Below are 54,832 nucleotides of genomic sequence, written 5' to 3'. Positions count from 1 at the left end.
CGTCGAGTGCGGAGTCCATGATCGCGTGGCTTTCGGGCTCCCCGGTCTGGGGGCCGAAGTTCATGGTGCCGAGTACGAGTCGGCTGACCTTGAGGCCGGTGCGTCCGAGCTGTGTGTACTTCATGGGGCACTAGCCAACTGCTTGGAGTGCACTCGAAGCAAGACCCCTTGGTGAAGGGCGTGTTACGGCTGCCGTTCGGCCCGGTAGGGGCCGCCGATCCCCCACGCCTGGTGCAGGACGGCCGCGAACTCCCCCGCCAGCCGGTGCTCGCCGGAGGCGTTGGGGTGGGTGCCGTCGTAGGTGTCCCGGTGGATGTCGTACGCCGCCGGGCGCGCGGCCAGCAGGATCGGCGAGGCGTCGGTCGTCAGGTCGGCGACCGCCTTCGCGAGGAGCTCGTTGAAGCGGGCCACCTCGGCCGCGAAGGGCGCGTCCTCCTCGGCCCGGCTGTTCGGGATGACGGGCAGCAGGACCATGCGGACGCCGGGGCGGGCGGCGCGGGCCTCGGCGATGAAGCCGCGGACGTTGGCGGCGGTCTGCTCCGCGTCGGTGTAGAAGCCGAGGTCGATCAGCCCGAGGGAGACCAGCAGGACGTCGGCCCCCGTGTCGGCGAGGGCGGGGCCGACGAGCGGGGCCATGTGCTGCCAGCCCTCGCCCCAGCCGGCCAGGTGACGGCGGGCGTGCTCCGGGAAGCCGGGGTCGGCGTACGCGTGGCTGGTGGGCGCGTCGGCGTGCGTGTCGTACAGCGTGCAGCGCGGACCGACGATCCGGTAGGGGCCGCCGAAGGTCGAGTTGAGGTGCTGCCACATCCGGTAGCGCCAGGTGAAATCGCCGGCGCGTCCGATGGTCATGGAGTCGCCGACGAACATGAAACGCATCCGGTCATCATGGCGGATCGCGCGACAGAAAGGCCTGTGACGCCGGACACGGGGCGCGTACTGGCAGGCTGGGGGAATGCGCCTGTCCTCGCCGTCCGCCGCCGCCTCCGCCGCCGTTGTCGTCGCCGCCGCCTCCGCCCTCGCCCTCGCCGTGCTGCCGAGCGCGGCCGCCGCGTCGGGGCCCCCCGTGCCGTCCTCGTTCACCATCTCCGATCCGCGGATCAAGGAGTCGAGCGGGCTGGCGGCCAGCCGGGTCCACCCCGGCGTGTACTGGACGCACAACGACAGCGACGACGGCCCGTACGTCTACGCGGTGGACTCGGCGACGGGCAGGACGGTGGCCCGGGTGACGCTGACGGGCATCGGCAGGCCACGCGACGTCGAGGCGATCTCGCTGGGGCCGGACGGGCAGCTCTACGTCGGGGACATCGGCGACAACAAGAACGGGACCTGGGACCACGTCTGGATCTACCGCTTCCCGGAACCGAAGGCGCTGGGCGATGTCACGGTCAAGGCCGCACAGTTCACGGTGCGGTACGCGGACGGGCCGCGCAACGCGGAGGCCCTGATGGTCCATCCGGTGACGGGGCGGGTCTACATCGCGAGCAAGGACGAGAACAAGGGCGGGCTGTACGAGGGTCCCGCGGAGCTGACGGCGGGCGGCGCGAACATGTTCCGACGGGTCGCCGACGTGCCGTGGGTGACGGACGGGGCGTTCTCCCCCGACGGGAACGGGCTGACCCTGCGCGGCTACTTCACGGCCCGCACCTACCCGTGGAAGGACGGCCGGCCGGTGGGCGAGGGCGAACGGGTGGAGGCGCCGTGGCAGGGCCAGGCGGAGTCGGTGACGTACACGCCGGACGGCTCGACGCTGATGTTCGGCGCGGAGGGGGAGGGCAGCCGGGTCATCGCGGTCCCGGTGACCGCGGCCACCGCCCCGCCGTCCGGCTCCCCCGCCGCTCCGAAGCCGGGCTCCCCGCCGGAAGCGGCGCCCGCGCAGGAGCCGACGGGCAGCTTCGGCAAGGGGGCGCTGGTCCTGGCGGGTGGTTTGATCCTGGTCTTCGCCGCGAAGCGCCTGTTCCGGCGAAGCCGCTAACAGCCCGGGGCTCCGCCCCGCACCCCGCTCCTCAAACGCCGGAGGGGCTGGATATGCAGCCGAGGCTGCGAAAATCCAGCCCCGCCGGCCAACCCCAGCCCCGCCGGCGTTCGAGGCGATCTTTTTAAGCCCCGCCGGCGTTTGAGGCGCGGGGGGTACGGGGGCGGAGCCCCCGAACGGTGCTGCGGGCCGGGGCTGTTACGAGTGGCCGAGGTCCGCGGCCGGGAGGTCCGAGACCGGGACCGAGCCCGTGTCCGCGGCCGGCCGCAGGATGAATTCGTCCGAGGCCATGGAGTCGAGCACCGGCGGCGCGGGCCGCAACGGCGCCGGCATGACCGCGGCCTCCGAGTGCCCGCCGCAGCCGTAGGCCAGCGACACCAGGCGGCCGTCGGCCGGACTGAACTCGTTCGCGCAGACACCGAAGGCCTGGCCGAGCGAGCCGCCGATGGCCACCAGGAAGCCGCAGGAGACGCAGGACGCGGGTGCCGCCTGCGCCATCGGGGTCTTCGCGCCGAAGGAGTCGTCCCAGCGGTCGGCCGCGCCGTGCAGCCCGTACCGCGACAGCACGCGCGCCCGCCGCATGCCGAGTTCCTCGGCGACCGACGTGATGGAGCCCCGTACGGGGACCACGGCGCGGTCGGTGACGTCGGCGTCCTCGGCCTCGACCAGTTCGGCCATCTCGGTGGAGACCACCGAGTTCGGCGGCGGGGTGTCCTCGCCCGACCAGCCCGGCTCCAGGCGCAGGTCCTCGGCGTCGGTGGGCAGCAGGTCGCCCGGGCCCATGTCGCCGGGGCGCAGCCGCTCGCTCCACGGCACCCACTCGGGGGCCAGCAGCGCGTCGTCGCCGGGCAGCAGCACCGTTTCGTCGAGCGTGACGTTCTTGGCGCGGGAGGCGCGGGTCACGGTGACGGCCCAGCGCCAGCCCCGGTAGCCCGGTTCCTTGGATTCGAAGAAGTGGGTGACGACGCGGTCGCCCTCCGCCACGGCGGAGACGTGCGCGCCCACCACTCCGGGGAAGGCGGCCTCCTCGGCCGCCGCGCGGGCGAGTTCTACCGCCTCGACGCACAGGCGGTCGGGGGTACGCGGGGTACGGCTTCGCGTCGTCGCAGCACTCACTGGTCTCGTTCTCTCCTACGCCGTCTCACGTGTGCGCCGTCCGTACTGTCGTCCACAACGACCCGTCGGTGCTGTCCGTACGTGGCGCGGGCGGAGCGGACCAGAGGGCCGCGTCGACGTCCGCACCCGATCGGACTCCGGGCGCACCTCACTGCGATCCATTCTGCGGGATCACGAAGAGGCGCGCGGCCAGGAGCAACCGCCGGTGGCGCGCTACGCACGCTACCTCCTCTTAAGCCTCGGGCACACATGCAAGGTCCGATTCGCGGACATGGCACCGGCTCCGCGACGCGCCGGGAGGCGCCCGGCAGGGCCGGGTGGGGCACTATGTCGAGTGTGGCACCCGTACGGTCGTCCCACGACGGCTCGGGACCGGCCAGGCGGGCCGGCCGGGCTGTCGGGCATGCCCTGCAGCGGCCTTTCACCGGTACGGCGCGGGGGATCCGGCGGGCCACGCACGCGCACGGGGCCGGCGAGTCGGGTCTCGGCAAGCTGATCGAGCTGCACGCCATCAACGGCGCCGGCGACATGATGATCACGGTCGCGCTGGCCACGACGGTGTTCTTCTCCGTCCCCACGGACGAGGCGCGCGGCCGGGTGGCCCTGTACCTGGCGATCACGATGGCTCCCTTCACCCTGCTGGCCCCGGTCATCGGTCCGCTCCTGGACCGGCTGCCGCACGGCCGCCGGGCGTCGATGGCGGCCGCGATGCTGGCCCGGGCGCTGCTCGCGGTGACGATGTCGGGCGCGGTGGCGACGGGGGGAATACAGCTGTATCCCGCGGCGCTGGGCGTGCTGGTGGCGTCCAAGTCGTACGGGGTGGTGCGCAGCGCGGTGGTGCCCCGGCTGCTGCCGCCGAAATTCTCACTCGTCAAGGCGAACTCGCGGGTCACGCTGGCGGGCCTGCTGGCCACGGGCGTGGCGGCGCCGGTGGGTGCGGGACTGAACATGATCGGGCCGCAGTGGCCCCTGTACGGGGCCTCGGTCATCTTCGTGTGCGGCGCCTTCGCGGCCTTCACGCTGCCGCACAAGGTGGACGAGGCGAAGGGCGAGCGCCGGGCCCGGCTGTCCACGCACGAGGCGCACTCGAAGCGGCCGGGGCTGCGGACGGTGAGCCGTTCGGTGCTGTGCGGGCTGCTGGCGAACGCGGCGATGCGCGGGCTGTCCGGGTTCCTGATCTTCTTCCTGGCGTTCCTGCTGCGGGAGCATCCGCTGGCGGGGCAGAGCGCGGCCGTGTCGCTGGGGATCGTGGGCGTGTCGGCGGGCGTGGGCAACGCGTGCGGCACGGCGGTCGGCGCGTGGCTGCGGGCGCGGGCCCCCGAGGCGATCATCGCGGCGGTGCTGTGCCTGACCCTGGGCGTCGCGGTGCTCGCGGCGGTCTTCTTCAGCGGGCTGTTCATGGCCGTGCTGGGCGCGACGGCGGGCTTCTGCCAGGCGCTGGCGAAGCTGTCGCTGGACGCGATGATCCAGCGGGACGTCCCGGAGGCGGTGCGCACGTCGGCGTTCGCCCGTTCGGAGACGTTGCTCCAGGTGGCCTGGGTGCTGGGCGGTGCGATCGGGATCGCCCTGCCGCTGAACGGCGTACTGGGCATGTCGGTGGCCGCGGCCATCGTCGCCCTGGGCGCGACGATGGCCGTCCGCGGCGTCCTCTCGGCCCCCCGCCACTCCGCCGCCGCCTCTTCCCGCCCACGGGTGGCATAGCCGCCCGCCGCCTCAAACGCCGGCGGGGCTGGAAAATCCAGCCCGCCCGGCGTTTGAGGGCACGGGCGCGGAGCGCGCGTATCCGGGCGGAGCCCCGGCAACGGCGCCGCGGCCGGACTTCGCGCCGCGCCGCACACCCCCGCCGGGACCCCATGCAGCGGCGCAGCCCAGGGGCCCGATAGCCTTCGGCTCATGACCGCACCGCTTTTCTCGGGTAGGGCCCGCCGCAGCGTCGCGGCCCTCGGAGCCGTGTCCGCCGGCTTCCTCCTCCTCTCCGCCTGCGGCGAGAAGCCGACACCGCTGGCGACCGTGACGGTCGGCACCTCGTCGGTGTCCGCCGAAGCCTCCTGCCACAACGACGGCAAGGAGCTCGCCTTGGAAGAGGTTCAGGAGTGCCTCACGAACCTGAAGAACCCCAAGACCGTCGAGTACGCCCGGGGTGACACCCTGCGTCTCGGCGTCGAGCCCGAGATCGTCGAGGACGGCAGGCGCTGGTCGGCGGTGCTGGACGGCCAGCCGATCACCGAGCCCTCCTCCAACACCTACCGCAGCTTCCCGGGCGCCGACGTCTTCGCGACGGGCGGCCAGGGCGAGGCCCCCGCCTCGAAGAAGCTCGCCTTCCTCCAGATCGGCGAGGACGGCAAGCCGCTCGCCGTCTGGTCCTTCAACCTCAAGCTCAAGTAACCGGACGGCCACCGGTGCGCGCGCTCGTCGTGACCGCGGTGGCGGCGGAGGCAGACTCCGTCGTCGCCGGCCTCACCCCTCATCCGGACGCTCCCGGTCCTGAGCCGCGCACCCTTCCCGGTGGCTACCGCACCACCCGGCGGGACCTCCCGGGCATCGCCCTCGACGTGCTCGTCGGGGGTGTCGGTCCGGCGGCTGCCGCCGCCGGCACCGCCACCGCCCTGGTCCTCGCCGACTACCACCTCGTCGTCTCCGCCGGCATCGGCGGCGGGTTCGCGCCCGCCGCCCCGCTCGGCTCCCTCGTGGTCGCGGACGCGATCGTCGCCGCCGACCTGGGCGCCGAGACCCCCGAAGGCTTCCTCGACGTGACGGCGCTCGGCTTCGGGCACAGCGTGCACCTGCCGCCGCCCGAACTCGCGGCCCGCGCCGCCGAGGCGACCGGGGCGCTGCTCGCGCCCGTGCTGACCGTCTCCACCGTCACCGGCACCGCCGAACGGGCCGCCGCGCTCGCCGCCCGGCACCCGATGGCCGGGGCCGAGGCCATGGAAGGGTTCGGGGTCGCGGAGGCGGCCGCCGCGCACGGGCTGCCCGTACTGGAGATCCGCGCCGTGTCCAACGCCGTGGGCCCGCGTGACCGTGCCGCCTGGCGGATCGGGGAGGCGCTCGCCGCGCTCGCCGACGGCTTCCGCGTGCTGGGGCCCGTACTCGCGAACTGGGGAGAACGCCATGAGCACCAGCACCGGTGAACCGCTGAGGATCGCCTACTCGCCCTGCCCGAACGACACGTTCGTCTTCGACGCGTGGGCGCACGGCCGCGTCCCGGGAGCGCCCGCCCTCGACGTCACCTTCGCCGACATCGACCTCACCAACGGCATGGCCGAGCGCGGCGAGCTGGACGTGCTGAAGGTGTCGTACGCCGTCCTGCCCTGGGTGCTGGAGGAGTACGCGCTGCTGCCCTGCGGCGGGGCCCTGGGGCGCGGCTGCGGCCCGCTGGTCCTCACCCGGGAGCCCGGCCTGGAGCTGGCCGGGAAGACGGTCGCCGTCCCGAGCGAACGCTCCACCGCCTACCTGCTGTTCCGGCTGTGGGCGGCGGACGTCCTGCCGGAGGGCGTCGGCAAGGTGGTCGTCCTGCCGTTCCACGAGATCATGCCGGCGGTCCGCGACGGCCGGGTGGACGCCGGACTGGTCATCCACGAGGCCCGGTTCACCTATCAGGACTACGGGCTGCACTGCCTGGCCGACATGGGCGAGCACTGGGAGTCCACGACCGGGCTGCCGATCCCGCTCGGCGCGATCATCGCCAAGCGGTCACTGGGCGCCGAGCGGCTGCGCGCGCTGGCCGAGTCGGCCCGGACGTCGGTCCGGATGGCCTGGGACGACCCGGAGGCCTCCCGCCCGTACGTCCGCGCGCACGCGCAGGAGCTGGACCCGGCCGTCGCCGACCAGCACATCGGGCTCTACGTCAACGAGTTCACCGCCGGCCTCGGCGACTCCGGCTACGCGGCGGTGCGCGGGCTGCTGACCCGGGCCGCGGCCGAGGGGCTGGTACCGGCCATCGCGCCGGGCTCGCTCGACTTCCCGTAGGCCCCGCGCGTCGGCGAAACGACCGCGCCCCGCCGCTCTTCGGAGGGGCGGGGCGCGGTCGTACGCGCGTCGGCGGGACGGTCAGACGTCGAGCTGGTCGGCCACCGCGCGCAGCAGACCGGCGATCTTCGTGCCGTGCACCTTGTCGGGGTAGCGGCCGCGCTCCAGCATCGGAGTGATGTTCTCCAGCAGGGTCGTGAGGTCCTGCACGATCGAGGCGAGCTCGTCGGGCTTGCGGCGCTGCGCCGCCGCGACGGACGGTGCCGGGTCCAGTACCGTCACCGAAAGTGCCTGGTCACCGCGCTGACCCGCGACGACACCGAACTCGACGCGCTGGCCGGGCTTGAGGGAGTCGACCCCGGCAGGGAGCACCGACGAGTGGACGAAGACGTCGCCGCCGTCGTCACGGGAGAGAAAGCCGAAGCCCTTCTCACTGTTGAACCACTTGACCTTGCCGGTAGGCACGTCCGTCCTCTGTCCTTGTGCTCGTCGGGGTCCGAAGTGCCGTGCTACGGCTCCGGACAACAGCGCAGCGGGCCATGTGTGACCCGCCACCTCAAGGCTAATGGTCAGGGGCCGGGTGACAAGACGTTCCCCGGTCCTTCACCGTCGGCTGCCTTCGGCCAGGGAACTACCCTGGTGAGGTGACTGTTACTCCTCATTCCGACGAAGCGCGGCCCGGCGACGGACTCGTCAAGGCCGGCGGCATCGTGTTCATCGCCGGGGCCGTGGCCACACTGGCGACCATGGCTCCGCTGTTCCTCGACATCGACCCGTTCCCGTCGTACGCGTGGGCCGTCTGCATGCTCATGGGCGTCGGCTTCGCCATCTCCGCGGCGGGCGTGCTCCGCTCGGCCGCGGCCCAGCGCAAGGCCGCCCGGGCCTCGCAGGCCTGAGCCGCGGCGCGGCAGCGACCAGACGGACCGCGCGGGGGCCCTGGACTGACTGCGCGGGGCCGCTAGACGGGCTGCGCGGCGACGTACTGCGCGAGCCACTGCGGCAGCGCCGTGAGGTCGGGCAGCACCACGTCCGCGCCCGCCGCGCGCAGTTCCGGCTCCGGGCACGGGCCGGTCGGCACCGCCACGGACAGCGCGCCGGCCGTACGGGCCCCGCGTACGTCGCCCACGTGGTCGCCGACGTAGACCTGCGCCCCGTACTCGCGCAGCGCACCGGCCTTCGCCTCCGCCCAGAGCCAGCCGATGACCGCGTCCGCCTCGATGCCCAGGTGCGCCAGGTGCAGGCGGGCGTTGGGCTCGTGCTTGGCCGTGACGACGATCGCGCGGCCGCCGAGCGCCTGGACGGCCTCGATCGCCTCGCGGGCGCCGGGCATCGCCGGGGTCGGCTCGATGGCGTACGTGGGATAGATCTCCCGGTAGCGGTCCGCCATGGCCGGGATCTCGGCCTCCGGGAACCAGTACGCCAGCTCCTCGTCCAGCGGCGGCCCGAGCCGCGTGACCGCCGCGTCGGCGTCGATGAACGTGCCCGTCTCAGCCGACAGCGCCTGGTAGGCGGCCTTGATTCCAGGGCGCGAGTCGATGAGGGTCATGTCGAGGTCGAAGCCGACTGTGAGGTTCATACCCACCATTGTGCCGAGGCGGCCGTACGGGAGGCGGACTCCAGGCCTCCGCAAGGGGAACGTACACTCAGGGCCGCCTTACCAAATTCGTGAAAATGGTGACATGTCTGCGCCCGCCCTCCGACGCGCCCTGACGACCCGTCGCATCGGGTGGACGGCAGCCGCGCTCGCCGCACTCATGTGCGCGGTGGTGCTCTCCCTCGCCGTCGGCGCCCGCCCCGTCCCGCCGGCCGAGGTGTGGGGCGCGCTGTTCCACGGCGCGAGCAGCCCCGACGCCGAGGTCATACGCACCCTGCGCGTCCCGCGCACCCTGATCGCCCTGATGGTCGGCGCGGCCCTCGCCCTCGCCGGGACCGTGCTCCAGGGCATCACCCGCAACCCGATAGCCGACCCCGGCATCCTCGGCATCAGCCAGGGTGCCGGGGTCGCGGTCGTCTGCGCCATCGCCTTCGCGGGGGTGCACACGCTGACCGGCTACGTGTGGTTCGCCTTCGCGGGCGCCGCGGTCGCCTCCGTCGCCGTCTACGCCGTCGCCTCCCGCGGACGCGGCGGCGCCACCCCCGTGAAGCTGGCACTGGGCGGCGCCGCGATCAACGCGCTGCTCGTGTCGGTCACCGTGGCGGTGCTGACGACGAAGGCCTCGACCCTGGACGAGTTCCGGTTCTGGCAGGTCGGCTCGGTGGCCGGCGAGCAGAACGCCCGGGTCATCCACCAGATCTGGCCGTTCCTGCTGGTCGGCGCCGTACTCGTGGTCTGCGTGGCGCGCGGCCTGGACGCCCTGGCGCTCGGCGAGGACGTCGCCAAGGGGCTCGGGCAGAACGTGGCCGCCGTCCGGATCATCGGCGGGCTCGGGGCCACCGTGCTCACCGGCGCGGGCGTCGCCGCGGCCGGACCGATCGCCTTCATCGGGCTCGCCGTCCCGCACATCGTCCGGGCCGTCGTCGGCAACGACCACCGCTGGGTCCTGCCGATGGCCGCGCTGACCGGGCCGGTGATGCTGCTCGTCGCGGACGTGGTCGGACGGGTCGTGGTGCCGCCGGGCGAGGTCCCCGCCGGCGTGATGACGGCCCTCATCGGAGTGCCGTTCCTCGTCGTGCTGGTCCGCCGCAAGGCGGTGGCCGCATGAGCGCCGTCCCCTTCGGACACACCCTGGTGCGCACCGGCCGCGGCTCGTTCCTGCTGCACCGCCGGGCCGCGGCCGTGGCCCTGTCCCTCTCCGTGCTGCTGGCCGCCGTGTGCGTCGTCTACCTGTCCGTGGGCGAATCCACCGTCGCGCCCGGCGAGGTCGTGAAGGTGCTGCTCGGGCGGCCCTCCCCGCACGAACTGGTCGTCGGCACCCTGCGGCTGCCCCGGATGACGGTCGGGCTGCTCGTCGGCCTGGCCTTCGGGGTCGCCGGCGCGCTGATCCAGACCGTGGCCCGCAACCCGCTGGCCTCCCCCGACATCATCGGCGTCAGCCAGGGCGCGAGCGCCGTCACGGTGGCGGCGCTGACCTTCGGCGTCACCTCGTACGCGGTGCTCCCGTACCTCTCCGTCCTCGGCGGCCTCGTCGCGGCCGTGCTCGTGTACGTCTTCGCGTGGCGGGGCGGTCTGCACGCGGGCCGGTTCGTGCTCATCGGCATCGGCTTCGCCATCGCCCTGCGGTCGGTGACCACCCTGCTGATGACCAAGGGCGACCACCTCGTCGCCCAGCAGGCGCAGATCTGGATGACGGGATCCCTGAACGGCCGCGGCTGGGACGTCGCGGCACCACTGGCCTGGACCCTGCTGCTCCTGCTGCCGGGCGTGCTGTGGGCGGCGCGGGCGCAGCGCACGGTCGCGCTCGACGACGACACGGCCACCGCGCTCGGGGTGCGTCTGGGCCGGGTCCGGCTCGGGCTCATCGCCCTCGGCGTGGTCCTGGCCTCGGTGGCCACGGGCGCGGCCGGCCCGGTGGACTTCGTGGCGCTGCTCGCGCCGCAGATCGCGCGGCGCATGGCGCGGACCGCGCAGATCCCCCTGCTGTGCTCGGCGCTGACGGGCGCGGTGATCGTGGTGTTCGGCGATCTCCTCGCCCGGCGGCTGCTGTCGCCGACCGAGCTCCCGGTGGGCGTGCTGACCGCCGCCGTCGGAGCCCCGTACCTGATCTGGCTGATCGTCCGCAGCCGTACTGGAGGCAACCGGTGACCCGGCTTTCCGCTCGCGCCCTGACACTCGCCTACGAAGACCGCGTGGTGGTGGAGGACCTGGACCTCGCCGTGCCCGACGGCAAGGTGACGGTGATCGTCGGGCCGAACGCCTGCGGCAAGTCGACGACCCTGCGGGCGCTCGGCCGGCTGCTGAAGCCCCGCTCGGGCGCGGTCCTGCTGGACGGGGCCGCCCTGTCCTCGCTGCCCACCCGGCAGATCGCGCAGACCATAGGGCTGCTCCCGCAGTCCCCGGTGGCCCCGGAGGCGATCACCGTCGGCGACCTGGTGGCGCGCGGCCGCCAGCCCCACCAGCACTGGTGGCAGCAGTGGTCGAGGGAGGACGAGCGGGCCGTGACCGACGCGATGGCCCGCACGTCGGTCGCCGACCTGGCGGACCGCCCGGTGGACGAGCTGTCGGGCGGGCAGCGCCAGCGCGTGTGGATCGCCATGGCCCTGGCCCAGGACACCGACCTGCTGCTGCTCGACGAGCCGACGACCTTCCTGGACATCGCCCACCAGGTGGAGGTCCTGGACCTCGTCCGCCGCCTCAACCACGACCGGGGCCGCACGGTCGTCGCCGTCCTCCACGACCTGAACCAGGCGGCGCGCTACGCGGACCACCTGATCGCGATGAAGGCGGGCCGCGTGGTCGCCGAGGGTCCCCCGTCGGAGGTGGTCACCGCCGAACTGGTCCACGAGGTGTTCGGCCTCGCCTCGATCGTCATACCGGACCCGGTCACGGGCTCCCCGCTGGTGGTCCCCGGAGCGCCCTGGACGGGCCGGGGGTAGCCGGATCCCCAAAATTCGTGTTCAACCTTTTCCGTGCGGCAGCAGCAGCACTCAGGACAGGGTTGACGTCCTCCCCTTCGCGGACGAGGAGGATTCCTAACTCACGTTGCCCGGCGGACCAGCGGTCCGTCGGGTCTTCCACGATCAGCGGTAGCCGGGTTGAGACCAGCCCGGACGAGCATCACGCGTGCGGAGTTCTTGTCTCTCGGGGAGACGGCTCCGCACGCGGTGCACGTATATGTACGCTCCGACAACGGCAGTGCGTGCTTGGTTCTCGCTCCGCAGCGTCCGCAGTCCATGGTGGTGTGCGCGGGGTGTACGAGCCGCAGGTCGCGGCCATGCTTGCGCGCCATATTGATCAGCTCGTGCTTGGTGGCGGAGATCGCGGCGTCGGCAGCTTTACGGGCCATGGTCGATTTCGCGAGGAACTTGGGGCGGAAGTCCTCCACCGCGATCCGGTCGAAGTCCGTCACGACCTTCTTGGCCCATTTGCGGGCCGTGTCCTGGCGTTGGCGGGCGATCTTCTTGTGTACCTTCGCGGCTTGGCGTTTCGCCTTGCGGTAGCCCTTCGAGGCGGCTTGTCCGCGCTTGGGCTTCCGGCGGGCCATCATGCGCTGGTAACCGGCCAGCTTTCGGGAAGAGTTCCTCCCGTGTTCGGGATGCGGAAGGTCGTGGTCGTCGCCGGTGGTGGTCGCGGTCTCCTTCACGCCCCAGTCGACACCGATCACCGCACCCGTCTCGGGCAGCGGCTGCGCGTCAACTTGGACGACGAAGGACGCGTACCAGTGGCCGAGGGTGTCCCTGTAGACGCGGACGCTGGACGGGTCGGAGGGCAGTTGCCGCGACCAGACCACCGACAGTGCTATCCCGCCCGCCAGGTGCAGACGGCCGCCCTTGAGCCGAAAGCCGCGACGGCTGTAGTTCAGCGTGGGATCGGCCGCAGCCTTCTTCTTGAAGCCTGGCATCCCCGACCGCCGCCGCACCGGCAGCCGCGATTTGACGTCCTTCAGCGCCTTGCCCCGGGCCTTGGCGAAGTCCCGGACGACCTGCTGCTGCGGCACGCTGCCACCCGCGCGCAGCCACTCATGCTCACCGCGCCAACCCGTCAGCAACTTATCGAGACCGGCAGGACCGCACTTCTCCTTCGCCTGATGTGCCGCCCTCGATTCCGCAACGCACTGGTTCCACACCCACCGGCACCGGTCCCACTCACCCAGCAGGGCCTTGCGGGCGGTGGACGACACACGCAGCCGGAAGGTGTACCGGGCGTACCCGCCCTCCGCCAGTGTCGTCATGACGCCAAACTAGAGCCGCAGCACGCATCTTTCCCCAGAACACCGATAGCCCACCCGAACGAGTGACCGACGGCGACACCCTGCTGTCTGTCGCCCGCGCGACGCCGCCAGCGCCTCGGCTCCTGTGACCAACGACCGCCTCCTGGAGTCGCCAAGGCCCCCGTCTTCCTCGACCTGGTCGAGAAAGCTGACCGCGCCCCCTGGAAAGATGCAGCGCACGATCCAAGGCGGCTGATTCTGCCCGCCGCACCAATCCAGCCCCGCCCGTGTTTGAGGCGCGGGGTCCGGGGCGGAGCCCCGGGTCTTTCAGCGGCGGCGGGCCCGCCACACCAGGTACAGCACCGAGGCCAGCGCAGCCCCCCGCAGGAGCCACGGCCACATCCCGTGCAGCGCCCCGCTCAACTGCTCGTCGGCCAGCGTCTCCCCCCACTTGCCGTTCATCCGGCCCCACAGCCACACCACCGCCCCCGCGAGGACCACCCCGGGCGGCCCGAACACGGCCCACTTGCGCTCGGCCGGCCGCAACACGCGCGAGGCGTACGGCAGGAGCCAGCCGACGACGAGCACCAGCCAGTACCCGGTGACCACGCCCACGACGAGCACGGCCGCGGCCAGCAGCAGGAAGGCGTTCGGCCGGGGCCGGCCCGCGGCCACGGCCGCCGCGGCATCCGCCACCGGCCCCGGCCCCGCGGCCGCGGCCTCCTTCTTCGCTCGCCGCCGCTCGCGCAGGAACCGTACGGCGGCCCGCGCGGCGCTCGGCGCCGGCCCCTGCGGGGTCGTCGCCGGGGCCCCCGCGTCCTTCCCCTCCTCTTCCAGCCCCTCCTTGAACAGGTCCGGGATCTCGATGCCGCCCGCGAAGCCCTCGACCTGCGGACCCGCGCCGTGCGTGCCCGGGCTCACCCGCCACCAGTCGGGCTCGGCCCCGCCGGACGGCCCGAGCTCGTCGAGCCCGGCCAGGTGCGGCGGCACGTTCTCGGCCTCGGGCTGCGCCGCGCCGCGCGCCGCCGCCGCGCCCGGACGCCGCAGGCGCCCCGGAGCCCGCTGGACGGGTACCGAGAGGCCCGGGCCGGAGGGCCCCGACGACGGCCGGGGCGCAGGGGCCGCGGCCTGCCCCGACCGGGCGCCGAGGGTGTCCAGGACCTCCTCCGGCGTGCCGATCCGCTCCAGGATGCGGCGTACGGCCGCGGGCGTGTCCGGGTCGAACTTGGCGCGCCGACGGTCGATCTCGTCCCGCAGCCCCGACACCAGCCGCATCCGGTCCCCGGAGGAAAGGTGCCGCTGCTGCGCCAAGTCCCCGACGCGGCTCAGATATTCGTAGACCAGGTGGTCGCTTTCGATCCCCACGCCCAGGCTCCTCCCGTACCGCCTGTCCCGACGGTAGCGCGTGCGCCCGTGGAGCTGCTGCGGGCGCAGCGGATACCGTTGACCGGATGGGGACCGGCCGACTGACCGGCCGACGCGACCAGGAGGCGACTGTGCCTGAGGCAAGCACTGCTGCGGGAGGTACGGGGACCGCGACCGGGGGCGGTACCGGAGGCGGTACCGGAGGCGGTACCGGAGGCGGTACCGGAGGCGGTACCGGAGGCGGTACCGGAGGCGGCGCCCCGCGCTCCCTCGCCGAGGCGCTGCGCACCCGCGACGACGCGGCGCTCTCCGCTCTGCTGCGCGCCCGCCCGGACCTGCTCGGCCCGGTGCCCGGCGACGTGACCCAGCTGGCCACCCGCGCCGGGACCCGGGCCTCGGTGGTGCGGGCGCTGGAGCGCCTGGACCGGTTCACGCTGCAGACCGCCGAGGCCCTGGCCGTGGCCCCGGACCCGTGCCCGTACCCGGTGCTGGAGTCGCTGCTGACCGGCGAGGAGGGCACCACCGGGGAGGACAACGGCGCCCGCGCCGCGCTCCCCGGCGCCCTGGGCACCCTGCGCGACCAGGCCCTGGTGTGGGGCGACGAGGACCGGCTGCGCCTGGTCCGCACCGCCCGCGAGCTGCTCGCGCCGTCCGCCCAGCGGCCTTCGCCGACCGGCCTGGGGCCCACCGTCGCCGAGGCCACGTCCGGGATGTCGCCGACCCGGGTGCAGGAGATCGTGGCGACGGCCGGGCTGCCCGCCACCCATGACCCGGTGTCCGCGGTGACCGCGCTGACCGCCCTGTTCACCGACCCGGAGCGGATGTCCGCGCTGCTGGACGAGGCCCCTGCGGAGGCCCACCAGGTGCTGGGGCGGCTCGTGTGGGGGCCGCCGTACGGCGAGGTGACCCCGAACCCGGCCCTGCCGGTGCGCTGGCTGCGCGACCGGGGGCTGCTGCTGCCCGCGTCGGCGCGGACCGTCGTCCTGCCCCGCGAGGTGGCGCTCCACCTGCGCGGCGGCCTCGCGCACCGGGACACCGCGCCGGTGGCTCCGTCGGTGGCGGCCCACCGCGAACACCGTCCACAGGCTGTGGACGCGAACGCCGCCGGGCAGGCGCTGGCCGCGCTGTCCACCGTCGAGGAGCTGGTGAAGTCCTGGGAGCACGCCGGTCCGCCGGTGCTGCGGGCGGGCGGGCTCTCCGTACGGGACCTGAAGCGGGCCGCGGCCACCCTGGACACCACCGAGCCGTCGGCGGCGTTCTGGGTCGAACTCGCCTACGCGGCGGGCCTGCTGGCCAGTGACGGCGAGGCGGACGAGCGGTACGCGCCCACCCCCGCCTTCGACGGCTGGTGCGAACTGCCGCCCGCCGAACGGTGGTCGGTGCTCGCGGTGGCCTGGCTGCCCGCCACCCGCACGGCCGGCCTGGTCGGCGAACAGGACGCCAAGGGCCGCACGCTCTCCGCGCTCGGCCCCGAACTCGACCGCTCCGCCGCCCCCGAGGTGCGCCGACGCGTACTGGAACTCCTCGCCGCCCTGCCCGAGGGCGGGTCCGCCGACACGCAGGCCCTGCTGGACCGGCTCGCGTGGGAGCGTCCCGTCCGCACGTCGAGCAATCTGCGCGCCCGCCTCGCGCGCTGGGCGCTGACCGAGGCGGAGGTCCTCGGCGTGACCGGCCGGGGCGCCCTGTCCGGGCCGGGCCGGGCCCTGCTCGCCCACCACGACCCGGCGCCGCTGCTGGCGCCTCTCCTTCCCGAGCCGGTGGACCACGTCCTGCTGCAGGCCGACCTGACGGCGGTCGCGCCCGGCCCGCTGCTGCGCCCGCTCGGCGACACGCTGGCGGTGCTTGCGGACGTGGAGTCCAAGGGCGGGGCGACCGTCTACCGCTTCACGCCCGGCTCCGTGCGACGCGCCCTCGACGCCGGCCATGCCGCCGCCGACCTGCACGCCTTCCTCAAGGAGCACAGCCGCACCCCGGTCCCGCAGCCCCTCACCTACCTCATCGACGACGTGGCCCGGCGCCACGGCCACCTGCGGGTCGGCGCGGCCTCCTCCTACGTCCGCTGCGACGACGACGCGATGCTGGGCGAGATCCTGGCCGACAAGCGCTCGGCGGGCCTCGGGCTGCGCCGCCTCGCCCCCACCGTCCTGGCCTCGCAGGTCGAACCCACCGCCCTGCTGGAGGGGTTGCGCGCGATGGGGTACGCGCCGGCCGCGGAGTCCCGTACCGGCGACGTCCTGGTGTCACGCGCCGACGCCCACCGCGCCCCGGCCCGCTCGGCGCCCGTACCGGTGCCCGACGGCCCGCCCCTGCCGGACGCGACGCTGCTGGCGGCGGCCGTACGCGCGATCCGCGCGGGCGACCTGGCGGCGACGGCGGTCCGCAAGGAGCCCACCCCGTCGACCGGCACCCCGGGCGAACTCCCGCGCACGAGCGCGGCGGAGACCCTGGCCACGGTCCAGGCGGCGGCACTGACGGGCTCGGCGGTATGGATCGGCTACGTGAACGCGGACGGCGCGGCCAGCCAGCGCGTCATCGCCCCGGTCCGCGTGGAAGGCGGCTTCGTCACCGGCTACGACCACACGGCGGACGAGGTCCGCACCTACGCCCTCCACCGCATCACGGGCGTCGCAGAACTGGCGGAGGACCAGGTCTAACCCCATATCCGGGGCAGCGCCCCGATCTCGCAGCCCCGCCAGACCCATCCAGCCTCGCCGGCGTTTGAGGCGCGGGGTCCGGGGCGGCGCCCCGGCAGCGGCGCCGCACCCGCGGCGAAAACGGCTGGCAGCAGGCGGCAGCCACCCGCACCCTTGATCCATGCCCACCCCACCGCCCCGCCAGATCCGCGCCTCCCACACCCCCACCACCCTCACCGTCTACCAGGCCTATGCCCCCGGCCTAGGGGACCCGGCCGCCCGCGAAGGCCGCTTCCCACCCGCCTGGAAGCGCGACCGCATGACGTGGATCAAGCCCTCGTTCCTGTGGATGATGTACCGCTGCGGCTGGGCCACCAAGACCGGCCAGGAGACCGTCCTCGCCATCGAGATCACCCGCGAGGGCTTCGACCGGGCACTGGCCGACGCCTGCCTGTCCCACTACGAACCGGGCGTGCACCCCGACCGGTCCGCCTGGAAGGAGTCCCTGCGCGAGACCTCCGCACGCGTCCAGTGGGATCCGGAGCGCGACCTCCACCTGAACCCACTGCCGCACCGCTCCCTCCAGCTCGGCCTGTCCGGTCCCACCTCACGGGCGTACGCCGACGAGTGGACGGTCGCCATCCGCGATGTGACCCCGCTGGCCCGCGAGATCCACGGCCTGCTCCGGGCCGGCAACGACACGGCCGCCCGCGCCCTCCTGCCGGCGGAGACCCCGTACCCCTCGGCCCCGCTGCCCCACCTGGGCGCGTAGTCGATCGGCCCGGCATCGAAGGCCCTCCCCCACGGAGCCCACGGCGGGACCGGCCGGCTGACCGCGCAGAGCGCCGTGTTCCCAGCCTTGGCGCCGTACGGCACACTGGAGGTTTGACCTGAAGGAAACGGGGCGCCGCGCGTGAATGGTCCACTCATCGTCCAGAGCGACAAGACCCTCCTGCTCGAAGTCGACCACGAGCTCTCCGGAGCCGCCCGGCGGGCCATCGCTCCCTTCGCGGAGCTGGAGCGGGCCCCCGAGCACATCCACACCTACCGGATCACCCCGCTCGGCCTGTGGAACGCCCGGGCCGCCGGCCATGACGCCGAGCAGGTCGTCGACGCGCTCGTCGAGTACTCCCGCTACCCCGTCCCGCACGCGCTGCTCGTCGACGTCGCCGAGACCATGGCGCGCTACGGCCGCCTCACCCTGTCCAAGCACCCCGTGCACGGCCTGGTCCTGACCAGCACCGACCGGCCCGTGCTGGAGGAGATCCTGCGGTCCAAGCGGATCACCCCGCTCGTCGGTGCGCGGCTGGACGCCGACACCGTGGCCGTGCACCCCTCCGAGCGCGGGCAGATCAAGCAGACGCTGCTCAAGCTGGGCTGGCCGGCCGAGGACCTCGCCGGGTACGTGGACGGCGAGGCGCACCAGATCGACCTGGCCGAGGACGGCTGGGCGCTGCGCCCGTATCAGCAGCAGGCCGTCGAGGGCTTCTGGCACGGCGGCTCCGGTGTGGTCGTGCTGCCCTGCGGCGCCGGCAAGACGCTGGTGGGCGCCGGGGCGATGGCCATGGCGAAAGCGACCACGCTGATCCTCGTCACGAACACCGTCTCGGCCCGCCAGTGGAAGCACGAGCTGGTCAAGCGGACCTCGCTGACGGAGGAGGAGATCGGCGAGTACAGCGGTACGCGCAAGGAGATCCGGCCCGTCACGATCGCCACGTACCAGGTCCTGACGACGAAGCGGAAGGGTGTCTACCCGCACCTGGAGCTCTTCGACTCCCGGGACTGGGGCCTGATCGTCTACGACGAGGTGCACCTGCTGCCCGCGCCGGTCTTCAAGTTCACCGCCGACCTGCAGGCCCGCCGGCGCCTGGGCCTGACGGCCACCCTCGTGCGGGAGGACGGGCGCGAGTCGGACGTCTTCTCGCTCATCGGGCCGAAGCGGTTCGACGCGCCGTGGAAGGAGATCGAGGCGCAGGGCTACATCGCGCCGGCGGACTGCGTCGAGGTCCGGGTGAACCTCACGGAGGCGGAGCGGCTCGCGTACGCGACCGCCGAGACGGAGGAGAAGTACCGCTTCTGCGCGACGACGGCGACGAAGCGCAAGGTCACCGAGGCGCTCGTCGCCAAGCACCGGGGTGAGCAGACCCTCGTCATCGGCCAGTACATCGACCAGCTCGACGAGCTCGGCGAGCACCTGAACGCCCCCGTGATCAAGGGCGAGACGTCCAACGCGCAGCGCGAGAAGCTCTTCAACGCCTTCCGCGAGGGCGAGATCAGCGTGCTGGTCGTGTCGAAGGTCGCAAACTTCTCCATCGACCTGCCCGAGGCCACGGTCGCCATCCAGGTGTCGGGCACCTTCGGCTCCCGCCAGGAGGAGGCACAGCGCCTGGGCCGTGTGCTGCGGCCGAAGGCGGACGGCCACGAGGCGCGGTTCTACTCGGTCGTCGCGCGCGACACGATCGACCAGGACTTCGCGGCGCACCGCCAGCGCTTCCTCGCCGAGCAGGGGTACGCCTACCGGATCATGGACGCCGACGAGCTGCTGGCGAGCGACTGACCGCAGGGTCGTCGAGGGGCAGGCGCGGGGCCGGCACCCGGCCCGGGGCGCAGGCGCGCACCCGGGCCCGGAGGCGGCCCCGGCCCCGGGTTCGGGCGATCAGTACGGCGAGCGCCGGGACGCACCAGATCCACAGGGCCGGCCAGTCCAGCACCAGGGCCCGGACGGCGGTGGGCAGGTGCCGGGTCCAGAATTCGGCGGAAGCCTCCGGGAGGACCAGCATCCCGAGCAGGGCGGTACCGGCGAAGGCGGCCAGCGCCGTCAGTCCGGCCCGGATGCGGCCGGTCAGCAGCAGGTACGGGACGAAGGCCGCCGGGGTGAGGGTGCTCCCGGCGGCGATGCCCAGTGCGAAGCCCTTGCCGAGTGCGGCGCCGGGCCGGCCGAGGTCCCACAGGACCAGGCAGGCGAGGGTCAGGTTGATCTGGCCGGGGAGCGGGTCCTGGAACAGCGGCTCCAGCAACAGGCCGACGATGGTGGCGGCCAAAACGGGCCCGCGCCGGGCCGGCAGCCGCGCGAGGCGGCAGGACAGCGTGATCAGCAGGGCGAGCAGGCAGGCGTTGCCGAGGACGAGGACGGCCTTCAGCGCGCCGGCCGGCAGCCAGGCGGCCGGAGTGAAGAGGATCGCCGCGAACGGCGGGTACGCGGCGGGCGGGTGCCACTCGGCGGCCGTGAAGCCGTCGACGAGGGCGTCGGCCGTCGGGATCCGCAGAGCGATGCAGAGCACGCCCAGCACGAGCAGCGAACCCGTCACCAGCACGCCGGTGAGGGGCGACGGCAAGCGGCTGGGGGCGGGGCTCCGGGTCACGCGCGTGACCCTAGTGGATCAGTCAATTCCGCACGCACGGCGCCGAGTCCACGTCCAGTGCCCGTCCAGGCCACGTCGAGCCCGCTTCCACCGGCCGGTCGGGCGGGGCCGGTGGTCAGCGGCGTATGACGCCCGCGTCCTCGGCGTATTCGCCCAGGACGACGACGCTCACCGCGGCCGCCGCGAAGACCTTCGCGGCCCGCAGCATGCTGCCGACGGAGTGGCGGGAACGGGAGTCGGAGATGGCGGTGGCGCCGGCCGGGCGGCCACCCTGGACCGGGGTGAAGGTTGCGGTGCTCATGTGTCCATGGTGCGTTTTCGCCGCGGCGAGCACATCGCTCTGGGGGCGGAATCCCCAGGCCTCCGGCATCCTCCTCCCGGCCCATGCCATCCCCTGATGGGCCTACCAGGGTCTGACACTCCCGGGTATGACAACCCGTACGGAGGTACCGGCCGGAAGGGATTCCCGGCCGCCTAATCCGTTCGCGCCGCCGCCCCGCGGTGACTAGAATCTCCGCTCTTGCCGCCTCCCACCGCCTCATCGGGGAGAGCCGCCCGCCGGCCGGAAACCGGCGGGCTTCTGTTCCGTACCAGCAGCTGGAGGCAGTCCCGTGCCCGCGCACGCCCCCGACACCACTCACGACGACGCGACGACGACCGCCCCCGCCGACCCGCTGGGCCGCGAACGGGCCCACCTCACCGCCTCGCGCGCCGCCCTGCGCGCCATGCGCGAGGACGTCGAAGCCCTGGACATCCGCGACGTCACCGCGAACTGGGTCAACGCGATCGTCCTCCAGGCGCAGATCGACGACCGCATCAAGGCCCTCGCCGACCTCGCCCACACCCCCCTCTTCTTCGGCCGCCTGAACTACCTGCACGCCCCCGGCGCGGAGCTCGCCGAGGGGGCGGAGGGCGAGCAGTTCTACATCGGCCGCCGCCACGTCCACGACGCCGACGGCGACCCGATGGTCATCGACTGGCGCGCGCCCGTGTCCCAGCCGTTCTACCGGGCCTCCAAGACCGACCCGCAGGACATCGCGCTGCGCCGCCGCTTCGGCTACACCGGCGGCGAGCTGACCGCGTACGAGGACGAGCACCTGTCGGACCCCTCCGAGGCGGCCGCGGTCAGCAAGCTGCTCCAGCAGGAGATCGAGCGTCCGCGCGTCGGCCCCATGCGGGACATCGTCGCGACGATCCAGCCCGAGCAGGACGAGATCGTGCGTTCCGGCCTGTCCGGCTCCGTCTGCGTGCAGGGCGGCCCCGGCACCGGGAAGACGGCCGTCGGCCTGCACCGGGTGGCGTACCTGCTGTACGCGCACCGCGACCGCCTGGCCCGCACGGGCACGCTCGTCATCGGGCCGAACCGTTCCTTCCTGCACTACATCGAGCAGGTCCTGCCCGCCCTGGGCGAGCTGGAGGTCAAGCAGGCCACCGTCGACGACCTGGTCGCCCGCGACGGCTTGGAGGTACGCGGCACGGACGCCGCCGAAACCGCCGTGGTCAAGGGCGACGCCCGGATGGCACAGGTGCTGGGCCGCGCGGTCCGCTCGCACGTCACGCAGCCCACCGAGGCGCTGATGGTGGTGCGCGGTTCGCGGCGCTGGCGGGTGCCCGCGTACGAGATCGCCGAGATGGTCCAGGAGCTGCAGAACCGCGACATCCGCTACGGCGCGGCCCGGGAGGCGCTGCCGCAGCGCATCGCGCACGCGGTGCTGGTACGGATGGAGCAGGCGGGCGAGGCGCCGGACGACCGCGTGCAGGACGCGGTGGCCCGCAACGCCGCGGTGAAGGCGGCGGTGAAGGAGATCTGGCCGCCGGTCGACCCGGCGAAGCTGCTCCTGCGGCTGCTGTCCGACCCGGACTTCCTCGCGCTGCACGCGGAGGGCGTCCTCACCGCGGACGAGCAGAAGCTGCTGGCCTGGCCGAAGCCGCTGCGCAGCGTGAAGTCGGCGAAGTGGTCGGCGGCGGACCTGGTCCTGATCGACGAGGCGGCCGACCTGGTGGAACGCACCCACTCCCTGGGCCATGTGGTCCTCGACGAGGCGCAGGACCTGTCCCCGATGCAGTACCGGGCGGTGGGGCGGCGCTGCACGACGGGTTCGGCGACGGTCCTGGGCGACCTCGCGCAGGGCACCACGCCGTGGGCGACGCGCAGCTGGGACGAGGCCCTGACCCACCTGGGCAAGCCGCAGGCGGTGGTGGAGGAGCTGACGGCGGGCTTCCGCGTGCCGCGCGAGGTGATCGCGTACGCGTCGCGCCTGCTGCCGTCGATCTCCCCGGGGCTGGCCCCGGTCGCGTCGGTCCGTGAGACCCCGGGTTCGCTGCGGATCTCGCAGACGGCGGGGGCGGATCTGACGGCGGCGGTGGTCTCGGCGTGCCGGGAGTCGCTCGTGCACGAGGGTTCGATCGGCCTGATCGCGGCGGACGCGCGTATCCCGGCCCTGGCGCAGGCCCTTCGGGAGGCGGACCTGCCGTGCCTGGCGCCGGGCGAGGAGACCACGGTGGAGGCGCGGCTGACCCTGGTTCCCGCCTCGCTGGCGAAGGGTCTGGAGTACGACTACGTGGTCCTGGACGAGCCCGCGGCGATCGTCGACGGCGAACCGGACGAGCGGACGGGGCTGCGCCGGCTGTACGTCTGCCTCACCCGGGCCGTCTCGGGCCTCGCGGTCCTCCACGCGACCCCGCTGCCCGCCGCCCTGTCCTGACCTGCGGGTCCACTGCCGGGGCTCCGCCCCGGACCCCTACGGCGCTCCGCGCCCGCGCCTCAAACGCCGGCGAGGCTGAAAGATCGCCTCAAACGCCGGCGGGGCTGGATTTTCCAGCCCCGCGGCACCATCCAGCTCCTCGGGCGTTTGAAGCGCAGGGTCCGGGGCGGAGCCCAGATCTTTCAGCCCCGCCGCACCATCCAGCCCCTCCGGCGTTTGAGGAGCGGGGTCCGGGGCGGAGCCCCGTTCTTTCAGCTGGTCAGGACAGGGCGGTTCGCCATTCGGCCACGGCTTCGGCCGAGACGGGTCGGCCCCACCCGGAGGGACGGGCCGCGCCGCCGATGTGGAACGCGTCCACACCCCCCGCCCGCAGCACCGGCAGGTGCCCGAGCGTCAGGCCGCCGCCGACCAGGATCCGCGCCCCGTACCCCGGCTCCCCCCGCCGCCCCGCCTCGGCCAGCAGCACCGGCAGGCCCTCGGCGACCCCGGCCGCCGAGCCCGCGGTCAGGTACGCGTCCAGCCCGGGAAGGTCGGCCAGCGTCTTGCGCAGCTGGTCCCGGTCCGCCGCGCGGTCGATCGCCCGGTGGAAGGTCCAGCGGCAGCCGTCCAGCTCCGCCAGGACCGCCTCGACGGCGGCCAGGTCGGGGCTTCCGTCCGGGGTCAGGAAGCCCAGGACGAACTCGTCCGCGCCCTCCGCCCGCATCGCCCGCGCCGTCTCGACCAGGACGGAGACGTCACCGGCCGCGAAGCCGTCCGCCCTGCGGAGCATCACGCGCAGCGGGATGTCGACCGCCGCCCTGATCGCCGCGAAGGTCTCGCGCGGCGGGGTGAGCCCGTCGGCGGCCATGTCGGTGACCAGTTCGAGTCGGTCCGCCCCACCGGCCTGGGCCGCGACCGCATCCTCCACGTCGAGGGCGATCACCTCCAGGAGCGCACGGTTGCTCATTCGATCCCATCCTTCGGAAGACAGCTCGGGAAACAGCTCGGAAATAGGTCTAGTCCAATATCAGGGTACGGGCCTCCACCCGCGCTTCACCAGCACCATCACGCCACCCCCACAATGTGCCCATGAACACAGGCGCCCCGAGCAGCGACACCCACCCCGGCACCACGTCCCTGCGCGCCCGCTGGCGGGCGACCGTCACCGCCGCCGGCGCCCCCGCCGACCGTGATCCCGAGCCCTACGCCGACCGCCTCCTCACCGCCTGGGCGGAGCCGCAGCGCCGGTACCACACCACCGCGCACCTGGCCGACGTACTCGCCCGGATCGACGTACTGGCGCCGCACGCCGCCGATCCGGCCGCCGTGCAGCTCGCCGCCTGGTTCCACGACGCCGTCTACCGCCCCGACCGGTCCGAGAACGAGGAGCGCAGCGCTGCCCTGGCCGAGCGGGCCCTGCCCGAGCTGGGCATAGGCGCCGCGCGCACCGCCGAGGTGGCCCGGCTGGTCCGGCTCACCGTCACCCACGACCCCGCCCCCGGCGACACCGACGGCGAGGTCCTCTGCGACGCGGACCTGGCCGTCCTGGCCGGGGACCCGCAGGCCTACGCCGCCTACGCCGCGGCCGTCCGCGCCGAGTACGGCTTCGTCCCGGACGAGGCCTTCCGCACCGGGCGCGCCGCCGTGCTGCGCCAGCTGCTCGACCTGCCGCGGCTCTTCCGCACGCCCTACGGAACCGCGCACTGGGAGGCCCCGGCCCGCGCCAATCTCGCCGCGGAACTCACCACGCTCACCACGCAGGGCTGACCAGGGCTGACCAGAACTGGCCCAGGACCGGGCGCCGGGCCCGGCGCCCGGCCGGCACACCCGCGCCCACCAGGGGGAATTTGATCGCCTTCGCCATGGTTGGTGGAAGTCATGCCCGTAGATGCCGCACGACCCCGCATGCCCGTCGCCGTCTACATCCTGGGACTGTCGGTCTTCGCGCTCGGCACCAGCGAGTTCATGCTCTCCGGGCTGCTGCCACCCATCGCCGCGGACCTGGGCGTCACCATCCCCCAGGCGGGCCTGCTCATATCCGCCTTCGCGATCGGCATGGTCATCGGCGCGCCGGTGCTGGCCGTGGCCACCCTGCGCCTCCCGCGCCGCACCACCCTCGTCGTCCTCATCAGCCTCTTCGGCCTCGGGCAGGTCGCGGGCGCGCTGGCCCCCTCGTACGAGTTCCTCTTCGTCTCCCGCGTGGTCTCCGCGTTCGCCTGCGCGGGCTTCTGGGCCGTCGGCGCGGCCGTCGCCATCGCCATGGTCGACAAGGACCAGCGGGCCCGCGCGATGGCCGTCATGATCGGCGGCCTGTCCATCGCCAACGTCCTCGGCGTCCCGGCCGGCGCCTTCCTCGGGGAGCACCTGGGCTGGCGCTCCGCGTTCTGGTCGGTCGGCGCGGCCTCCGCGATCGCCCTCGTCGGCATCCTGGCGCTGATCCCGAAGATCCCGCTGCCCGCCGAGAAGCCCTCGCTCGGGCGCGAGCTGCGCATCTACCGCGACCGCCAGGTGTGGCTGTCCATCGGCATCACGGCGCTCGCCGCGGGCGGCGTCTTCTGCGCGTTCAGCTACCTGTCGCCGCTGCTCACGGACGTGGCCGGGCTGGACTCCCGGTGGGTCCCGTGGATCCTCGGCCTCTTCGGCATCGGCGCGCTGGTCGGCACCACCATCGGCGGCCGGGTCGCCGACGCGCACCTGTTCGGCGTGATGATCTGGGGCGTCACCGCCTCGACCGTCCTGCTGACGGCGCTCGCCCTCCTCGCGTCCGTCCAGGTGGCCGCCATCGCCCTGTCCTTCCTCCTCGGCGTCTCGTCCTTCTTCACCGCCCCCGCGCTCAACGCCCGCATGTTCAACGTGGCCGGCGCCGCCCCGACCCTGGCCGGCGCCACCACCACGGCCGCCTTCAACCTCGGCAACACCGGTGGCCCCTGGCTCGGCGGCACCGTCATCGACGCGGGCCTGGGCTTCTCCGCCACCGCCTGGGCGGGCGCCGCGATGATGCTCGTCGCGATCGCCCTCGCCGTGACCGCGCTCCGCCTGGACCGCCGTACGCACGCCGCCATCCCGACCCGTGTCGTCACCAGCGGCGTGGCGTCGCCCTCCGCCGTGACCGAGAGGGTCTAGGGCGTCGGGGACCTCTTGATCATTTTCCGTCTGCCCGGGGCGCGGCGCCCCGCGCCGGCCCGAACCCCCTGACGATCAGCCACCCGGCCAGCGCCAGCTCCCAGGCGAACACCGGGAGCGCGGCGGCCGCCCCCGCCACGGACAGCTGCGTGTAGGCCCCGAACATCACGGCGACGGCCGAGGCGCAGATCAGCGGCCCGCCGACCAGCCCGAGCACGGCGATGAAGCGCGGCACGAGCCGTGCGCGGTACGCCAGGTAGGCGAGCAGGACGGTGTTCAGGCCGAGGGCGATGTTGGGCCCGAGCAGGAACGTCCAGTCGTGCACGGCCGCCATCGCGACGTCGGCGCCGGGCGCCGCCCCCGCGTCCCGCCGCAGGGTGACGAGCGCCAGGACGGCGACGATCCCGAGGGCGATGACGGCCGCCTCCAGCAGCCGCCCGAAGGCGTATCCGAGCGCGAGCCCCTCCCCGTGGCGTCGTAGGACGGGGAACAGCGCGGCGCCGGTACCGGCCACCGCCACCACCAGCACCACCTCGCAGAGCACCCCGAGCAGCGCCTGCGTGTCGGCGCCCTGCACGAGCCGGCCGTCCGCCGCGCCCAGCAGGGGGCGGTACAGGACCGCCCCTGCTATCGCGGCGACCTCGGTCAGCAGGAACAGCGACCCGGCGGCCACCGCGGTTCTCCGGTCCGGACTCATCTTCTGGGTACCCCTCGCTCGATGGCGGTGTACGGCGTACACCTGACGCCAACCCTAGGTGTACGGCGTACACTCGTCAAGGAGAGAGGGTTCGTCGAGGAGGGAAGGGGTCGAACCGGGATGACCCGGCAGGAAGCCACGCAAGCGCACGCGCACACGCAACGGATCCCCCTGAACAGGGACCGCGTCCTGCGCGCCGCCGTCACGCTCGCCGACGCCATCGGCATCGACGCGCTCAGCATGCGCAGGCTCGCGCAGGAGCTGGACGTCGTACCGATGGCCCTCTACAAGCACGTGGCCAACAAGGAGGAGCTGCTCGACGGCATGGCCGACGCCGTCGTCGGCGAGATCGACCCGCCGGCCGCGGGCCCCGACTGGCAGCGCGTGGTCCGCGGGCGGATCCTCTCGGCCCGGCGGGTCCTGCTGCGCCACCCCTGGGCGGCCCGGGTCATCGAATCGCGGACCGGCCCCACCCCGGCCGTGCTGGCGTACCTGGACTCGATGGCCGGGAGCTTCCGGAACGGCGGCCTCTCCGCCGACCTCACCCACCACGTCATGCACGCGATGGGCAGCCGCCTGCTCGGCTTCAGCCAGGAGCTCTTCGACACCTCGGGCCCCTCCGGCCCGCCGGACCCCGGGCTGGCGGCGCACTACCCGCACATCGCGGAACTGGCCGCGACGGCCGCACACGACGGGGGCTCCACCGTCGGTGGCGGCTGCGACGACCAGTTCGAGTTCGAATTCGCCCTGGACCTCCTCCTCGACGGCTTCGAAAGCCTCCGCCGCCAGGGCTGGACCTCCGCGCGGAAGGAGTAACGGGTGCGGGGAGGGCGGGCTCAGCCGATGTCGGTGCGGGTGAACCTCCACAGGGCGGCCGCGGCGACGGGCAGCAGGTAGACCGCCAGGGCGACGAAGGCGTGGGTCGCGGTCGTGCCCTCGCGCATGGCGGCGCAGGCGATCTCGCCGACGCAGTCGGTCTTGTCGGTCAGCATCAGCAGCCGTTCGTTGAGCACGGCGAAGGCGATGCCGGAGAAGTGGGACTCCGTGAGCGAGGGGACGTAGTCCTGCACCAGTCGCTCGGCGACGACGAGGTAGGCCAGGGCGACGCCGAGCGCCACCGTCAGGCTGCGGGTCAGCATCGCCAGGGCGTAGCCGAGCAGGGCCACCAGCCCGACGAAGAGGGCGCCTCTGAGCACGATGGCGGCCAGAACCGACCAGAAGTGTGCGTCGGCGTCGGCGGTGGTGCCCCGGAGATGGGCCGTGGCCAGGAGCAGCGGGACCAGGAACGCCGCCGTCGCCAGGGCGGTCGTCGCCGCGACGGCGGCGACCAGCAGACCGCGCGTGGCGAACAGGCGGGCCCGGCGCGGCTCGGCGGCGACGAGGTTGAGGATCACGCGGGAGGACCAGTCGGCTCCTCCGCTGAAGAGGCCGAAGACCAGCCCGGCCACCGCGACGGCGGACAGTACGGCGCGCAGGTCCACGAAGGACGCCTTGGTCAGCTGGTAGCGCGGATCGTCGTAGAAGTACTGCGCCGACAGCTGTTCCACGTTGCCCGACCGCCGAGCCGCCTCCGCGGCGTACTGCTGGTACGCCGCCTCGGCCTCGCGCCACGCCGAGGCCGTGTCGGTGTGGTGGCCGAGGTAGGCGGCGGCCGCGAACGCGAGGAGCAGCAGCGGCAGGGCGTACAGGGCCCAGCGGACCGGCCGGGGACTCAGGATCCGGCGCAGTTCGGAGCGTACGAGCCGGCGCAGGGGAAGCGGCCGGAGGCGGTCCGCGGGAGGAGGCACCGCGGGTCCCGCCGGGCGTGCGACTGCCGTCGTCATCAGGTGATGTCCGTTCGGGTGAAGCGCCACAGGGCCACCAGCAGCACCGGTACGAGATAGATCAGGACGCCGACGAACCCGTCCGCGGCCGTGAGGTCCACGTGCACCGCCTCGCACCCCGGGCCGGCGATGCAGTCGGACTCGGCCATCGGGATCACGGGCTTCTCGTTGAGCACGGCGAAGACCAGCCCGTTCATGTCGTACTCGGCCCCGCGCGGCCCGCGCCCGCCGAAGACCTGGTCCGCGCCGGCCAGGTAGAGGAACCCGATGGCGAGGGCGACGGACGCCTTGCGCGTCACCATGGCCAGGCTGTAGCCGAGCAGGCACAGCAGTCCTACGAGGAGTACGCCCCGCAGGTACTGGCTGACGAGGACCGCCCAGTAGCCGCCGTCGAGACCAGCGGTGCTGCCCCGGGTGTGCGCGGCGAGCAGGAGCAGGGGGACGAGCAGCAGTCCGGCGGCGGCGGTCGCGGCCATCGACAGGCCGGCGGCGAGCAGGGCCCGGGTGGCGAAGAGCCGGAAGCGGCGCGGCTCGGCCGCCGCGAGGGTGAGCATGACCCGCGAGGCCCAGTCGGATCCTCCGGCGACCATGCCGAAGACCACGGCCGCGGCGGCCAGCGCGGTGATGACGGTGCGCAGGTCCCCGAAGGACAGCGTGTCCATCAGGTAGCGCGGGTCGTGGAAGTAGTTCCGCGCGCTGACGCCCTGCCCGATCGGGAGCCCGTAGGTCTCGGCGTCCGCGAGGAAGCGGGCGTACCGCTCGTCGGCCGTACGCCAGGCGGCGGCCGTGTCGGCGTCGTGCAGCAGCAGTTTGGACAGCCCGAAGGCGACGATCGCCAGGGGCAGCCCGATCGCCACGAAGCGCATGACGCGCGGGGCCCTCAGGCGCTGCAGCTCGGCCCGGGCGAGGCGGCGCCAGGGCAGCGCACCCTCGTCGGTGCGGCGCCGCGGCGCGGTGACGGCGGCCCGGTCAACTGCCATGGCGCGACTCCTGCTGCGCGTCGGCCGCGTCCGCCGCGCGGACGGCGGTGACGTAGATGTCCTCCAGGGACGCCGACTCGACCAGCAGCTCACGGGGGTAGACGGCCCGGTCGGTGAGCAGCTTGAGCACTTCGGCTCCGTCGGCACGGTCGTGGCCCCCCTGGCCGTGCGAACCGTGCCCGCCGTGCGCGCCGTCCACCGCCGCGACCTGCAGTTCGGTGCCGGCGGGTCCGGTCGCGGGAACGGCCGTGTAGCCGTGGCCGGCCAGCACGGACTGGGCGGTCACCGCGTCGTGGACGCGCACCACCAGGCGCGAAGTGCCCTGGCTGAGCAGTTCGGGGACGCTCGCGTCGCAGATCACCCGGCCGTTGCGGACGATCGTCACCCAGTCGCTGACGAGTTCCACTTCGGAGAGGATGTGCGAGGAGACGACGACGGTCATGCCGCGCTCGTCCCGCAGCCGCTTCAGCAGTTCCCGCATGTGGCGGACGGCTTCCGGGTCCAGGCCGTTCATCGGCTCGTCCAGGACCAGCAGGTCGGGCTGGGAGAGCAGCGCGGCCGCGACGCCGAGGCGCTGCTTCATGCCGAGCGAGTAGCCGGAGTACGAGCGGCGGGCGGCCGCGTCCAGGCCGACCAGGCTCAGGACGTCGGCGATCTCGCTCCGGTCGGCGCCGTGCAGTTCCCCGAGGAGCCGCAGGTTGTGTTCCCCGGTGAGCGAGCCCGTGAAGGCCGGACCCTCGATGAGGGCTCCCATCCGCCGCGCGACGAAGCGCTGTTCGGCCGGAAGTCCGCGGCCGAAGGCGGTGATCGTGCCCCGGTCCGGGCGGACCAGGCCCAGGAGCGCCTTGAGCGCCGTGGTCTTGCCCGATCCGTTCGGACCGAGCAGCCCGACGACGGCGCCCCGCGGTATGGACATGGAGAACCCGTCGAGAGCGACCTGCCGCCGCCCGCGCGAGGTCCGGAACGACTTGTGCACCTGGTCGAAGCGGACCAGGATCTCCGGCGCGTCGCCCATGGTCATCCCTGGCCGCCGGCCTTGGCGAACGTGCCGGCCTTGGGAACGGCGTAGCCGATCGCGCACTGTCCGAGGCGGTTGCCCGCGTCCCAGGACTTCTGGTTCATGGGGGTCAGGTACACGCTGATGAGCGCGCCCCGCTCAGCGCCGATCATGGGAGCGAGCGTCGGCTCGCACGCGGTGCGCATCAGGTCCATCACCCCGAGGTCGCCGGGGAACGGCGCGGACGCCGCGCCCGGCAGGGTCACTTGGGAGACGATCTCCATGAAGTGGGGCGTCCCGCAGTCGACGACCCCGACGGGCTGGTCGGTCTGCACGTCGCCCCGGTGGTTGGAACACATGCCGGTCTTGAGGTCCTTGAAGGCCACCGGCGTGCCCTGGGGCAGGTCCTTGAAGGGGTCGGCCCCGGCCGGCGGGGTGGCCGGCCCTGACGGCCGGCCGGCATCCGAGGCCGCCGGCCCGTTCGGTTTGTCGTCCACGGTGGCGCATCCGGTCAGCGTCAGCAGACCGAGGGCCGCCGTCACCAGCGCGAGAGTTGAGGCACGACGCATGCTTGCTCGCCTTCGGTTGTGCGGGAACCCGCCGCCCCCTGTACAGGCCATTTGCTCCTGCACAGGGGACAGCGGGTCAGTCAACAGTCAGGATCAGCACTTGCGGGTACCGTAGTAGGTGTCCCACGTGTCGCCATCATCCCCGCCGTTGTTGTCGGCGTACCAGTCCACCAGGCCGTTGGCGTAGGCGCCGACGTAGTGGTTGCCGGTGCGGTGGCTGTGGCCGGAGGCCCAACTACCGGCCTCAGCACCCTTGTTGCCATTGATGTAGACCGAACCCCAGTCACACCGGGTGTCGGCCTGAGCCACCGTGGCACCCCCGCCGACGATCGCCAGGCTGCTCAGTACCGCAGCCGCCGCGCCCATGGCACCGATGCGTCGCATGTTCTTCATGGCCCCGCCCCTCATCGATTCGTGTTGCGTTGGTGATTTGCTTGATCAGCCTGCGACGCCCTCGCCATCAAGGTCAACGACGTTTAAAGGCGTGACTTGAAATCGCCGTTTCCGCGCTGCGGGGCGCTCACGGAGCAGGCGGTTCCGAACTCGCTCCGCGTTACCGCGGCGCGCATATACCGAGGAGAAATGCGCACGCGGCGTCCCGGGAGCTACGCGGTGTGAAGAGAGCTGCAAGAGAGAACAAACATTCCGCTCACCGCGGTCCGCGGGTTTGACGGAAACCTACCGGCAGGTACGAAACGGCTCGTCGATCAGATCCGGCCTGGGTGGCGTGGACTAGGCCTGCGGGCGGCCCTTCGGGCGGCGCAGGCCGGCCGCCGTGAGGCGGCGGACGAGTTCCTTGCTGCCGATCTCCACCGCGCCCGCGCCGACCGCGTCGGCGTAGCGGTGCGCGGGCACGTCGTAGTGGTCCCGCTCGAAGGCACGCGGCGGGCAGCCGATGGCCGCGGCGAAGGCGTGCAGCTCGTCGTACGAGACGTCGCTGACCAGGTGCGACCACATGCGGCCGTGGCCCGGCCAGGTCGGTGGGTCGATGTAGAGGGTCACCGGCGGCTCACCGCAGGCCGAAGACCGGGCCGAGGCCGCCGACCGCGGCCACTTTCACGCCCGCCTCCGAGCACACCCAGTGCGGGTCGGGTCCCAGCTCCGGTTCGACGTCCAGCGCGTGCGGATCGCCGTGGGTGCAGACCGGGCACAGCGGCCAGCGCCCGTACTTCTCCAACAGCGCGTCCTGTACGTCCTGGGCGACGAGCCCGGGAAGGTAGCCGACCCCCTCCGGCCACTGCTCCACCCACCACCGGCGGTGCGTGACCGAGTCCTCGACGAGGGAGACGACGTCGGCATCGGCGACCTGACCAGCGGCGAGATCGGCGAGCACAAGTGCACGGGCGACGTGCAGCGCCTGTTCCAGGGGGGTTGCGTGGTCCATGGGGCCATTGTGGACCTGCAAGGGCCCGCTGACGAAGGCCCTCTTCTCAAAGGCCGTATGGCGGATTGACCACCGCCCGGGCTGAAAATAACTTTCAGGAGTGAGCAGGAACACGAAGGAAACCTCCAGCCGGCCGCCCCAGCCGCCCCCGACGCACCAGCCGCCTCCGCCGCCGGTCCCGCCGGTTCCGGCCCCCTCCGCCCTCCGGGCCCGCGTGCGCAGCCTCGGCCCGTCCATGACCCGCTCCGTGCTGGCCGTCGCCGAAGCCGTCGCCTCCGACCCGGCCGGCTGCGCCCGGCTCACCGTCTCCGCCCTCGCCGAGCACACCGGCACCAGCGAGGCCACCGTCGTCCGCGCCGCACGCCTCCTCGGCTACTCCGGCTACCGCGACCTGCGCCTGGCCCTGGCCGCCCTCGCCGCCCAGCAGGAGTCCGGGGCCGCCCCCGCCCTCACCGTCGACATAGCCGTCGACGACCCCCTCGCCGACGTCGTCGCCAAGCTGGCACGCGAGGAGGCCCAGACCCTCGCCGACACCGCCGCGGGCCTCGACCTCGCTCAGCTGGCCGCCGCCGTCACCGCCCTCGCGACCGCCCGCCGCATCGACATCTACGGCGTCGGCGCCTCCGCCCTCGTCGGCCAGGACCTCGCCCAGAAGCTGCTGCGCATCGGCCTCGTCGCCCACGCCCACACCGACCCGCACCTGGCCGTCACGGGCGCCGTCCAGCTGCGCCCCGGCGACGTCGCCGTCGCGATCACCCACTCCGGCTCCACGGGCGACGTGATCGAGCCGCTGCGCGTCGCCTTCGAGCGCGGCGCCACCACCCTCGCCGTCACCGGCCGCCCGAACGCCCCCGTAGCCCACTACGCCGACCTCGTCCTGGCCACCTCCGCCGCCCGCGAGACCGAGCTGCGCCCGGCCGCCATGTCCAGCCGCACCAGCCAGCTGCTCGTCGTCGACTGCCTCTTCGTAGCCGTGGCCCAACAAACCTACGAAACCGCCGCCCCCGCCCTGTCCGCCACGTACGAAGCCCTGACCCACCGCCACACACCCCGCTAATCCAGCCCCGCCGGGCAAATCCAGCCCCGCCCAACCCAGCCCCGCCGGCGTTTGAGGCGCGGGGCCCGGGGCGGAGCCCCGAATCATTGACCCGCACCACACCCTCCAACCCCGCCCAACCCAGCCCCGCCCAACCCAGCCCCGCCGGCGTTTGAGGCGCGGGGCCCGGGGCGGAGCCCCGAATCTTTGACCCGCACCACACCCTCCAACCCCGCCCAATCCAACCCCGCCCAATCCAGCCCCGCCGGCGTTTGAGGCGCGGGGTCCGGGGCGGAGCCCCGATCTCTCACCCGCACAGCCACCCGCACAGCCACCCGCCAGGGAGCCGCCTGATGCCCGCGTACGAAGAACTCCGCGCTCAACTCGCCACGCTCACCACAGAGGCCTTCCGCCCCGACCTCGCCGAGATCGACCACCTCTCCACCCTCGACATCGCCCGCACCATGAACGCCGAGGACGCCACCGTCCCGGCCGCAGTCGCCGCCCAGCTCCCCCACATCGCCGCCGCGATCGACGCCATCGCGGAACGCATGGCCCGCGGCGGCCGACTGGTCTACGCCGGTGCCGGCACGGCCGGCCGGATGGGCGTCCTCGACGCCAGCGAGTGCCCGCCCACCTTCAACACCGACCCGGCCGACGTCGTCGGCCTGATCGCGGGCGGCCCCTCCGCCATGGTCAAGGCCGTCGAAGGCGCCGAGGACTCGAAGGAGTTGGCCGCGGAAGACCTCACCGCGCTGAAGATCGGGCCGGCCGACACCCTCGTCGGCATCTCCGCCTCCGGCCGCACCCCGTACGCGATCGGCGCCGTCGAGTTCGCCCGTACGCGCGGCGCGCTCACCGTCGGACTCTCCTGCAACGCCGGCTCCGCGCTCGCCGCGGCCGCCGACCACGGCATCGAGGTCGTCGTCGGACCCGAACTCCTCACCGGGTCCACCCGCCTGAAGGCCGGCACCGCGCAGAAGCTCGTCCTCAACCTCATCTCGACCATCACCATGATCCGCCTGGGCAAGACCTACGGAAACCTCATGGTCGACATGCGCTCCTCCAACGAGAAGCTGCGCGCCCGCGCCCGCCGCATCGTGTCGCTGGCCACCGGCGCGCCCGACGAGGAGATCGAGGCGGCGCTGGCCGCCACCGACGGCGAGGTCAAGAACGCGATCCTCGTCGTCCTCGGCGGGGTCGGCGGCCCCGAGGCCGCCGAGCTCCTCGCCGCCTCGCGGGGCCACCTCCGCGCGGCCCTCGCCAACACCCCCGCCCAGCCCCGCTGACGCCCCCTGCCCTCCCCCTCCCCCCTCTCCCCTCCCCCCACTACGGCAAGGCGACCCCACCATGTCCACGGATGACAAGAACAAGAACCGCGCCACAGCCGCCGCGATCCTTCCTCTGGTCGGCGGCCCGGACAACGTCACCTCGATCGCGCACTGCATGACCCGCCTGCGCATCTCCCTGCGCGACCGCTCGCTCGTCCAGGACGAGGCCCTCAGGGCGCTCCCGGCGGTCCTGGGCGTGGTCGAGGACCTGGGGGCAGCTCCCAGCGGTAGCTGGGGGAACTACCAGATCGTGCTGGGGCCGGGCACCGTCGCCCGCGTGACCCCCGAGTTCGAAGCACTGGTCGAGGAGGGCCGCTCGCCCGCCCGCACCCCTGCCCCCACCCCCACTCCCACCCCCCACACCATCACCGCAGCGCAACTACAGGCCCAGGGCGCGGCACTGAAGGAGGCTCAGAAGGCCCGCAACGCAACACCCGTCAAGTTGCTGCTGCGCCGGATCGCGAACATCTTCGTCCCCCTGATCCCCGCACTCATCGGCTGCGGCATCATCGCGGGCCTGAACGGCCTGCTGGCGAACCTGGGCTGGCTGCCCTCCGTCGTCCCGGCCCTCGCCGCGATCGCGTCCGGCTTCATGTCCCTGATCGCCGTGTTCGTCGGCTACAACACCGCCAAGGAGTTCGGCGGTACCCCGATCCTGGGCGGCGCGGTCGCCGCGATCATCGTCTTCCCGGGCGTCGCGAAGATCGCCGCCTTCGGGCAGGAACTGCGGCCCGGCCAGGGCGGCGTCCTCGGCGCGCTCGCCGCGGCCCTGCTCGCCGTGTACGTGGAGAAATGGTGCCGCAGGTGGGTCCCCGAGGCCCTGGACGTCCTGGTCACCCCCACCCTCACCGTCCTGATCTCGGGCCTGGTCACCCTCTTCGGCCTGATGTTCCTCGCGGGCGAGGCCTCGGCCGCCATCGGCACCTTCGCGGACGCGCTGCTGTCCACCGGCGGCGCCTTCGCCGGCCTGGTCCTCGGCGGCCTCTTCCTCCCGCTCGTCATGCTGGGCCTGCACCAGGCCCTGATCCCCATCCACACCACGCTCATCGAGCAGTCCGGCTACACCGTCCTGCTGCCCATCCTCGCCATGGCGGGCGCGGGCCAGGTCGGCGCCGCCATCGCCGTCTACTACCGGCTCCCCCGCAACCGCTCGCTGCGCACCACCATCAAGTCCGCGCTCCCGGCCGGTTTCCTGGGCGTCGGCGAACCGCTGATCTACGGCGTCTCCCTCCCCCTCGGCCGCCCGTTCGTCACCGCGTGCATCGGCGGTGCGGCCGGCGGCGCCTTCGTCGGCCTCTGCAACCAGTTGGGCGTCGCCTTCGGCTCCACTGCCATCGGCCCGTCGGGCTGGGCCCTGTTCCCCCTCCTGGACGGCCGGTCGAGCGCGGGCGTGACGATCGCGATCTACGCGGGCGGCCTCGCGGTCGCCTACCTGGTGGGCTTCGCCGCCACGTACTTCTTCGGCTTCACCACCCGCATGCTGACCGACCTCGACACCGGCCCGGACCCCACGCCGGCCCCGGCGACCGACCCCCCGAAGGAACCGGCCCTGGCCTGACCCGCACCCGGCGGGCCCCGCCCCACCAGCAGGCACCTGCGGCGCTTGCCCTCGACCTGCTCGAGGGCCTTAGCGTCGGCGGCCATGGCCTCCCTCGACACCGCCCGGCCCCTCTCGGCACGCCGCCCGGCCGCCCTTCCCCGCCCGTATCTCGTCTGGCTCGTCGGCACCCGTGCCTCGCTCCTCGGCGATGCCGTCCTGTACTTCGCGCTGGGCTGGGCGGCCAGTGCCCACGGCGGCGCGACGGGCGCTCTGGTCCTGACCGCCATCACCCTTCCGCGCACCCTGCTGCTGTTGCTGGGCGGCGCCGTCGCCGACCGGTTCGGCGCCCGCCGGATCACGATCACCGGGGACGCCGTGATGCTCACGGCCACGCTCGTACTGGCCCTCGCGAGCTGGCGCCTGGGAGCGTCCGTCTGGCTCCTCGTCGCCGTCGCCGCCGTGATCGGCACGGTCGACGCGTTCTACCTGCCGGCCACCGGGTCCATGCCGCGCCGTCTGGTCGGGAAGGAACAACTCCCGCGCGCGTTGGCCGTGCAGCAGGCCGGCGGCCAGATCGCCTCGCTGCTCGGGGCTCCGCTGGGCGCCGTACTCGTCGCGGCCGCCGGCCTGACCGGTGCGGCGTTCGCCGATGCCGCCACCTTCGCGATCGTCCTCGTCGTACTGGTCTGCGTCCGCCCGGCCCACGACGCCGAACGCTCCCCCCGCACGGAGGGTCTCCTGTCGGGGGCGGCCGACGGGGTACGGATCGCCGTGGCGGATCCGGTCCTGCGGCCCGCGCTGCTGCTGACGGCCGCCGCCGCGTGTTTCCTCCTGCCGGTGGTGTCCCTGCTGAACCCGCTCGTGGCACGCGAGCACGGCTGGAGCGCGGGCGTGGCCGGTCTGGTCGCCGGAGGTCAGAGCCTGGGGGTGATCGCCGTGGCACTGGTGGTCGCGCGACGGGGCACCCTGCGCCGGATCGGCGTGGGCGCGGCGTCGGGGCTGTGCGGTGCGGCGCTGGGCATCGCCGCGGTGGCCATGGCGGGGACGCCGGCCGTGGCGGTGGCCGGCGGGGTCGTCGCCGGTGCCGGCTCCGGGATGTTCGCCTGCCACATCGGCCCGCTGGTGCTGACCCACGCCCCGGGCACCCACCTTGCCAGGCTGCAGGCGCTGCTGGTGCTCGTCCAGAGCCTGGCGCTGGTGGTGGGCAACAACGCCCTCGGCGCCCTCGCCGACGCCCACGGCGCAACGACCGCCGCGGCAGTCTGCGCAACGGGCGCCTGCACCGCGGGAATCACAGCCCTCACCCTGAAACCCCTCCGCCGCCTGCGCCGCGAGTGACGTGGGCGCTGCGCGCATACGAGGCCACGCTCACCTTCGCGCTGTTCGAGGCCCGGCCAATCCAGCCCCGCCGGCGTTTGAGGCGCGGGGTCCGGGGCGGGGCCCCGTTCTTTCACCCGCACCGAACAACGGGCCCGGCAGGATGCCTTCATGATCAACGCCATACCCCCCGTGGTCCCGGCCGGCCACATGCGCGCACTCCCCCAGCCGACGTTCGCCCTGGCCGGCGGAATGCTCCTGCGCCCCTGGGCCGCCCCGCTCGACGCCCCCGCCCTCGTCGAGTCCTGCCACGACCCGGACATCCGGCACTGGAACCGGCCCGCCCTCCTCACCCTGCCCGAGGCCGAGGAGCGCATCACCCACTGGCACGCCCGCTGGCAGGCCGAGGAGGCCGCGATCTGGGCGATCGCCCCCGCCTCCGGCGCCCCGGCCGTCGGCCTGATCGGCCTGGGCGACCTCGATCTGCGCGGCGGCAGCGGCGAGATCCTCTACTGGCTGCTGCCCGCCGGCCGCGGCAACGGCGTCACGGCGAAGGCCACGGAGCGCGTCACCCGCTGGGCCTTCGACGACCTCGGCCTGCACCGCGTGCGCATCACCCACTCCGTGGCGAACCCGGCCTCCTGCGCCGTAGCGCTGAAGGCCGGGTTCCCCCTGGAGGGCACCATGCGCGGCGCCCTCCTCCACGCCGACGGCTGGCACGACGAGCACCTCCACGCCCGCCTGCGCACGGACGTCGCCCCATGATGCTCCCCGCGCACCGACCGATCCTGGCTACGGAACGGACCCCTGCGCCGGCAGCCCCCGTACGTCGATGGCGCGTTCCCCGATCTCGTCGGTGAGCGGAAGCCGGCCGAAGCCTCGGCGTAGTCCTCCGGGCATACGGACCGGATCGATCTGCCTGCCATCGAACCGCCGCGGGGGCCGAGCGGCCCGCTACGCTCCGACATCGACCGCTCCGCCGGCAGCCTTCCGCAGAAAGCGGGCCAGATCGTCCACTCCGTAGCCGAGCCTCGGTCCGCGCTCGGCCGCCATCAGCAGCAACTGCCCCACGATCTCGGCTCCCCAGCCGTCCGTACCGTCCTCGGACCACTCCCACAGCTTCTCGATGCCGAGTCCGGTCATGAGCAGCCCGTGCCCGGCCCGGATCTCGGCGCACAGCTCCGCGACCGCGTCCAGCAGCCGCTCCCCCGGCCGTTCGCACCGCAGCCCCAGGCACCCGCCGAAGTCCTCGACCGCGCACCCCTGGGGCGGGCTCGCCCGGAGCCCCTCGTAACCCGGATCGTCGAAGCCCGGATACCCGTCCACCGGGCAGTGCACCAGCGTGAACCGCTGCCACCCCGGACGCGGAGGGGGCTGCTGCGGACTGCCCGCCGTCGGCCCGAAGGCCCCGCGCGGTGCCAGCGCCGTCTCCAGGCCGCGCAGCTTCCAGCCGAGCTCGAACGCGAACTCCGCGGCGTCGATCGCCTCGCTCACGGGTGGGCCCTCTCGTGCAGTACGGCGGCCAGCCGGAGCGCGGTGTCCAGGTTGCAGCGACCCAGGTCGACGAGGGGCAGGCCGTAGGTACCGGCGGCGGAGACCCTTTCCACGTCGAGCGAGGGAAAGACCACCCCGACTCCGGTGAGCGCGTCCTTGAGCTGCCGCACGGCTTCCTCGGCCGCCAGGATGCGCTCGTGCGCCGTCATCACCATCACATGTCACCTTTCTACTCTGCGTGTTCACGTTCAGCACACAGAGTGGCGACGGGCTGGCTAGCCTTTCAAGGAAGCACCGAGAACAACCCCACCTGTTGGCCCGGGAGTCGCCATGGCAGGTAAGAACCTCGACCCCTCCTCCTCACCCCGCGCCCTGCTCGGCGCCGAACTCCGCGTGGCGCGCGAACGCGCCGGCAAGAGCCAGGCCGAGTTGGGCGAACCCCTCTTCGTCAGCGGCTCGTTCATCGGCCAGCTCGAAGCGGGCACGCGCCGCATGCACATCGAATTCGCGCGCCAGATAGACGAGATCCTCGACACGAACGGCTTCTTCGCCCGCAACTGCGGCGCGGCGGCCAAGTCCAAGTACCCGGACCACTTCGCGGCGGCGGCCGAGGCGGAGGCTCTGGCGACATCGATCCGGGAGTACGCGCCGCTGACTATCCCTGGACTGCTCCAGACCGAGGCGTACGCTCGCGCCGTCTTTCGCGCCTATCAGCCGACGGCGCCAGAGCAGGTGATCGAAGAACTGGTCACAAACCGCCTGGCCAGGGCCACGCTGCTGAGTGATCCAACAACCCCATTGTTGTGGTGTGTTTTCGGAGAGGCCGTGCTGCGCTGCGAGGTTGGGGGGCCAACCCTGATGGCAGAGGCACTGAGGCACATCACGGAACTGATCGCGGCGCACAGGATCATCGTCCAGGTGATCCCGTTTTGTGCGGGAGCCCACGCGGCCATGGGCGGTTCACTTCAGCTGCTGTCGTTCGAGGATGCTCCCACGCTCGCTTACGTTCAAGGCAACGGCACAGGCCAGCTGTTCGACGATCCCGCCACGGTCTCTCGTCACTTCCTGACCTACGATCTCCTCACGGCCGGTGCGCTGCCTCCCGCGCAATCGCTGGCCTTGATCGAGTCCGTAGCGGAGGGGTACGAACGTGAAGCTGCAGCCTGATTACGATCTGTCGGCGGCCGTCTGGCACAAGTCCAGCTACAGCGACGGCAGTGGCGGCAGCTGCGTGGAGATGGCCACCTGGCGCAAGTCCACCCACAGCGACGGCACCGGCGGCGACTGCCTCGAAGTCGCCGACGGCCACCCCGACCTCGTCCCCGTACGGGACTCCAAGCAGCCCGAAGGCCCGCACGTGGTGTTCCACGCGCGGGCCTGGGCCACCTTCGTCGCGACCCTCTGACGCTCAGAGACCGGCGCTGAACAACAGCATGTTCGGGCTGCTCTTGCTGACGCTCTTCAGGACGTCCTTGGTGGACTCGTCGTCCAGCCACTCGTTGAGCTCCGCCGGGGCCGCGGTCGGGTGTGCCTGCTTGTAGAGGGCGACGACACCGGCGACGTGCGGCGCGGCCATCGACGTTCCGTCGAGGGCCACGCTGCCGCCGCCGAGCTTCGCGGAGACGATGGCCGCGCCGGGGGCGTAGAGCGTGACGCACGTGCCCCAGTTGGAGAAGTCGGTCTCCTCGTCCCACTGGTTGGATGCGGCGACCGTCAGCACGCGAGCGGCGGACGCGGGCGAGACCATGCACGCGTCCTTCGCGGAGTTGCCCGCCGCGATGACCGGCAGCACGCCCGCATCGGACAGGGCGGTCGCGGCGTTGTTGACCGCGTCCGACCTGTCCCCGCCCAGGGAGCCGTTCAGGACGGCCGGCTGCTTGGCGTTCTTTGCCACCCAGTCCATGCCTGCGATGATCCCGGACCAGGTGCCCCTGCCGTCGCAGCCGAGGACGCGGACGCTGACGAGGTTCGCCTTGCGCGCCACCCCGTACGTCTTCCCCGCGACCGTGCCCGCGACGTGCGTGCCGTGGCCCTGGCAGTCCTGGCCGTTGCGGCCGTCACCGATCGCGTCGTAGCCGAAGGTGGCCCGGCTGGTGCCCTCCGGTGTGACGAACTCGGAGTGCTGGTAGTCGATGCCCGAGTCGAGGATGTACGCGGTCACCCCGGCGCCGTTGCCCTCGGTGGTGAAGCTGCTGTCCAGCGGCAGGTTCCGCTGGTCGATCCGGTCCTGACCCCAGGAGTTCGACGGGGCCCGCGTCGCACCCGGATCGGTCTGCGTCGGCACGGACTGGACCGAAGCGTCCTCCTCGACCGACTTCACGCCCAGGCTGTTGCGGACGAGCGTCAGCTCCAGCGAGGTCAGCGGCACCGCGAAACCGCTCATCGCCGACGAGTAGACGAACGACGGCTTCAGCTTCAGCTTCTGCGCGACCTTCGCCGCGTCCTGCCCCTTCTCCAGCGTCACGATGTACTTGCCGGGCACCGGGTTGGAGGACGTGAACAGCGGGGCCGGCGTCGGCTCCGGGGCCGCGGCGGAGGCCGTGCCGGCCGCGACCGGGGGGACGGTGAGGAGCGCGGCGGCGGCCAGACGTGCGAGCAGGCGCATGACAGGGACTCCCTGACGGGGTGGAAGGTCGGCATGGGTGAGCCGCCCCCCGTGACGACGAGCGTCTCTGCGGGGTGCGGCCTTCCGTTCCATCGGTGCCACCCCGAAGGGGCTTGAACCTCCGACCCCGCCTGGCCGATCGCCCGCCGGCCGCGTCAACACGGCGCGTCCGACACGCTGCAGGAAGGGTTAACCCCCTGCGCCGTCACCGCCGCGCCCCGGCCCGCACCGCCCGGGGCCACCGCAGCAAGATCACCCGTACGGCCCGCCCCCACACCAGGGAGCGCACGGCCGGTGCGCCGCCCGTGCCCCCGCCTCACCCCCGGTCCTCGTTGACCGGGCCGGCAGCGCGTGATGGCCTCACCCCATGCGCAACCGTCTGAGCCGAGCCCTGCCCGTGGCCGTCGCCCTGCTGGCCGCCGTCGCCGTCCTGCCCGTGTCCGCAGCCACCGCCGCCGCACCCGAACCCGCGACCCACACCGCCCCCGCCAACCCCACCGCCCTCGCCGACGAGGACGGGACGTACATCGTCACCCTGCAGAGGGACCTCGACCCGGTCGCGGTGGCCGACATGGTCGGGGCCACCCCGGTCCACGTCTTCGACACCGCGCTGCACGGCTTCAGCGCCCGCCTCTCCCCCGCCCAGGTCACGGCCCTGCGCGCGATGCCGGGGGTGGAGTCCATCGATGAGGACGGCGAAACCGCCGGCTTCGGGACCTTCTAGCGCGTCAGCGTCACCAGCCGAAGACCGGGTCGACGTCGAAGGTCGGCGGCAGGGTGTCGCTCCGGTCGAGGTTGACGAAGGCGTAACTGCCGGGCGGGCCCGGGAAGAACGCGAACCGTTTGCCCAGCGGCAGGTCGCGCAGGATCGTGGGCTCCTCGCGCTGGTTGCCGCGGTCCAGGCCGAGGCGGGTGAGGTGGGTCCACGGGTGGTCCGAGGTCACCACGGCGACCTCGTCCGCGCGCGTCCGTGCCAGTGCGCGGACGTGCGCGTCGCCGAAGCCCGCGTGCCAGACGCGGCGGCCGTCGGTGAGGGAGTACGCGGAGACCCCGTTCTTCTTGCCGTTCTTCACCGGGGTGACCAGCAGGTCTCCGGCCACCACCGGGGACGGCTCGGTCAGCAGGTCCTCCGTCCGGCTGGAGGCGAGGACGACGCCGCGCGGGCGGCCGTCGTCGCCGAACAGCAGGACCGCGTCGGTGCCGCGCGCGGCCGTCTCCGTCACGTGGACGGCGAGCGGCCGGGCGGACAGCACCCGGACCTCGCGCAGCCGGCTCGCCGTCGGCAGCGGGGTCTGCCAGGCCCCGGCGCCCGTCCGCGCGTCGACGGCCGAGATCCGGGCCGTCGTCGTCTCACCGCTGCACTGCTCCACGTACAGGGCCCGGTCCCCGGCGCCGTCGACGGCCTGGACCTCGCACTCGGCCGGGACCGGGACGCGCCAGCGCTCCTCGCCGCCGCGCAGGTCGAGGCCGACGAGGGCGCCCTCCTCCGCCACCACGGCGGTCGTGCCCGCGGCCGCGACGACCGTGTGCGCCCGGGACGGCTTGAGCTCCCGGTCCCACAGGCTGCGGCCCTCCGCCAGGTCCACGGCCTCGATCCGCGTTCCGCACCGGCCGCCGTCCTGGTACGCGACGAGGCCGATGTCCGACGGCGTGGTCCGGCTCAGCGCGCACACGGGGGTCTGCTCGGAGGCGGGCAGACGCCAGCCCTTGCGGCCCTCCCCGTTGTACGCGATCAGGCCGTCGGGCCGCGCCCGTACCAGCACACCGCCCCGCTCCGACGTCCACACGCCGATCGGCTGCGCCGCGGGCGGGACCGGGCTCTGCCACCCGAAGAGGTCCATCTGGGGGCCGCGCATCCACGTGTAGGCGCTCCAGCCGGGCCACAGCGCGACCAGGGCCAGGGTGATGGCCAGGGCCTGGGCGAAGGGGGAACGGCGGACGAGCGGCGCGTTCTTGATGCCCACCCACAGCAGCCCGGCGGCGGTGCCGAGGAGCGGGATGAGGACCGCCAGCCAGCCCATGCCGCGGGGGCAGTCCTGCCCGCTGCACACGTAGCGGGGGGTGTCGACGAACCACAGCTTCCAGAAGAGCACGCAGTACAGCAGCGTCACGGAGACGAGGACCGCGGTGAGGCCGAGCCACGCGACCTGGAAGAGCCGCCGCTTGGGCCGAAGCCGCAGTAAGAATGCCGGTGCGAATACCGATGCCGGTGCCGATGCCGGTCGTATGTCCATGATCCCCCCGGCCGCAGACTAACGGCCGGGCGGAACGCGGGACGAAGCGGCCCGGCCCCTCACCCCGGCCGCCGCTGCGCGGAGCCGTTCCCCCACCCCGCCCCTTCCCGAAACCGGGCTCCGCCCGGACCCGGTCCTCAAACGCCGGGCACGTCCAGCCCCGCCGGCGTTTGAGGCGTGGGGTCCGGGGCGGAGCCCCGTTCTTTCAGCCCCGCCGGCGATGGAGGCGCGGGTCCGGCAGGGCCCGGCTCCGCACGCCGCCCCGCGCCGCCTCGACGAAGGCGCGGATCAGCTCCGGCGACTTCACGCCGCGCGCCCGCTCCACCCCGCTGGACACGTCCACGCCCCAGGCGCCGGTCACCTCGACCGCCTCCCGCACGTTGCCCGGGTTCAGCCCGCCGGCCAGCAGCCACCGGCCCTCGGGGGCGGTGAAGTCCGCCGCGCCCCAGTTCCACGGCTTGCCGGAGCCGGGGTCGGGGGCGTCGAGCAGGAGCAGGTCCTCGCCGTATGCGCCGCAGCGCTCGACGTGCTCGGCGGTGGCCCGCAGCAGGGTCCGGCCCTCGGCGCGCAGCGCCGCGAAGTCCTCAGGCCCCTCCTCGCCGTGCAGCTGGACCCCCCGCACACCGCTCTCCTCGGCGAACCGGCGCACCTCCTCGACCGACTGCCCGCGGAACACCCCGACGGTCAGCACCCCGTCCGGCACCGCCGCGACGAGCGCCCGCGCCGTGGCGGCATCGACCGTACGGGGACTGCCGGGTGCGAACACGAACCCGACGGCATCGGCCCCGGCCGCCACGGCCACGTCGACGTCGTGCGCGGTCTTCAGGCCGCAGATCTTGACGAAGAGATCGCTCATGCGTCCAGTCAACCAAAGCCTCCCGATCGGTGGTGCTCCGTCTCGGCACCCGGGCGCGAACGCCCACGCGCCGCTAGCCTGGAACGGGGCTCACGCCCAGTGCACGGCACGCCACTCGGAGGACAACGGTGACGATCATGATCGAACGGGCCACACCGATAGAGCAGGCGGCACCGCCGACGTTCGAGACGCTCCTGCGCACCGTTGAGGAGATGGACACGCCAGACGGCTTCAAAGCCGAGCTCATCCGGGGGAAGATCATCGTGTCGCCGTTTTCCACGCTGCGCTACTTGCGTCGCATGCGTGCGCTGCGTGAACAGCTCCAGGCCCACGCACCCGAAGGACACATCGCGGAGATCGCGCCCTTCCTCTTCCGCTTCTCGGCAGCGGAGCGGGCGTACGGGCCCGACCTCTTCGTGGCCGACGAATCGGCCTTCGACGGCGAGGGCCGGCACGCGGACGGGGCGGCCCTGTCGCTCGTCGGTGAGTTCACGTCCGTCTCCACCAGGGATGCCGACTGGACCGAGAAGCTAGACGTGTACGGCCGACTCGTACCGGTCTACATGGTCGTCGACATGCAGGACTCGGAGATCACCTGCTTCTGGGAACCCTCCCCACACGGATACCGCTCCCGGACGACGGTGTCCTTCGGCGAGGCCCTGCACGTCCCCGAGCCGTTCGGCTTCGCCATCGACACCACCGGCTTCTGATCCGGCGGAAACGCCCGAGGGCGGCACCCCAGTCGGGGTGCCGCCCTCGTTCGAGAACAGCCGATCAACCAGTGGCCGGAGCCCGGGTCGATCAGAAGTCCATGTCACCGCCCGGCATGCCGCCCGGGGCGCCGGCGCCGGCCTTCTCGGGCTTGTCCGCGATGACGGCCTCGGTCGTCAGGAACAGCGCGGCGATCGACGCGGCGTTCTGCAGCGCGGAGCGCGTGACCTTCGCCGGGTCGATGATGCCCTCGGCGATCATGTCGACGTACTCGCCGGTCGCGGCGTTCAGGCCGTGACCGATCGGCAGGTTGCGCACCTTCTCGACGACGACGCCACCCTCGAGACCACCGTTGACGGCGATCTGCTTGAGCGGGGCCTCCAGCGCGAGCTTCACGGCGTTGGCGCCGGTCGCCTCGTCACCCTCGAGCTCCAGCTTGTCGAAGACCGCGGAGGCCTGCAGCAGGGCCACGCCACCACCGGCGACGATGCCCTCCTCGACGGCCGCCTTCGCGTTGCGAACGGCGTCCTCGATGCGGTGCTTGCGCTCCTTGAGCTCGACCTCGGTCGCGGCGCCGGCCTTGATGACGGCCACGCCGCCGGCCAGCTTCGCGAGGCGCTCCTGGAGCTTCTCGCGGTCGTAGTCCGAGTCGGAGTTCTCGATCTCGGCGCGGATCTGGTTCACGCGACCGGCGACCTGGTCGCTGTCACCGGCACCGTCGACGATGGTGGTCTCGTCCTTGGTGATGACGACCTTGCGGGCGCGGCCGAGCAGGTCGAGACCGGCGTTCTCCAGCTTGAGGCCGACCTCCTCGGAGATGACCGTGCCGCCCGTGAGGATGGCGATGTCACCGAGCATGGCCTTGCGGCGGTCGCCGAAGCCCGGGGCCTTGACGGCGACGGACTTGAAGGTGCCGCGGATCTTGTTGACGACGAGGGTGGAGAGCGCCTCGCCCTCGACGTCCTCGGCGATGATCAGCAGCGGCTTGCCGGACTGCATGACCTTCTCCAGGAGCGGCAGCAGGTCCTTGACCGAGCCGATCTTGGAGTTGACGATCAGGATGTACGGGTCGTCGAGGGACGACTCCATGCGCTCCATGTCGGTGGCGAAGTACGCCGAGATGTAGCCCTTGTCGAAGCGCATGCCCTCGGTGAGCTCAAGCTCCAGCCCGAAGGTCTGGGACTCCTCGACGGTGATGACGCCTTCCTTGCCGACCTTGTCCATGGCCTCGGCGATGAGCTCGCCGATCTGGGTGTCGGCGGCGGAGATGGAGGCCGTCGAAGCGATCTGCTCCTTGGTCTCGACATCCTTGGCCTGGGCGAGCAGGGCGGCGGAGACGGCCTCGACGGCCTTCTCGATACCACGCTTGAGGGCCATCGGGTTGGCGCCGGCGGCAACGTTGCGCAGGCCCTCGCGGACGAGCGCCTGGGCCAGGACGGTGGCGGTGGTCGTACCGTCGCCCGCGACGTCGTCCGTCTTCTTGGCGACTTCCTTGACCAGCTCGGCGCCGATCTTCTCGTACGGGTCCTCGAGCTCGATCTCCTTGGCGATGGAGACACCATCGTTGGTGATCGTGGGGGCGCCCCACTTCTTCTCAAGGACGACGTTGCGACCCTTGGGGCCAAGGGTGACCTTGACGGCGTCGGCGAGCTGGTTCATGCCTCGCTCGAGACCGCGCCGGGCCTCCTCGTTGAACGCAATGATCTTGGCCATCTGAAGTGGTCCTCCCGGACAGCGGTGGATTGCTCCCGGACCGCGCCCGCGCCCGCGACGGACGGCCTGAGTGCCCGGCGGTTCCTTCCCGCCGGACCCTGCGGGCCTCACCGACCCGGTCCTCGTTTGGTAGCACTCTCACCCGGAGAGTGCTAACGCCAATGATTAGCACTCGGCACCCTCGAGTGCAAGCGGCTTGGGGCAACACCCCGGGACTCCCGGGCAACGCCAAGGGGCCCGCATCCCTCCTCAAGGATGCGGGCCCCTCGTATGTATGCGCGTACGCGGGTGCGCGCGTACGTGTCGCGTCGGTGGTCGATCGCTCCAGGACTAGCCGAGTGCGAGCTTGACCATGTCCGCCTGCGGACCCTTCTGGCCCTGCGAGATCTCGAACTCGACCCGCTGACCCTCTTCAAGGGTGCGGTACCCGTCCATCTGGATGGCGCTGTAGTGGACGAACACATCCGCACCACCGTCGACCGCGATGAAGCCGTAGCCCTTCTCCGCGTTGAACCACTTGACGGTGCCCTGAGCCATGCCTAACTCCCCTATTACTGGCCCTTGCGCGGGAACGCACTTCGCGTTCCCGGGTCAGAACTTGCGTCGGAACGCGTCGACCGAGGCTGAATGTATCTGCGCGAGTGCTGTCTGCAACAGGTCAATCCGACGAGAAATCTGGACACCGAGAAACATTGAAATAGAGTGAAAATTTGGCATATGGCAGGGCAACTCGGGCCTGACATATCTCGCCAAAGCCCCATACCGCGCTTGCACATTGACCCGATGTCGACCCTCAGGCGGCCCGTTCATATGCGGCGGGCAAGAACAGCGGAGGGGACTTCCCCAACCCTACCGCGCCCAATCAACCAGAATTGCCCCCTCCGCTTATAGCGGAGGGGGCAATTTCGGTTTGCGCGTGTCACCTGATAGGTGAGCAAGAAGCACTCAAGAGGTACTCAAGAGGTACTCAAGGGGTGCCCGAGGGGTACCCACAGGGCGATCCCGGGAGATCAGCAGCCGCCCGCGACGGCCGGGATGATCGAGACGCCGGCGCCGTCCGGCGTCGCCGCCTGCAGCCCGCCCTCGAAGCGCACGTCGTCGTCGTTCACGTAGACGTTCACGAAGCGGCGCAGCTTGCCCTGGTCGTCCAGGACGCGCGCGGCGATGCCCGGGTGGCTCTTCTCCAGGGACTCGATGACCTCGGCGAGGGTCCCGCCCTCGGCCGGGACCTCGGCCTGACCGCCGGTGTAGGTGCGCAGGATGGTGGGGATGCGGACGTTGACGCTCATGGCGCTACTGCCTTTCCGGTAGAGCAGGGGGGAGGGTCAGGCCAGGCCGGCGGCGCGGAACGCGTCCAGGCTCGGGCGGATGGTGGCGGTCTGCCCGCTGTCCGCGGCCACCGCCTCCAGGGTCTTGAGGCCGTCACCGGTGTTGAGGATGACGGTGGTCAGCGTCGGGTCGAGCTGCCCGTTCTCGATGAGCTTCTTCGTCACGCCGACGGTCACGCCGCCCGCGGTCTCGGCGAAGATGCCCTCGGTCTGCGCGAGGATCTTGATGGCCTCGACGACCTGCTCGTCGGTGACGTCGTCGACGAAGCCGCCGGTGCGCCGCGCGATGTCCAGGACGTACGGGCCGTCCGCCGGGTTGCCGATCGCGAGGGACTTGGCGATGGTGTTCGGCTTCTGCGGGCGGACCACCTCGTGACCGGCCTTGAAGGCGGTCGACACCGGGGAGCAGCCCTCGGCCTGGGCGCCGAAGATCTTGTACGGCTTGTCCTCGACGAGCCCGAGCTTGACGAGCTCCTGCAGACCCTTGTCGATCTTCGTCAGCTGCGAGCCGGACGCGATCGGGATCACGATCTGGTCGGGCAGCTGCCAGCCGAGCTGCTCGCAGATCTCGTACGCCAGGGTCTTGGAGCCCTCGCCGTAGTACGGGCGCAGGTTGACGTTGACGAAGCCCCAGCCCTCGCCCAGCGGGTCGCCGATGAGCTCGGAGCAGAAGCGGTTGACGTCGTCGTAGTTGCCCTCGATGCCGACCAGGTCACCGCCGTACACACCGGCCATGACGACCTTGCCCTGCTCCAGGTCGTGCGGGATGAACACGCAGGAGCGGAAGCCGGCCCGGGCGGCCGCGGCGCCGACGGCGCCGGCCAGGTTGCCGGTGGAGGAGCAGGACAGGGTGGTGAAGCCGAAGGCGCGGGCGGCCTCGACGGCGATGGCCACGACGCGGTCCTTGAAGGAGTGCGTCGGGTTGCCGGAGTCGTCCTTGACGTAGAGCTTGCCGGTGACACCGAGCTCCTTGGCCAGGTTCTCGGCGTCCACGAGCTTGGTGAAGCCCGGGTTCAGGCTCGGCTTGGAGGCCACGTCCGCGGGGACGGGCAGCAGCGGCGCGTAGCGCCAGATGTTGTTGGGGCCGGCCTCGATCGCGGCGCGCAGGGCCTCGGGGTCACCGGTCGGGAGGTCGTAGGCGACTTCCAGCGGTCCGAAGCACTCGGCGCACGCGAAGATGGGACCGAGTTCGAAGCGGGTACCGCACTCGCGACAGGAAAGGCCGGTGGCAGGTCCGAGATCAACAGAGGTGGCGACAGTCTGTGCAGCCATGATGGCGAGGCCCTTTCTCCTCATCTTCCCCATGGCGCACTTCGCCATGAGACGGAATTGGCACCTTCCCTAGCCGGGGACCTCGCTGACGTCGCTGACGTGCGATCGCGAGAACCGACTGGAGGGTTGCCGGGGCTTCAACGGGCCGTGTCCCTCTGCCCCTCTGGATGAGCGGTATGGCACCGGCACACGCGCTCTGTGGCGCGCCGGTGCGTTTGTACGCGGGGACCCCCGGCATGCGGTGGTCCTTCGCGTTGTTCAAGACTGTAACCGAAGGCCCGGGCGGCTGAGACAGGCGTCCGAACCGCGAGATGGATCAGATAACGGCAGATATTGCCGACACGCAGGGAGTGCTGAGGGTGCTGGAAGAGGTGGAGCGCTGGCTGGCAGACCGCTCCTGGTCAGCCGCCGACCGACCGCTCGACCAGCTGCTCGACCGGAAACGGGCGGCCGGGACCACGGTCAGCGTGGTGCTGCCCGCACTGGACGAGGAGGAGACGGTCGGCGCGATCGTCGAGGTGATCCGGCATGAGCTGATCGAGGGACTGCCCGTCCCGCTGGTCGACGAACTGGTCGTGGTCGACTCGGGCTCGACCGACCGCACCGCCGAGGTCGCGGCGAAGGCCGGCGCCCGGGTGGTGCACCGCGACGAGATCCTGCCGAGGATCCCTGCGGTGCCCGGCAAGGGCGAGGTGCTGTGGCGCTCGCTGCTGGCCACCGGCGGGGACGTCGTCTGCTTCGTCGACGCCGACCTGCGGGACTTCTCGGCCGACTTCGTCTCCGGGATCGTGGGCCCGCTGCTGACCGAGCCGGACGTGCAGTTCGTCAAGGCGATGTACGACCGCCCGCTGGGTGACGCCCCCGGCCAGGGCGGCCGGGTGACGGAGCTGGTCGCCCGCCCGCTCCTGAACCTCCACTGGCCGCAGCTGGCCGGCTTCGTCCAGCCGCTGGGGGGCGAGTACGCCGTACGCCGCTCCCTGCTGGAACGGCTGCCGTTCCCCGTCGGGTACGGGGTCGAGCTGGGGCTGCTGGTCGACGCGCTGCACACGGTCGGGCTGGACGCGCTGGCCCAGGTGGACGTGGGCGTACGGCTCCACCGCCATCAGGACGGACAGGCGCTGGGCCGGATGGCCGCGGCGATCTACCGCACGGCCCAGGTACGGCTCTCGCGCGGGCACCTCGTACGGCCGGAGCTGGTCCAGTTCGAGCGGGGCCCGGAGGGCTTCGTACCGCGGACGCACCCGGTGGACACCGAGGAGCGGCCGCCGATGGCGGGCATCGAGGAGTACGCGACACGACGCAGCGTGGCCTGACGATTTGGGACGTTTGAGCGAGCACCGGCCGGGCTAGGTTGGCCGCATGGCTTCTCAGGTACTCGTTGCGGCAAACCGCGGCCCGCTCTCCTACGCCCTCTCCGACGACGGCACGCTCAGTGCCCGGCGCGGCGGGGGCGGTCTCGTCTCCGGGCTCTCCGCGGCCCTCGCGGAGCAGCCGGACGCGCTGTGGATCTGCGCGGCACTGTCGGAGGCGGACCGGGAGGCGGTCCGCCGGGGTGTCGCCGAGCCGGGCGTCCGGATGCTGGACATCGATCCCACGATGTACGACGACGCGTACAACGGCATCGCCAACTCTGTGCTGTGGTTCACCCACCACCACCTGTACGACGTCCCGCGCGAGCCGGTCTTCGACGCGGAGTTCCACCGGCAGTGGGCCTCGTACGTGGCGTACAACCGGACCTTCGCGCAGGCCCTGGCCGAGGAGGCGGCGCAGGGCGCGTGCGTGCTGGTGCAGGACTACCACCTGGCCCTGGTGCCGGGGCAGCTGCGTGAGCTGCGGCCGGACCTGCGCATCGCGCACTTCACGCACACGCCGTGGGCTTCACAGGAGTTCCTGCGGATGCTTCCGGACGACATCCGGTCGGAGCTGATGTGGGGGATGCTCGGGGCGGACGTGGTGGGCTTCCACACCTGGGCGTGGGCGCACACGTTCATGGGCGGCGCGCACCTGGACGACGAGCGGGGCATCGCCGAGCCGGCGTTCCCGGCAGGGACGGGCGGGGAGCGGTACATCCGCAAGTCCCCGTGGAGCCCGGTGCGGCACAAGCGGACGGACGTGGCCGTGTACCCGCTCGGGGTCGACGCGGACGAACTGCGGGCGCTCGCGCACCGGCCGGAGGTGGACGAGAAGCTGGCGCAGCTGCGGGCGGAGGTCGGCGACCTCAAGACGATCGCCCGGGTGGACCGGACCGAGCTGTCGAAGAACATCCTGCGGGGACTGCTGGCCTACCGGGAGCTGCTGACGGTCCACCCGGAGTGGCGGGGCCGGGTCGTCCACCTGGCCTCGGCGTACCCGTCACGGCAGGACCTGGCGGTGTACCGGGAGTACACGGAGTCGGTGCGGGAGCTGGCGGCGGAGATCAACGCGGAGTTCGGGACGGAGGACTGGCAACCGGTGCTGGTGTCGGTGCAGGACGACTTCGCGCGGTCGCTGGCGGTGTACCGGATGACGGACGTGGCGCTGGTGAACCCGGTGCGGGACGGGATGAACCTGGTGGCGAAGGAGATCCCGGTGGTGTCGGAGGCGGGGTGCGTGCTGGTGCTGTCCACCGGGGCGGGGGCGTACGCGGAGCTGCGGCAGGACGCGCTGACGGTGAGCCCGTACGACGTCACGCAGACGGCGGAGGCGTTGCACGCGGCGCTGTCCATGCCGGTGGGGGAGCGGGCGGAGCGCACGAAGCGCCTGGCCGCGACGGCGACGGCCCTCCCGCCGGCCCAGTGGTTCGAGGCCCAACTGTCCGACCTCCGCACCTGACCATCCCAACCCCTGGGGCTCCGCCCCGGACCCCGCGCCTCAAACGCCGGCAACCAACTCCAGCCCCGCCGGCGTTTGAGGCGATCTTTCAGCCCCGCCGGCGTTTGAGGCGCGGGGGTCCGGGGGCTGGCCCCCGGCAGCGGCGCCGCACACGCAGGCGGAGCGGTCAGGGGCGGAGGGCCTTGGCCAGGTCGGCCAGGAAGGCGGCCACCGCGCCGGGCCCGGGCAGGACGAGGTCCGCCCGCGAGGCCAGCTCCGGAACCTCGGCCGAGCCACTGCACACCAGCAGCCCCGGCAGCCCATCGGCCCTCCGCTTCTCGACCGCCGAGTACGCCGCCAGGTCCCCCAGGTCGTCCCCCGCGTACAGCACCGCCTCCGCGTCCCGCTCCGCCAGGAACTCCGTCAGGGCGACGCCCTTGTCCATGCCCGGGGGCCGGAGCTCCAGGACCGCCCGGCCCGGCTCCACCATGAGCCCGTGGCGGGCGGCCAGCTCGGACAGCGGTTCCCGCAGCGCCGCGAAGGCCGCCGCGGGGTCCGAGGCCCGCCGGGTGTGTACCGCCAGCGCCCGGCCCTTCTCCTCGATCCAGGTGCCGCGCCAGGCCCCGATGGAGTCCAGGAACCCCGGCAGCTCCGCCCGTACCGCCGCCACCCCGGGGTGCTCGGCGGGGGCGTGGACGATGCCGGAGACGGCGTCCCAGCGTTCGGCCCCGTAGTGGCCGAGGACGACGAGGTGCTCCAGGCCGGGGACCCCGGCGAAGCCCCCGTAGCGGACGGCGACGCCCGCCGGCCGCCCGGTGATCACGGCGACCGAGTCGACCTCGGGGGCGAGTGCGGAGAGGGCCGGGACGGCTCCGGGGTGGGCTCGGGCCTGGTCGGGGTCGGGGACGATGTCGGCGAGGGTGCCGTCGAAGTCCAGGGCGACCACGGACCGGCGGGGTGCGCGGAGCAGGGCTTCGAGTCCCTCGCGTCCGGCTGCGGTGACGGGCATCGGCAAGTCGTGCGGATGGCTCCCCATACGCACGACCCTAACGGCCCCACGCGGCGACGGCTACGGCTATCGCCGGGCCCGCTGGGCCTCTCGGATCCTGCGCAGCCGGTTGACCGTGCCCGGTGCGTGGGCCAGCGCCCGGGGGTCGTCCATCAGTGCGTTCAGCAGCTGGTAGTAGCGGACGGGGGTCATCCCCAGCCCTTCGCGGATGGCCCGCTCCTTGGCTCCGGGCCCGGTCCAGGTGCGTCCCTCGTACGCGAGCACCGCGGCCTCCGTGGCCGTCAACTGCCCCTCGTCCGTCATACCGCCAGATTAACGCCGACCTCCGACAGCACCTCCGACAGCACCCCCGCCGCACCCGCCCGGTACACCACCGCCAACCGGCAGCGCCAACCGGCAGCACCAACCGGCAGCGCCAACCGCTACCGCGGGTCCGCCGCGCGGGCCGCCGTGGCGATCTCCTCCAGCACCTTCGCAGGCTGTCCGCCCGGCTGGACGGACTTGCCGATGTTCTGCTTGATGTCCTCGCTGACGCCCGCCCAGGACTTCTTGCCGACCGGGTACAGCCGCGAGCTGGGCAGCGCCGCCAGGAAGGTCTTCAGCTGCGGGGCCGAGCCGCCCGCGGCGGCCTGCTTGGCCTGGTAGCCGCTGGTGGTGGCCGGCAGCAGGTCGTACTTCTCGGTGAAGGCCGTCACGTTCTTCGGCTGGTACAGGAAGTCCAGGAACTTCCCGGACTCCTGCCGGTGTCCGGTCTTGAAGGCCATGACCCAGTCGGCGACGCCCATCGCCGACTGCTGGCTGCCGTCGGACGTCGGCAGCGGCACCATGCCGTACTTCACGCCCTTGGCGTCGGCCTGCTTCAGCAGGGTCGGGTGCCCGTTGAGCATGCCGACCTCGCCCTTGGTGAAGGCCTCGAAGGCGGCCTGCCGGTCCAGCTTGCCCGGCTCGACCGGTCCGGTCAGCCCCTGGCCGACCATCTTGTCCCGCAGGAACTCCAGCGCCCTGACGTTGTCGGCGGAGTCGATGGAGTACGCCTCTTCGTTGTCGGTGTAGCCGCCACCGCCCGCGAGCATCCACATCATCGTCTCGGCCTGCGCCTCCTCGCGGCCCAGCGG

Annotated in this window: 57 protein-coding genes and 1 riboswitch (2 of these 58 only partly in view); of the genes, 27 read left to right on the top strand and 30 right to left on the bottom strand. The window is 72.6% G+C overall.

The window, feature by feature from the left end; genetic code table 11:
- Both OG534_RS20345 and OG534_RS20340 read right to left on the bottom strand, forming a co-directional pair.
- Positions 1 to 124: the beginning of an aldo/keto reductase gene (locus tag OG534_RS20345; RefSeq protein ID WP_326589570.1), read on the bottom strand. 866 nt of this gene lie to the left of the window's left edge; only the first 124 of its 990 coding nucleotides appear in the window; it begins with the start codon at positions 122 to 124; its stop codon lies beyond the left edge, outside the window.
- Positions 125 to 183: 59 nt separating this feature from the next.
- Positions 184 to 876, bottom strand: coding sequence for a GDSL-type esterase/lipase family protein (locus tag OG534_RS20340; protein WP_326589569.1), 693 nt, complete (start codon positions 874 to 876; stop codon positions 184 to 186).
- Positions 877 to 952: 76 nt separating this feature from the next.
- On the opposite strand from OG534_RS20340, the gene OG534_RS20335 reads away from it, so the two are divergent.
- Entirely contained in the window at positions 953 to 1,972 is a 1,020-nt protein-coding gene (locus OG534_RS20335; protein ID WP_326589567.1) for a WD40 repeat domain-containing protein, read from the top strand.
- Between the two features lie 198 nt (positions 1,973 to 2,170).
- On the opposite strand, the gene OG534_RS20330 is transcribed toward OG534_RS20335, so the two are convergent.
- Entirely contained in the window at positions 2,171 to 3,088 is a 918-nt protein-coding gene (locus OG534_RS20330) for a DUF3027 domain-containing protein (RefSeq protein ID WP_326589566.1), read from the bottom strand.
- A gap of 327 nt (positions 3,089 to 3,415) precedes the next feature.
- Between OG534_RS20330 and OG534_RS20325 the strand changes: the two genes are divergently transcribed.
- From OG534_RS20325 to OG534_RS20310, 4 genes are all read left to right on the top strand, one after another.
- On the top strand, positions 3,416 to 4,789 hold the full coding sequence (locus tag OG534_RS20325) for an MFS transporter (RefSeq protein WP_326589564.1): 1,374 nt from the start codon (positions 3,416 to 3,418) through the stop codon (positions 4,787 to 4,789).
- A 192-nt stretch (positions 4,790 to 4,981) separates the two neighbouring features.
- The gene (locus tag OG534_RS20320) at positions 4,982 to 5,473 is read left to right on the top strand and encodes a DUF2771 domain-containing protein (protein WP_326589563.1); all 492 of its coding nucleotides are present in this window, start codon (positions 4,982 to 4,984) and stop codon (positions 5,471 to 5,473) included.
- Between the two features lie 14 nt (positions 5,474 to 5,487).
- Positions 5,488 to 6,219, top strand: coding sequence for a futalosine hydrolase (locus OG534_RS20315; protein ID WP_326589562.1), 732 nt, complete (start codon positions 5,488 to 5,490; stop codon positions 6,217 to 6,219).
- A complete protein-coding gene (locus OG534_RS20310) occupies positions 6,200 to 7,057 on the top strand; it encodes a 1,4-dihydroxy-6-naphthoate synthase (RefSeq protein WP_326589560.1) in 858 nt (285 codons plus the stop codon). The genes OG534_RS20315 and OG534_RS20310 overlap by 20 nt, the downstream gene beginning before the upstream one ends.
- An 81-nt stretch (positions 7,058 to 7,138) precedes the next feature.
- Here OG534_RS20310 and OG534_RS20305 read toward each other — a convergent pair whose 3' ends face one another.
- Positions 7,139 to 7,522, bottom strand: coding sequence for a cold-shock protein (locus OG534_RS20305; RefSeq protein WP_322975534.1), 384 nt, complete (start codon positions 7,520 to 7,522; stop codon positions 7,139 to 7,141).
- A 179-nt stretch (positions 7,523 to 7,701) separates the two neighbouring features.
- Between OG534_RS20305 and OG534_RS20300 the strand changes: the two genes are divergently transcribed.
- Positions 7,702 to 7,953 carry a hypothetical protein gene (locus tag OG534_RS20300; RefSeq protein WP_326589558.1) on the top strand — a complete coding sequence of 84 codons (252 nt, stop codon included), beginning with the start codon at positions 7,702 to 7,704 and terminating at the stop codon, positions 7,951 to 7,953.
- A gap of 62 nt (positions 7,954 to 8,015) precedes the next feature.
- Here the strand turns inward: OG534_RS20300 and OG534_RS20295 are convergent, their stop codons facing one another.
- Positions 8,016 to 8,633 (bottom strand): HAD family hydrolase, encoded by a 618-nt coding sequence (locus tag OG534_RS20295; RefSeq protein ID WP_326589556.1) that lies wholly within the window; start codon positions 8,631 to 8,633, stop codon positions 8,016 to 8,018.
- 103 nt (positions 8,634 to 8,736) lie between these two features.
- Between OG534_RS20295 and OG534_RS20290 the strand changes: the two genes are divergently transcribed.
- Genes OG534_RS20290 through OG534_RS20280 form a run of 3 tightly spaced genes read left to right on the top strand, consistent with a single transcriptional unit; the run spans position 8,737 to position 11,590 of the window.
- Complete coding sequence (locus tag OG534_RS20290; RefSeq protein WP_326589554.1) at positions 8,737 to 9,759, top strand: FecCD family ABC transporter permease; 1,023 nt, start codon at positions 8,737 to 8,739, stop codon at positions 9,757 to 9,759.
- Positions 9,756 to 10,799, top strand: coding sequence for a FecCD family ABC transporter permease (locus OG534_RS20285; protein WP_326589552.1), 1,044 nt, complete (start codon positions 9,756 to 9,758; stop codon positions 10,797 to 10,799). The genes OG534_RS20290 and OG534_RS20285 overlap by 4 nt, the downstream gene beginning before the upstream one ends.
- Positions 10,796 to 11,590 (top strand): ABC transporter ATP-binding protein, encoded by a 795-nt coding sequence (locus tag OG534_RS20280; RefSeq protein ID WP_326589551.1) that lies wholly within the window; start codon positions 10,796 to 10,798, stop codon positions 11,588 to 11,590. The genes OG534_RS20285 and OG534_RS20280 overlap by 4 nt, the downstream gene beginning before the upstream one ends.
- 101 nt (positions 11,591 to 11,691) lie before the next feature.
- Here OG534_RS20280 and OG534_RS20275 read toward each other — a convergent pair whose 3' ends face one another.
- Complete coding sequence (locus OG534_RS20275; protein ID WP_326589550.1) at positions 11,692 to 12,885, bottom strand: RNA-guided endonuclease InsQ/TnpB family protein; 1,194 nt, start codon at positions 12,883 to 12,885, stop codon at positions 11,692 to 11,694.
- 306 nt (positions 12,886 to 13,191) lie between these two features.
- Positions 13,192 to 14,229: a hypothetical protein gene (locus OG534_RS20270; RefSeq protein ID WP_326589548.1), complete on the bottom strand. Its 1,038-nt coding sequence runs from the start codon at positions 14,227 to 14,229 to the stop codon at positions 13,192 to 13,194.
- An 86-nt stretch (positions 14,230 to 14,315) separates the two neighbouring features.
- Between OG534_RS20270 and OG534_RS20265 the strand changes: the two genes are divergently transcribed.
- The 3 genes from OG534_RS20265 (at position 14,316) to OG534_RS20255 (ending at position 19,419) form a co-directional block, all read left to right on the top strand.
- Positions 14,316 to 16,883 (top strand): helicase C-terminal domain-containing protein, encoded by a 2,568-nt coding sequence (locus OG534_RS20265; protein ID WP_326589546.1) that lies wholly within the window; start codon positions 14,316 to 14,318, stop codon positions 16,881 to 16,883.
- Positions 16,884 to 17,043: 160 nt separating this feature from the next.
- Entirely contained in the window at positions 17,044 to 17,634 is a 591-nt protein-coding gene (locus OG534_RS20260; protein ID WP_326589545.1) for a DUF4291 domain-containing protein, read from the top strand.
- Positions 17,635 to 17,775: 141 nt separating this feature from the next.
- Complete coding sequence (locus OG534_RS20255; protein WP_326589544.1) at positions 17,776 to 19,419, top strand: DNA repair helicase XPB; 1,644 nt, start codon at positions 17,776 to 17,778, stop codon at positions 19,417 to 19,419.
- On the opposite strand, the gene OG534_RS20250 is transcribed toward OG534_RS20255, so the two are convergent.
- Both OG534_RS20250 and OG534_RS20245 read right to left on the bottom strand, forming a co-directional pair.
- On the bottom strand, positions 19,385 to 20,224 hold the full coding sequence (locus OG534_RS20250) for a glycosyltransferase family 87 protein (protein ID WP_326589543.1): 840 nt from the start codon (positions 20,222 to 20,224) through the stop codon (positions 19,385 to 19,387). The two genes, OG534_RS20255 and OG534_RS20250, sit on opposite strands and share 35 nt — an antisense overlap.
- A gap of 115 nt (positions 20,225 to 20,339) precedes the next feature.
- Positions 20,340 to 20,525 (bottom strand): hypothetical protein, encoded by a 186-nt coding sequence (locus OG534_RS20245; protein ID WP_326589542.1) that lies wholly within the window; start codon positions 20,523 to 20,525, stop codon positions 20,340 to 20,342.
- Between the two features lie 424 nt (positions 20,526 to 20,949).
- Between OG534_RS20245 and OG534_RS20240 the strand changes: the two genes are divergently transcribed.
- On the top strand, positions 20,950 to 22,929 hold the full coding sequence (locus tag OG534_RS20240) for a HelD family protein (RefSeq protein ID WP_442807233.1): 1,980 nt from the start codon (positions 20,950 to 20,952) through the stop codon (positions 22,927 to 22,929).
- A gap of 259 nt (positions 22,930 to 23,188) precedes the next feature.
- On the opposite strand, the gene OG534_RS20235 is transcribed toward OG534_RS20240, so the two are convergent.
- On the bottom strand, positions 23,189 to 23,875 hold the full coding sequence (locus tag OG534_RS20235; protein WP_326589540.1) for a copper homeostasis protein CutC: 687 nt from the start codon (positions 23,873 to 23,875) through the stop codon (positions 23,189 to 23,191).
- Positions 23,876 to 23,997: 122 nt separating this feature from the next.
- Here OG534_RS20235 and OG534_RS20230 point away from each other — a divergent pair, with 122 nt between their 5' ends.
- On the top strand, positions 23,998 to 24,675 hold the full coding sequence (locus tag OG534_RS20230) for an HD domain-containing protein (protein WP_326589538.1): 678 nt from the start codon (positions 23,998 to 24,000) through the stop codon (positions 24,673 to 24,675).
- A gap of 138 nt (positions 24,676 to 24,813) precedes the next feature.
- On the top strand, positions 24,814 to 26,031 hold the full coding sequence (locus OG534_RS20225; protein WP_326593723.1) for a Cmx/CmrA family chloramphenicol efflux MFS transporter: 1,218 nt from the start codon (positions 24,814 to 24,816) through the stop codon (positions 26,029 to 26,031).
- A gap of 19 nt (positions 26,032 to 26,050) precedes the next feature.
- On the opposite strand, the gene OG534_RS20220 is transcribed toward OG534_RS20225, so the two are convergent.
- Complete coding sequence (locus OG534_RS20220) at positions 26,051 to 26,728, bottom strand: DUF4386 domain-containing protein (protein ID WP_326589537.1); 678 nt, start codon at positions 26,726 to 26,728, stop codon at positions 26,051 to 26,053.
- Positions 26,729 to 26,848: 120 nt separating this feature from the next.
- Here OG534_RS20220 and OG534_RS20215 point away from each other — a divergent pair, with 120 nt between their 5' ends.
- A complete protein-coding gene (locus OG534_RS20215; protein WP_326589535.1) occupies positions 26,849 to 27,544 on the top strand; it encodes a TetR/AcrR family transcriptional regulator C-terminal domain-containing protein in 696 nt (231 codons plus the stop codon).
- 20 nt (positions 27,545 to 27,564) lie between these two features.
- Here OG534_RS20215 and OG534_RS20210 read toward each other — a convergent pair whose 3' ends face one another.
- The 7 genes from OG534_RS20210 to OG534_RS20180 form a co-directional block, all read right to left on the bottom strand.
- Positions 27,565 to 28,551, bottom strand: a complete 987-nt coding sequence (locus tag OG534_RS20210; protein WP_326589533.1) for a hypothetical protein — start codon at positions 28,549 to 28,551, stop codon at positions 27,565 to 27,567.
- Positions 28,551 to 29,531, bottom strand: a complete 981-nt coding sequence (locus OG534_RS20205; protein ID WP_326589532.1) for a hypothetical protein — start codon at positions 29,529 to 29,531, stop codon at positions 28,551 to 28,553. Before OG534_RS20205 ends, OG534_RS20210 begins: the two co-directional genes overlap by 1 nt.
- Positions 29,521 to 30,546, bottom strand: a complete 1,026-nt coding sequence (locus tag OG534_RS20200) for an ABC transporter ATP-binding protein (protein ID WP_326589531.1) — start codon at positions 30,544 to 30,546, stop codon at positions 29,521 to 29,523. Before OG534_RS20200 ends, OG534_RS20205 begins: the two co-directional genes overlap by 11 nt.
- A 2-nt stretch (positions 30,547 to 30,548) precedes the next feature.
- Positions 30,549 to 31,097, bottom strand: a complete 549-nt coding sequence (locus tag OG534_RS20195) for a septum formation family protein (RefSeq protein WP_326589530.1) — start codon at positions 31,095 to 31,097, stop codon at positions 30,549 to 30,551.
- A 93-nt stretch (positions 31,098 to 31,190) separates the two neighbouring features.
- Complete coding sequence (locus tag OG534_RS20190; protein ID WP_326589529.1) at positions 31,191 to 31,490, bottom strand: hypothetical protein; 300 nt, start codon at positions 31,488 to 31,490, stop codon at positions 31,191 to 31,193.
- Positions 31,491 to 31,829: 339 nt separating this feature from the next.
- Positions 31,830 to 32,099, bottom strand: coding sequence for a DUF4031 domain-containing protein (locus tag OG534_RS20185; RefSeq protein ID WP_326589527.1), 270 nt, complete (start codon positions 32,097 to 32,099; stop codon positions 31,830 to 31,832).
- Positions 32,100 to 32,106: 7 nt separating this feature from the next.
- The gene (locus OG534_RS20180; RefSeq protein ID WP_326589526.1) at positions 32,107 to 32,481 is read right to left on the bottom strand and encodes a hypothetical protein; all 375 of its coding nucleotides are present in this window, start codon (positions 32,479 to 32,481) and stop codon (positions 32,107 to 32,109) included.
- A gap of 214 nt (positions 32,482 to 32,695) precedes the next feature.
- Between OG534_RS20180 and OG534_RS20175 the strand changes: the two genes are divergently transcribed.
- The 5 genes from OG534_RS20175 (at position 32,696) to OG534_RS20155 (ending at position 38,470) form a co-directional block, all read left to right on the top strand.
- A complete protein-coding gene (locus OG534_RS20175; RefSeq protein WP_326593722.1) occupies positions 32,696 to 33,538 on the top strand; it encodes a MurR/RpiR family transcriptional regulator in 843 nt (280 codons plus the stop codon).
- 332 nt (positions 33,539 to 33,870) lie between these two features.
- Positions 33,871 to 34,806 carry an N-acetylmuramic acid 6-phosphate etherase gene (murQ, locus tag OG534_RS20170; protein WP_326589524.1) on the top strand — a complete coding sequence of 312 codons (936 nt, stop codon included), beginning with the start codon at positions 33,871 to 33,873 and terminating at the stop codon, positions 34,804 to 34,806.
- Positions 34,807 to 34,867: 61 nt separating this feature from the next.
- Positions 34,868 to 36,406: a PTS transporter subunit EIIC gene (locus OG534_RS20165; RefSeq protein ID WP_326589523.1), complete on the top strand. Its 1,539-nt coding sequence runs from the start codon at positions 34,868 to 34,870 to the stop codon at positions 36,404 to 36,406.
- A gap of 84 nt (positions 36,407 to 36,490) precedes the next feature.
- Positions 36,491 to 37,726: an MFS transporter gene (locus OG534_RS20160; RefSeq protein WP_326589521.1), complete on the top strand. Its 1,236-nt coding sequence runs from the start codon at positions 36,491 to 36,493 to the stop codon at positions 37,724 to 37,726.
- 150 nt (positions 37,727 to 37,876) lie between these two features.
- Positions 37,877 to 38,470: a GNAT family N-acetyltransferase gene (locus OG534_RS20155; protein ID WP_326589520.1), complete on the top strand. Its 594-nt coding sequence runs from the start codon at positions 37,877 to 37,879 to the stop codon at positions 38,468 to 38,470.
- Between the two features lie 189 nt (positions 38,471 to 38,659).
- Here the strand turns inward: OG534_RS20155 and OG534_RS20150 are convergent, their stop codons facing one another.
- On the bottom strand, positions 38,660 to 39,199 hold the full coding sequence (locus OG534_RS20150) for a hypothetical protein (protein ID WP_326589519.1): 540 nt from the start codon (positions 39,197 to 39,199) through the stop codon (positions 38,660 to 38,662).
- Positions 39,196 to 39,414 (bottom strand): hypothetical protein, encoded by a 219-nt coding sequence (locus tag OG534_RS20145; protein ID WP_326589517.1) that lies wholly within the window; start codon positions 39,412 to 39,414, stop codon positions 39,196 to 39,198. Before OG534_RS20145 ends, OG534_RS20150 begins: the two co-directional genes overlap by 4 nt.
- Positions 39,415 to 39,529: 115 nt before the next feature.
- Here OG534_RS20145 and OG534_RS20140 point away from each other — a divergent pair, with 115 nt between their 5' ends.
- Together OG534_RS20140 and OG534_RS20135 are read left to right on the top strand one after the other, a co-directional pair.
- The gene (locus tag OG534_RS20140) at positions 39,530 to 40,366 is read left to right on the top strand and encodes a helix-turn-helix domain-containing protein (protein WP_326589516.1); all 837 of its coding nucleotides are present in this window, start codon (positions 39,530 to 39,532) and stop codon (positions 40,364 to 40,366) included.
- Positions 40,350 to 40,604, top strand: coding sequence for a DUF397 domain-containing protein (locus tag OG534_RS20135; RefSeq protein ID WP_326589515.1), 255 nt, complete (start codon positions 40,350 to 40,352; stop codon positions 40,602 to 40,604). The genes OG534_RS20140 and OG534_RS20135 overlap by 17 nt, the downstream gene beginning before the upstream one ends.
- Before the next feature lie 3 nt (positions 40,605 to 40,607).
- On the opposite strand, the gene OG534_RS20130 is transcribed toward OG534_RS20135, so the two are convergent.
- Positions 40,608 to 41,804, bottom strand: a complete 1,197-nt coding sequence (locus tag OG534_RS20130; RefSeq protein WP_326589514.1) for a S8 family peptidase — start codon at positions 41,802 to 41,804, stop codon at positions 40,608 to 40,610.
- A gap of 367 nt (positions 41,805 to 42,171) precedes the next feature.
- On the opposite strand from OG534_RS20130, the gene OG534_RS20125 reads away from it, so the two are divergent.
- Positions 42,172 to 42,528 carry a protease inhibitor I9 family protein gene (locus OG534_RS20125; RefSeq protein WP_326589513.1) on the top strand — a complete coding sequence of 119 codons (357 nt, stop codon included), beginning with the start codon at positions 42,172 to 42,174 and terminating at the stop codon, positions 42,526 to 42,528.
- A 10-nt stretch (positions 42,529 to 42,538) separates the two neighbouring features.
- Here the strand turns inward: OG534_RS20125 and OG534_RS20120 are convergent, their stop codons facing one another.
- The gene (locus tag OG534_RS20120) at positions 42,539 to 44,038 is read right to left on the bottom strand and encodes an outer membrane protein assembly factor BamB family protein (protein WP_326589511.1); all 1,500 of its coding nucleotides are present in this window, start codon (positions 44,036 to 44,038) and stop codon (positions 42,539 to 42,541) included.
- A 205-nt stretch (positions 44,039 to 44,243) separates the two neighbouring features.
- A complete protein-coding gene (locus OG534_RS20115) occupies positions 44,244 to 44,894 on the bottom strand; it encodes a phosphoribosylanthranilate isomerase (RefSeq protein ID WP_326589509.1) in 651 nt (216 codons plus the stop codon).
- A gap of 137 nt (positions 44,895 to 45,031) precedes the next feature.
- On the opposite strand from OG534_RS20115, the gene OG534_RS20110 reads away from it, so the two are divergent.
- A complete protein-coding gene (locus tag OG534_RS20110) occupies positions 45,032 to 45,604 on the top strand; it encodes a Uma2 family endonuclease (protein ID WP_326593720.1) in 573 nt (190 codons plus the stop codon).
- 91 nt (positions 45,605 to 45,695) lie between these two features.
- Here the strand turns inward: OG534_RS20110 and groL are convergent, their stop codons facing one another.
- The 4 genes from groL to thrC form a co-directional block, all read right to left on the bottom strand.
- The gene (gene groL, locus OG534_RS20105) at positions 45,696 to 47,318 is read right to left on the bottom strand and encodes a chaperonin GroEL (RefSeq protein ID WP_326589508.1); all 1,623 of its coding nucleotides are present in this window, start codon (positions 47,316 to 47,318) and stop codon (positions 45,696 to 45,698) included.
- 330 nt (positions 47,319 to 47,648) lie between these two features.
- Entirely contained in the window at positions 47,649 to 47,855 is a 207-nt protein-coding gene (locus tag OG534_RS20100; protein ID WP_030009783.1) for a cold-shock protein, read from the bottom strand.
- Between the two features lie 473 nt (positions 47,856 to 48,328).
- On the bottom strand, positions 48,329 to 48,607 hold the full coding sequence (locus tag OG534_RS20095) for a MoaD/ThiS family protein (protein WP_326589500.1): 279 nt from the start codon (positions 48,605 to 48,607) through the stop codon (positions 48,329 to 48,331).
- Positions 48,608 to 48,643: 36 nt separating this feature from the next.
- Positions 48,644 to 49,942, bottom strand: a complete 1,299-nt coding sequence (gene thrC / locus OG534_RS20090; RefSeq protein WP_374774608.1) for a threonine synthase — start codon at positions 49,940 to 49,942, stop codon at positions 48,644 to 48,646.
- Positions 49,936 to 50,092: riboswitch (SAM riboswitch) on the bottom strand. Its footprint overlaps the gene before it by 7 nt.
- Before the next feature lie 185 nt (positions 50,093 to 50,277).
- On the opposite strand from thrC, the gene OG534_RS20085 reads away from it, so the two are divergent.
- On the top strand, positions 50,278 to 51,231 hold the full coding sequence (locus OG534_RS20085) for a glucosyl-3-phosphoglycerate synthase (protein ID WP_326593718.1): 954 nt from the start codon (positions 50,278 to 50,280) through the stop codon (positions 51,229 to 51,231).
- A 46-nt stretch (positions 51,232 to 51,277) separates the two neighbouring features.
- Positions 51,278 to 52,729, top strand: coding sequence for an alpha,alpha-trehalose-phosphate synthase (UDP-forming) (locus OG534_RS20080; protein WP_326589496.1), 1,452 nt, complete (start codon positions 51,278 to 51,280; stop codon positions 52,727 to 52,729).
- Positions 52,730 to 52,895: 166 nt separating this feature from the next.
- Here the strand turns inward: OG534_RS20080 and otsB are convergent, their stop codons facing one another.
- From otsB to OG534_RS20065, 3 genes are all read right to left on the bottom strand, one after another.
- A complete protein-coding gene (otsB, locus tag OG534_RS20075) occupies positions 52,896 to 53,744 on the bottom strand; it encodes a trehalose-phosphatase (RefSeq protein WP_326589494.1) in 849 nt (282 codons plus the stop codon).
- Between the two features lie 39 nt (positions 53,745 to 53,783).
- A complete protein-coding gene (locus OG534_RS20070) occupies positions 53,784 to 54,020 on the bottom strand; it encodes a DUF3263 domain-containing protein (protein WP_326589491.1) in 237 nt (78 codons plus the stop codon).
- Between the two features lie 119 nt (positions 54,021 to 54,139).
- Positions 54,140 to 54,832 carry the 3' portion of an extracellular solute-binding protein gene (locus OG534_RS20065; protein WP_326589489.1) on the bottom strand. 612 nt of this gene lie beyond the right edge of the window, so the window shows 693 of its 1,305 coding nt (coding positions 613–1,305); the start codon falls outside the window, past its right edge; its stop codon occupies positions 54,140 to 54,142.

Source organism: Streptomyces sp. NBC_01294, assembly GCF_035917235.1.
Taxonomy (GTDB): Bacteria; Actinomycetota; Actinomycetes; order Streptomycetales; family Streptomycetaceae; genus Streptomyces; species Streptomyces caledonius.
This window is presented reverse-complemented; position numbering and strand designations above follow the sequence as displayed.

Coding starts and splice junctions, on each gene's coding strand:
- OG534_RS20070 (WP_326589491.1), bottom strand. CDS start 54,020: ATGACGGACGAGGGGCAGTTGACGGCCACGGAGGCCGCGGTGCTCGCG.
- OG534_RS20200 (WP_326589531.1), bottom strand. CDS start 30,546: ATGGGCGACGCGCCGGAGATCCTGGTCCGCTTCGACCAGGTGCACAAG.
- OG534_RS20120 (WP_326589511.1), bottom strand. CDS start 44,038: ATGGACATACGACCGGCATCGGCACCGGCATCGGTATTCGCACCGGCA.
- OG534_RS20205 (WP_326589532.1), bottom strand. CDS start 29,531: ATGGCAGTTGACCGGGCCGCCGTCACCGCGCCGCGGCGCCGCACCGAC.
- OG534_RS20245 (WP_326589542.1), bottom strand. CDS start 20,525: ATGAGCACCGCAACCTTCACCCCGGTCCAGGGTGGCCGCCCGGCCGGC.
- murQ (WP_326589524.1), top strand. CDS start 33,871: ATGCCCGCGTACGAAGAACTCCGCGCTCAACTCGCCACGCTCACCACA.
- OG534_RS20125 (WP_326589513.1), top strand. CDS start 42,172: ATGCGCAACCGTCTGAGCCGAGCCCTGCCCGTGGCCGTCGCCCTGCTG.
- OG534_RS20115 (WP_326589509.1), bottom strand. CDS start 44,894: ATGAGCGATCTCTTCGTCAAGATCTGCGGCCTGAAGACCGCGCACGAC.
- OG534_RS20215 (WP_326589535.1), top strand. CDS start 26,849: ATGACCCGGCAGGAAGCCACGCAAGCGCACGCGCACACGCAACGGATC.
- OG534_RS20210 (WP_326589533.1), bottom strand. CDS start 28,551: ATGACGACGGCAGTCGCACGCCCGGCGGGACCCGCGGTGCCTCCTCCC.
- OG534_RS20295 (WP_326589556.1), bottom strand. CDS start 8,633: ATGAACCTCACAGTCGGCTTCGACCTCGACATGACCCTCATCGACTCG.
- OG534_RS20165 (WP_326589523.1), top strand. CDS start 34,868: ATGTCCACGGATGACAAGAACAAGAACCGCGCCACAGCCGCCGCGATC.
- OG534_RS20145 (WP_326589517.1), bottom strand. CDS start 39,414: ATGGTGATGACGGCGCACGAGCGCATCCTGGCGGCCGAGGAAGCCGTG.
- OG534_RS20220 (WP_326589537.1), bottom strand. CDS start 26,728: ATGAGTCCGGACCGGAGAACCGCGGTGGCCGCCGGGTCGCTGTTCCTG.
- OG534_RS20335 (WP_326589567.1), top strand. CDS start 953: ATGCGCCTGTCCTCGCCGTCCGCCGCCGCCTCCGCCGCCGTTGTCGTC.
- OG534_RS20160 (WP_326589521.1), top strand. CDS start 36,491: ATGGCCTCCCTCGACACCGCCCGGCCCCTCTCGGCACGCCGCCCGGCC.
- OG534_RS20320 (WP_326589563.1), top strand. CDS start 4,982: ATGACCGCACCGCTTTTCTCGGGTAGGGCCCGCCGCAGCGTCGCGGCC.
- OG534_RS20325 (WP_326589564.1), top strand. CDS start 3,416: ATGTCGAGTGTGGCACCCGTACGGTCGTCCCACGACGGCTCGGGACCG.
- OG534_RS20265 (WP_326589546.1), top strand. CDS start 14,316: ATGGGGACCGGCCGACTGACCGGCCGACGCGACCAGGAGGCGACTGTG.
- OG534_RS20110 (WP_326593720.1), top strand. CDS start 45,032: ATGATCGAACGGGCCACACCGATAGAGCAGGCGGCACCGCCGACGTTC.
- OG534_RS20290 (WP_326589554.1), top strand. CDS start 8,737: ATGTCTGCGCCCGCCCTCCGACGCGCCCTGACGACCCGTCGCATCGGG.
- OG534_RS20130 (WP_326589514.1), bottom strand. CDS start 41,804: ATGCGCCTGCTCGCACGTCTGGCCGCCGCCGCGCTCCTCACCGTCCCC.
- OG534_RS20275 (WP_326589550.1), bottom strand. CDS start 12,885: ATGACGACACTGGCGGAGGGCGGGTACGCCCGGTACACCTTCCGGCTG.
- OG534_RS20180 (WP_326589526.1), bottom strand. CDS start 32,481: ATGGACCACGCAACCCCCCTGGAACAGGCGCTGCACGTCGCCCGTGCA.
- OG534_RS20195 (WP_326589530.1), bottom strand. CDS start 31,097: ATGCGTCGTGCCTCAACTCTCGCGCTGGTGACGGCGGCCCTCGGTCTG.
- groL (WP_326589508.1), bottom strand. CDS start 47,318: ATGGCCAAGATCATTGCGTTCAACGAGGAGGCCCGGCGCGGTCTCGAG.
- OG534_RS20230 (WP_326589538.1), top strand. CDS start 23,998: ATGAACACAGGCGCCCCGAGCAGCGACACCCACCCCGGCACCACGTCC.
- OG534_RS20235 (WP_326589540.1), bottom strand. CDS start 23,875: ATGAGCAACCGTGCGCTCCTGGAGGTGATCGCCCTCGACGTGGAGGAT.
- OG534_RS20095 (WP_326589500.1), bottom strand. CDS start 48,607: ATGAGCGTCAACGTCCGCATCCCCACCATCCTGCGCACCTACACCGGC.
- OG534_RS20155 (WP_326589520.1), top strand. CDS start 37,877: ATGATCAACGCCATACCCCCCGTGGTCCCGGCCGGCCACATGCGCGCA.
- OG534_RS20100 (WP_030009783.1), bottom strand. CDS start 47,855: ATGGCTCAGGGCACCGTCAAGTGGTTCAACGCGGAGAAGGGCTACGGC.
- OG534_RS20310 (WP_326589560.1), top strand. CDS start 6,200: ATGAGCACCAGCACCGGTGAACCGCTGAGGATCGCCTACTCGCCCTGC.
- OG534_RS20240 (WP_442807233.1), top strand. CDS start 20,950: ATGCGCGAGGACGTCGAAGCCCTGGACATCCGCGACGTCACCGCGAAC.
- OG534_RS20140 (WP_326589516.1), top strand. CDS start 39,530: ATGGCAGGTAAGAACCTCGACCCCTCCTCCTCACCCCGCGCCCTGCTC.
- otsB (WP_326589494.1), bottom strand. CDS start 53,744: ATGGGGAGCCATCCGCACGACTTGCCGATGCCCGTCACCGCAGCCGGA.
- OG534_RS20190 (WP_326589529.1), bottom strand. CDS start 31,490: ATGAAGAACATGCGACGCATCGGTGCCATGGGCGCGGCGGCTGCGGTA.
- OG534_RS20080 (WP_326589496.1), top strand. CDS start 51,278: ATGGCTTCTCAGGTACTCGTTGCGGCAAACCGCGGCCCGCTCTCCTAC.
- OG534_RS20285 (WP_326589552.1), top strand. CDS start 9,756: ATGAGCGCCGTCCCCTTCGGACACACCCTGGTGCGCACCGGCCGCGGC.
- thrC (WP_374774608.1), bottom strand. CDS start 49,942: ATGAGGAGAAAGGGCCTCGCCATCATGGCTGCACAGACTGTCGCCACC.
- OG534_RS20340 (WP_326589569.1), bottom strand. CDS start 876: ATGCGTTTCATGTTCGTCGGCGACTCCATGACCATCGGACGCGCCGGC.
- OG534_RS20225 (WP_326593723.1), top strand. CDS start 24,814: ATGCCCGTCGCCGTCTACATCCTGGGACTGTCGGTCTTCGCGCTCGGC.
- OG534_RS20260 (WP_326589545.1), top strand. CDS start 17,044: ATGCCCACCCCACCGCCCCGCCAGATCCGCGCCTCCCACACCCCCACC.